The organism is Pedobacter sp. V48, from assembly GCF_000523515.1.
In the GTDB taxonomy this organism is placed as follows: Bacteria; Bacteroidota; Bacteroidia; order Sphingobacteriales; family Sphingobacteriaceae; genus Pedobacter.
Window position 1 is genome coordinate 200,800 of record NZ_AWRU01000013.1, and the last position, 57,671, is coordinate 258,470.

The 57,671-nt window shown below is 38.1% G+C and carries 42 protein-coding genes and 7 pseudogenes (2 of these 49 only partly in view); 18 read left to right on the forward strand and 31 right to left on the reverse strand.

The genetic code is table 11. The annotated features are described in order from the left end of the window. A protein-coding gene (locus N824_RS13160) for an outer membrane beta-barrel protein (RefSeq protein ID WP_084498307.1) crosses the window boundary here: on the reverse strand, positions 1-2,066 show its 5' portion. It extends 649 nt beyond the left edge of the window; 2,066 of the gene's 2,715 nt are visible here — the first part of the coding sequence; it begins with the start codon at positions 2,064-2,066; its stop codon lies off the left edge, out of view. 335 nt (positions 2,067-2,401) lie between these two features. On the opposite strand from N824_RS13160, the gene N824_RS13165 reads away from it, so the two are divergent. Beyond that, a complete protein-coding gene (locus N824_RS13165; RefSeq protein ID WP_152542249.1) occupies positions 2,402-2,662 on the forward strand; it encodes a hypothetical protein in 261 nt (86 codons plus the stop codon). Positions 2,663-2,701: 39 nt separating this feature from the next. On the opposite strand, the gene N824_RS13170 is transcribed toward N824_RS13165, so the two are convergent. Together N824_RS13170 and N824_RS13175 are read right to left on the reverse strand one after the other, a co-directional pair. Continuing rightward, positions 2,702-2,932, reverse strand: a complete 231-nt coding sequence (locus N824_RS13170) for a hypothetical protein (protein WP_152542251.1) — start codon at positions 2,930-2,932, stop codon at positions 2,702-2,704. Positions 2,933-3,144: 212 nt separating this feature from the next. Then, positions 3,145-3,729 (reverse strand): DUF4136 domain-containing protein, encoded by a 585-nt coding sequence (locus N824_RS13175; protein ID WP_048905601.1) that lies wholly within the window; start codon positions 3,727-3,729, stop codon positions 3,145-3,147. A gap of 434 nt (positions 3,730-4,163) precedes the next feature. On the opposite strand from N824_RS13175, the pseudogene N824_RS13180 reads away from it, so the two are divergent. Further along, positions 4,164-6,038, forward strand: a pseudogene (locus tag N824_RS13180) (transketolase). Between the two features lie 1,159 nt (positions 6,039-7,197). On the opposite strand, the gene N824_RS13195 reads toward N824_RS13180, so the two are convergent. Continuing rightward, on the reverse strand, positions 7,198-7,539 hold the full coding sequence (locus tag N824_RS13195; RefSeq protein WP_048905604.1) for an immunity protein YezG family protein: 342 nt from the start codon (positions 7,537-7,539) through the stop codon (positions 7,198-7,200). Between the two features lie 503 nt (positions 7,540-8,042). On the opposite strand from N824_RS13195, the gene N824_RS13200 reads away from it, so the two are divergent. From N824_RS13200 to N824_RS13215, 4 genes are all read left to right on the forward strand, one after another. Then, entirely contained in the window at positions 8,043-9,413 is a 1,371-nt protein-coding gene (locus tag N824_RS13200; protein WP_200869878.1) for an alpha-L-fucosidase, read from the forward strand. A gap of 75 nt (positions 9,414-9,488) precedes the next feature. Continuing rightward, a complete protein-coding gene (locus N824_RS13205) occupies positions 9,489-9,767 on the forward strand; it encodes a serine hydrolase (RefSeq protein WP_048905605.1) in 279 nt (92 codons plus the stop codon). Continuing rightward, positions 9,749-10,159: a lipopolysaccharide assembly protein LapB gene (locus N824_RS13210; RefSeq protein ID WP_048905606.1), complete on the forward strand. Its 411-nt coding sequence runs from the start codon at positions 9,749-9,751 to the stop codon at positions 10,157-10,159. The genes N824_RS13205 and N824_RS13210 overlap by 19 nt, the downstream gene beginning before the upstream one ends. A gap of 96 nt (positions 10,160-10,255) precedes the next feature. After that, on the forward strand, positions 10,256-11,317 hold the full coding sequence (locus N824_RS13215) for a PAS domain-containing protein (RefSeq protein WP_048905607.1): 1,062 nt from the start codon (positions 10,256-10,258) through the stop codon (positions 11,315-11,317). A 72-nt stretch (positions 11,318-11,389) separates the two neighbouring features. Here N824_RS13215 and N824_RS31305 read toward each other — a convergent pair whose 3' ends face one another. Continuing rightward, a complete protein-coding gene (locus tag N824_RS31305) occupies positions 11,390-11,551 on the reverse strand; it encodes a hypothetical protein (protein WP_161662313.1) in 162 nt (53 codons plus the stop codon). A 364-nt stretch (positions 11,552-11,915) separates the two neighbouring features. After that, entirely contained in the window at positions 11,916-12,434 is a 519-nt protein-coding gene (locus tag N824_RS13225; protein WP_152542254.1) for a hypothetical protein, read from the reverse strand. Between the two features lie 301 nt (positions 12,435-12,735). Between N824_RS13225 and N824_RS13230 the strand changes: the two genes are divergently transcribed. Further along, positions 12,736-14,184: a rhomboid family intramembrane serine protease gene (locus tag N824_RS13230; protein WP_048905610.1), complete on the forward strand. Its 1,449-nt coding sequence runs from the start codon at positions 12,736-12,738 to the stop codon at positions 14,182-14,184. A 377-nt stretch (positions 14,185-14,561) separates the two neighbouring features. Here N824_RS13230 and N824_RS13240 read toward each other — a convergent pair. Next, positions 14,562-15,056 (reverse strand): annotated as a pseudogene (locus N824_RS13240) (class I SAM-dependent methyltransferase). A 465-nt stretch (positions 15,057-15,521) separates the two neighbouring features. Between N824_RS13240 and N824_RS13245 the strand changes: the two are divergent. The 3 genes from N824_RS13245 (at position 15,522) to N824_RS13260 (ending at position 17,186) form a co-directional block, all read left to right on the forward strand. Continuing rightward, on the forward strand, positions 15,522-16,196 hold the full coding sequence (locus N824_RS13245; protein ID WP_048905612.1) for a hypothetical protein: 675 nt from the start codon (positions 15,522-15,524) through the stop codon (positions 16,194-16,196). A 238-nt stretch (positions 16,197-16,434) separates the two neighbouring features. After that, positions 16,435-16,734, forward strand: coding sequence for a hypothetical protein (locus tag N824_RS13255; protein WP_048905614.1), 300 nt, complete (start codon positions 16,435-16,437; stop codon positions 16,732-16,734). A 53-nt stretch (positions 16,735-16,787) separates the two neighbouring features. Continuing rightward, positions 16,788-17,186 carry a hypothetical protein gene (locus N824_RS13260; RefSeq protein ID WP_152542257.1) on the forward strand — a complete coding sequence of 133 codons (399 nt, stop codon included), beginning with the start codon at positions 16,788-16,790 and terminating at the stop codon, positions 17,184-17,186. A 111-nt stretch (positions 17,187-17,297) separates the two neighbouring features. Here the strand turns inward: N824_RS13260 and N824_RS34255 are convergent, their stop codons facing one another. Continuing rightward, positions 17,298-17,450, reverse strand: a complete 153-nt coding sequence (locus N824_RS34255; protein WP_084498309.1) for a histone H1 — start codon at positions 17,448-17,450, stop codon at positions 17,298-17,300. A gap of 536 nt (positions 17,451-17,986) precedes the next feature. Between N824_RS34255 and N824_RS13265 the strand changes: the two genes are divergently transcribed. The 3 genes from N824_RS13265 to N824_RS13280 all read left to right on the forward strand — a co-directional run bounded on the left by N824_RS13265 (position 17,987) and on the right by N824_RS13280 (position 20,659). After that, the gene (locus N824_RS13265) at positions 17,987-18,553 is read left to right on the forward strand and encodes a hypothetical protein (protein ID WP_048905616.1); all 567 of its coding nucleotides are present in this window, start codon (positions 17,987-17,989) and stop codon (positions 18,551-18,553) included. Positions 18,554-18,573: 20 nt separating this feature from the next. After that, the gene (locus N824_RS13270; protein ID WP_048905617.1) at positions 18,574-19,548 is read left to right on the forward strand and encodes a nucleotidyl transferase AbiEii/AbiGii toxin family protein; all 975 of its coding nucleotides are present in this window, start codon (positions 18,574-18,576) and stop codon (positions 19,546-19,548) included. A 379-nt stretch (positions 19,549-19,927) separates the two neighbouring features. Further along, a complete protein-coding gene (locus tag N824_RS13280) occupies positions 19,928-20,659 on the forward strand; it encodes a TetR/AcrR family transcriptional regulator (RefSeq protein ID WP_235207113.1) in 732 nt (243 codons plus the stop codon). Between the two features lie 13 nt (positions 20,660-20,672). On the opposite strand, the pseudogene N824_RS13285 reads toward N824_RS13280, so the two are convergent. The 16 genes and pseudogenes from N824_RS13285 to N824_RS13365 all read right to left on the reverse strand — a co-directional run bounded on the left by N824_RS13285 (position 20,673) and on the right by N824_RS13365 (position 40,709). After that, positions 20,673-21,977, reverse strand: a pseudogene (locus tag N824_RS13285) (HlyD family secretion protein). Further along, a complete protein-coding gene (locus N824_RS13290) occupies positions 21,967-24,168 on the reverse strand; it encodes a peptidase domain-containing ABC transporter (protein ID WP_048905620.1) in 2,202 nt (733 codons plus the stop codon). The pseudogene N824_RS13285 and the gene N824_RS13290 overlap by 11 nt, the downstream one beginning before the upstream one ends. Beyond that, positions 24,158-25,240 (reverse strand): grasp-with-spasm system SPASM domain peptide maturase, encoded by a 1,083-nt coding sequence (gene gwsS, locus N824_RS13295; RefSeq protein ID WP_048905621.1) that lies wholly within the window; start codon positions 25,238-25,240, stop codon positions 24,158-24,160. Before gwsS ends, N824_RS13290 begins: the two co-directional genes overlap by 11 nt. Before the next feature lie 168 nt (positions 25,241-25,408). Beyond that, positions 25,409-26,386, reverse strand: a complete 978-nt coding sequence (gwsG, locus tag N824_RS13305; protein WP_048905623.1) for a grasp-with-spasm system ATP-grasp peptide maturase — start codon at positions 26,384-26,386, stop codon at positions 25,409-25,411. A gap of 114 nt (positions 26,387-26,500) precedes the next feature. After that, positions 26,501-26,683, reverse strand: coding sequence for a hypothetical protein (locus N824_RS13310; RefSeq protein WP_048905624.1), 183 nt, complete (start codon positions 26,681-26,683; stop codon positions 26,501-26,503). A 1,124-nt stretch (positions 26,684-27,807) separates the two neighbouring features. After that, the gene (locus N824_RS38455) at positions 27,808-28,059 is read right to left on the reverse strand and encodes a helix-turn-helix domain-containing protein (protein ID WP_084498311.1); all 252 of its coding nucleotides are present in this window, start codon (positions 28,057-28,059) and stop codon (positions 27,808-27,810) included. 556 nt (positions 28,060-28,615) lie between these two features. Then, positions 28,616-29,683 (reverse strand): hypothetical protein, encoded by a 1,068-nt coding sequence (locus N824_RS13320; protein ID WP_048905626.1) that lies wholly within the window; start codon positions 29,681-29,683, stop codon positions 28,616-28,618. Between the two features lie 3 nt (positions 29,684-29,686). Beyond that, positions 29,687-31,756: an AAA family ATPase gene (locus N824_RS13325; protein ID WP_048905627.1), complete on the reverse strand. Its 2,070-nt coding sequence runs from the start codon at positions 31,754-31,756 to the stop codon at positions 29,687-29,689. 128 nt (positions 31,757-31,884) lie between these two features. Continuing rightward, positions 31,885-32,580, reverse strand: a complete 696-nt coding sequence (locus N824_RS13330; RefSeq protein ID WP_048905628.1) for a M48 family metallopeptidase — start codon at positions 32,578-32,580, stop codon at positions 31,885-31,887. Further along, on the reverse strand, positions 32,577-35,738 hold the full coding sequence (locus tag N824_RS13335) for a type I restriction endonuclease subunit R (protein WP_048905629.1): 3,162 nt from the start codon (positions 35,736-35,738) through the stop codon (positions 32,577-32,579). Before N824_RS13335 ends, N824_RS13330 begins: the two co-directional genes overlap by 4 nt. A gap of 66 nt (positions 35,739-35,804) precedes the next feature. Beyond that, positions 35,805-36,902 (reverse strand): protein kinase, encoded by a 1,098-nt coding sequence (locus N824_RS13340; RefSeq protein ID WP_048905630.1) that lies wholly within the window; start codon positions 36,900-36,902, stop codon positions 35,805-35,807. A gap of 7 nt (positions 36,903-36,909) precedes the next feature. Beyond that, positions 36,910-37,335 (reverse strand): DUF3010 family protein, encoded by a 426-nt coding sequence (locus tag N824_RS13345; protein ID WP_048905631.1) that lies wholly within the window; start codon positions 37,333-37,335, stop codon positions 36,910-36,912. 11 nt (positions 37,336-37,346) lie between these two features. Then, positions 37,347-37,994 (reverse strand): restriction endonuclease subunit S, encoded by a 648-nt coding sequence (locus tag N824_RS30250; protein ID WP_052334135.1) that lies wholly within the window; start codon positions 37,992-37,994, stop codon positions 37,347-37,349. A gap of 122 nt (positions 37,995-38,116) precedes the next feature. Further along, a pseudogene (locus N824_RS13355) lies at positions 38,117-38,587 on the reverse strand (restriction endonuclease subunit S). Between the two features lie 2 nt (positions 38,588-38,589). Then, complete coding sequence (locus N824_RS13360; protein ID WP_048905633.1) at positions 38,590-40,149, reverse strand: type I restriction-modification system subunit M; 1,560 nt, start codon at positions 40,147-40,149, stop codon at positions 38,590-38,592. Further along, on the reverse strand, positions 40,146-40,709 hold the full coding sequence (locus N824_RS13365; protein WP_048905634.1) for a restriction endonuclease subunit S: 564 nt from the start codon (positions 40,707-40,709) through the stop codon (positions 40,146-40,148). Before N824_RS13365 ends, N824_RS13360 begins: the two co-directional genes overlap by 4 nt. A gap of 536 nt (positions 40,710-41,245) precedes the next feature. Between N824_RS13365 and N824_RS13370 the strand changes: the two genes are divergently transcribed. Then, entirely contained in the window at positions 41,246-44,497 is a 3,252-nt protein-coding gene (locus N824_RS13370; protein ID WP_048905635.1) for a DEAD/DEAH box helicase, read from the forward strand. Positions 44,498-44,526: 29 nt separating this feature from the next. On the opposite strand, the gene N824_RS13375 is transcribed toward N824_RS13370, so the two are convergent. Then, entirely contained in the window at positions 44,527-45,600 is a 1,074-nt protein-coding gene (locus N824_RS13375; protein WP_048905636.1) for an AlpA family transcriptional regulator, read from the reverse strand. Between the two features lie 281 nt (positions 45,601-45,881). Next, positions 45,882-47,252, reverse strand: a complete 1,371-nt coding sequence (mnmE, locus tag N824_RS13380) for a tRNA uridine-5-carboxymethylaminomethyl(34) synthesis GTPase MnmE (RefSeq protein ID WP_048905637.1) — start codon at positions 47,250-47,252, stop codon at positions 45,882-45,884. Positions 47,253-47,340: 88 nt separating this feature from the next. Here mnmE and N824_RS13385 point away from each other — a divergent pair, with 88 nt between their 5' ends. Together N824_RS13385 and N824_RS13390 are read left to right on the forward strand one after the other, a co-directional pair. Beyond that, positions 47,341-48,459 (forward strand): AI-2E family transporter, encoded by a 1,119-nt coding sequence (locus N824_RS13385; protein ID WP_048905638.1) that lies wholly within the window; start codon positions 47,341-47,343, stop codon positions 48,457-48,459. 41 nt (positions 48,460-48,500) lie between these two features. Further along, a pseudogene (locus tag N824_RS13390) lies at positions 48,501-50,279 on the forward strand (CotH kinase family protein). A gap of 55 nt (positions 50,280-50,334) precedes the next feature. Here the strand turns inward: N824_RS13390 and argS are convergent. Further along, positions 50,335-52,113 (reverse strand): arginine--tRNA ligase, encoded by a 1,779-nt coding sequence (argS, locus tag N824_RS38460; protein WP_048905640.1) that lies wholly within the window; start codon positions 52,111-52,113, stop codon positions 50,335-50,337. A 25-nt stretch (positions 52,114-52,138) separates the two neighbouring features. After that, positions 52,139-53,089 carry an arginase gene (gene rocF / locus N824_RS38465; protein WP_048905641.1) on the reverse strand — a complete coding sequence of 317 codons (951 nt, stop codon included), beginning with the start codon at positions 53,087-53,089 and terminating at the stop codon, positions 52,139-52,141. Between the two features lie 103 nt (positions 53,090-53,192). Here rocF and N824_RS38470 point away from each other — a divergent pair, with 103 nt between their 5' ends. After that, positions 53,193-54,584 (forward strand): arginine decarboxylase, encoded by a 1,392-nt coding sequence (locus N824_RS38470; protein ID WP_048905642.1) that lies wholly within the window; start codon positions 53,193-53,195, stop codon positions 54,582-54,584. A gap of 75 nt (positions 54,585-54,659) precedes the next feature. Here N824_RS38470 and N824_RS38475 read toward each other — a convergent pair whose 3' ends face one another. Further along, the gene (locus tag N824_RS38475; RefSeq protein WP_048905643.1) at positions 54,660-55,226 is read right to left on the reverse strand and encodes an alpha/beta fold hydrolase; all 567 of its coding nucleotides are present in this window, start codon (positions 55,224-55,226) and stop codon (positions 54,660-54,662) included. Between the two features lie 108 nt (positions 55,227-55,334). Continuing rightward, positions 55,335-55,784 (reverse strand): annotated as a pseudogene (locus N824_RS38480) (DUF1080 domain-containing protein). Between the two features lie 423 nt (positions 55,785-56,207). On the opposite strand from N824_RS38480, the gene N824_RS13420 reads away from it, so the two are divergent. Then, positions 56,208-56,990 carry an NIPSNAP family protein gene (locus N824_RS13420; RefSeq protein ID WP_048905644.1) on the forward strand — a complete coding sequence of 261 codons (783 nt, stop codon included), beginning with the start codon at positions 56,208-56,210 and terminating at the stop codon, positions 56,988-56,990. 6 nt (positions 56,991-56,996) lie between these two features. Here the strand turns inward: N824_RS13420 and N824_RS13425 are convergent. Next, a pseudogene (locus N824_RS13425) lies at positions 56,997-57,671 on the reverse strand (ion transporter); it runs 153 nt beyond the window's last position.

The following is a 57,671-nucleotide window of genomic DNA, read 5'->3' on the forward strand; positions in this document are numbered from 1 at the left end:
GCCTTTTGCACAAAATTATTGCCTGAGAACATCGAACTGGCATATCCACTGATACTTAGCATCCGAGATGTGATGTATTTATAGTAGTTTGCCCTCAAATTCCGTTGTCTGCTGGGCATTAATTGCGGATTTCCTATGAACGTTGACTGTGCGGATATTTCCCTGGAAAGTGGCTGCATATTGTAAAGGGATGGAAAATCAACCCATTCGCCATAACTCATTGAAAGCCCACTGTAATCTATAGAAAATGATGGAAAGAGGACAGTAGAACGCTGTCTGATGTCATTAGCAGAAGTATTGAACTTGTTATTGACATCCTGAATTTCCAAGTCGAGTGCCACTCTTAGCCTCAGATGAGTATTAATCTGATAATTGAGCAGGGGCTTAATGTTTTGAAAGAAGCCTGTCCGCTCAAAATCGTTGCTTTGTTCTGGCCTGAACTGATCGTAATTCCCTGATGTACTATTCATATCAAAGGTATAAAGGGGCTCTGCCCAATAATAATATCTGCTGTTGGTGAATAACTCAGCAGTTAGTTTTTTACTTAACGGAAGATTGTACAGAATGGATAAGCCTGTCCATCTGGTCTTGCTGCTGTTTGTAATGTGTCGGTCGAACAACGAAGATTCAAGCTCTGAAGAAAAAGATGTGAGCTGGTTATAATTATAGGCCTCGGTGCCACCGGCATTTAAATTTAACAGATTATTAATAGTCAGTGATCTACCCTTCTTAAATCTCTTGTAATAGGTTAGGTTGTGCGAAAAATTATTACTGCTCTTCCTGCTTCGGTTGCGTCCGTCAGTTTCGCTCAACGTCGGAATTTGAGTGTTGGATTGTTTCAAAAAACTGGAATACCCATATCGTTCAGGAGAAAAGGTCATCGCCGGACGATACCGTATACTTTCAGTCGTATCTGGGTCCCATTCCATTAGCCCACCCAATGAATGGGTAGTGGCATTGAGCCTGGCTTGATCGGTTCTAAGTGAGGTAATGATTGTGTTGGTAAGAGACTGTTCATTTAAGTTTTTTGTTTCATTGTTGGTGATCGTGTTCCCATAAAAGTAGGCAATATTGAGTTTCAGCTTTTTACCATAGTCATTATTGATATTGATACCACCCGATCTAACGTTAACCAGCCCACCAGACTGTCGTCCTCCAAAGTTACCATAATCTACCTGATCACTACCTGATCTGTTAAATCCGCCCATGCTCTGAAGGTCGTTCTGACTAAACCCAGTACTGTTTAAATTATTCGCTGCTCCCATTAAACTAAATTGTAGCGTATCCCGAAAACTGCTCACAATACCGCTCGCTTCATATCGTTCTCTTGAACCGATTCCACCCATAAACTTACCAATGGTGCTTTTTTTAACTACACTTTTTAGTTTCAGGTTAATCACATTTTGTAAGTTGATCTCATTTATCTTACGATCCGGATCGTTTTCTCTGTCCAGATACACCTGAATCTTATCAATCATTTCGGCGTCTAGATTTCTTAATGCAATGAGCTGGTTGGTACCGAAGAATTCCTTGCCATCGATCAGTATTCTGCTAGTTCCTTTTCCGTTAACTAATACCTCCCCGTTCTCATTTACCTGAACACCAGGCAGCAGTCTCAAGAGTTCTTCAACTAAAGCATTTGGCCGTGTTTTGAATGCTTCGACGTTGAACTCTATTGTATCCTTTTTCATTACTACCGGTGATCGCTCTCCTGTTATCACAATTTCCCCAAGGCTTTTGCCCGCCAATTTAAGCATTCCGAGGTCGAGTAAGCCTGGCTTTAAATTGATAACTTGCCTGTATGAATCATACCCCACATATGAAATGATTAGTTTTAATGACCTTGTTGCTGGCAAGCGTGACAGTTGAAAGGATCCGTCATCTTTGGTTACAGTATACGACACGAGTGAGGTATCCCGCGCATTCACTACGGCTACAGTAGAAAGGCCAAGCGGGGATTTGGTGGTTGAGTCTATAATGGTCCCCTTTATCGAAGCATTGTTTTGGGCATTGGACACTAATGTTGTGCAAAAACACAGGAGCAACAGCAATAAGATATTCTTCATGAGAGTGTTATACAGATATCCGATTAATCGTTTTAAAAACTAATTCAAGATAGTTTTTTTAAGCGGTTTTACACATTTTTTGTAACCACTGGTATAATACTCAGTTTAGCTACTATTTGCGGGAAATACGCATATTTGGCTTTGAAATCTCCGTATTTCCCGTATTGGCTGCTATTTGTTGAACATTTATCTTCGTTAAAGAGGGGAAAATCAATTTAAACAAAGATTATATAATATAATGGTAGAAAGATATGGAGCACAATGCCGGAGCGATCGTTGAATTGGCAATTCGGCGACAAGAGATTAGCATCACTGAGCTATCCAGACGTTTACACGTGAACAGGCGCACCTTGTACAACTGGTTCACCAAGAATGATCTCCATCCAGATTTGATCTTACAAATCGGCAGGATGATAAACTATGATTTTTATCCACACTTCGAAAGTGGATTCTTCGGGTTTGGTCCTGAGCAAGAGTTAAGCCCACAGGCACGAAACACGCAGCAAATGCCCGAAGATCGGGCGTTTTACTGGATGGGTAAGTATATTAATTTACTAGAGGAGTATAAAGGTCTGTTACGAAAAGACAGCTTTTAAAAAAACGAATCCTTTACCGCTGTAGATCAGTGAAATTTGTTATAATCTATACCGAAGTTTGATGTTTCTGCCTATCGCTTTAAGTAGTTCAGGGTGATCATTTACTGTCGCATCAACAACCTCCCAATCGCCTTTTAAATTGCAAACAAGCTGGTACTCCATATCTTTCAGGTTAATCCGGATTGTACTGGTTTCTCTTGTTATTCCCTTCGTTAAAACAATATAGGTATAGTCTTTTTCATCAAAAGTGATGCGCATTTGTAGATTCATAATGCAAATATAGCGACGGAAACGTGCTTTTATTGTACTATCCCGGAAACATTTATGATCGATTAGAACTGATCTTGTTGCTCAGGTGCTTTTTATAGATCCTATTATAGTTGACACAGTGGGTGTTGCAAGGAAATTATCGTACGGCATAAAAAACCAGAGCCCTGGTTTGCATGACGCTGGTAAAGATAAAAAAAAGCCTCAACCCCTCCTTAAACAGGAAGCTTTTTAAAAATGTTCCCAATCACCTTAGGTAATTGAGAAATTGCCTTCTCGGGATTGTTCAGTTCCCCTTCTGCCCAACCCCTCCATATCACCTTTTTGGTCCTGCGATCAATTAAATCAATCATAATACTTCCCTGCTTCACATCCACCGTCCGCTGCTCGTTGCCCACATAGACGGGAAAAGGATTACGGTAAGCATAATAATAGAAAGCACGTCCCCGGTAAACGCCTACACGCGGAACATATCTCCCGGGAGCATCGTAATACACTGGTTCATTATACGACTTTGTTTCCTTATTCGCCACCGCAGTATACCTCACCAGTAGATCTGGTTTCTTGTTGTTCAGCCTAAAACCCCTGTTGTTCAACTCAGTGCTTGCAGCCTCTACAATCCTATCCGCCGCCACGTCATTATCATAAATATTTGAAGCTTTGGATTTACCATCAGGCAGCCAGGCGTACGTACGGTATCCAATATTCAGCTTTTTATTGCTCACTGAATAGTAATTGTAACTGGAACAGGATGACAATACCATCATCACCCCCAGTATCATTAAAATTTGCTTTTTCATCGTTTTTCTATTTGTGTGAAGTAGAAAAATCCCCATGTTTTGTTTCCTAATCTATTGCAATGATGAACGAAAATAACATGTGACTAGATGTTTACCGGCCACCCTATATGTTGGACTACAAAGCGATCAAAAAGATTAATTGCGATCACATGTTATGACAAACCATTTAGCGAACAGAATGTTATTTCTACACAATAAGCTCAGAAATATTAATTAGATCCTAAGGGATTAATGAAAGATAGAGAAATTTAAATACTAAAATTGTGGCAAGTATTCAGAAAAAATAGAAGAAACAATGCATGAAATGAACGAGGGGAAACTAAAGTCCGGTAGCGGAAAAAAGGTCTTCTTTATTTGTTTTCTTTATCACATCAACGTTCTCAACGCTTTCCGCAAGTTCCTTTAGTTTATTTAAAAAAAAATTTAAAAATCCTATGGAAAACAACGAGAAATTACAAGAAAAAGCAAATCTGATCCGTAAATGGTGCCTACGCGCGACCACAGCAGCGGGATCTGGACACCCTACCTCATGTCTGTCAGCAGCCGATCTCACAGCTGTACTTTTTGATAAATATTTTAGCTATGACCTCAAGAATCCGCTGAATTTACATAATGACCGTTTTGTCCTTTCCAAGGGACATGCCGCCCCCCTGTTGTATACCTTATTCGGTATGGCAGGAGCATACCCTTTAGCAGAAATACTCGGGTTACGAAAATTCGATAGTCGGTTCGAAGGACACCCCACTCCAAAATTTATTTATTCAGAAGCAGCAACTGGCTCATTGGGTCAAGGCCTTTCGGTTGCAGCGGGACTTGCACTACTTGCAAAAAGAGAGCAGCTCGATTACAAAACCTATGTTCTTCTAGGCGACGGAGAACTCGCAGAAGGGCAAGTCTGGGAGGCTGCAAACTTTGCCTCCTATCATCAGCTGGATAACTTGATCGCCATAGCAGACATCAATCGACTGGCTCAAAGCGGAGAAACCATGTTTGGCTGGGATCTTGAAAAATACGCCGAACGCTTCCGAGCCTTCGGATTTGAGGTCATTGAAATCGATGGTCACAACCTTGATGAAGTGGATCAGGCATTCAGACAGGGAATTGATCATCAGAACAGGAAACCCCTAGCTATCATCGCGCAGACCATTAAAGGGAAAGGAGTTTCCTTTCTGGAAGACAGAGAAGGTTGGCATGGAAAAGCGCTGGATAATGAACAGTTACAAAAAGCCTTGGACGAATTAGGAGACATAGAGGAGTTGCTTCATTTTAATCTCAAACAACCTGACACCACTCGGTTGTCGGGAAAGGCCACCTTTCCAATCGCCATCAACCCGTCCTTTAGCAAGGACAATGAGTACGCCACCAGGGAAGTCTTTGGTGAAGTGATCACTGAATTGGGAAAAGAAAATAAAGATATCTATGTACTGGATGCCGATGTGAAGAACTCCACTTTTACCGCAGATTTTTTAACCATATTTCCATCACGTTTTGTCGAATGCTATATTGCGGAGCAGAATATGGTGTCAGTTGCCGCAGGCCTATCCAGGTTGGGTAAAATACCTGTGGTAGCGACTTTTGCTGCATTCCTGACCAGAGCGGCTGACCAGATCCGTATGGCGAGGGTATCTGAAACTAATATTAAATTTGTAGGCTCACATGTAGGTGTTTCCATTGGTGAGGATGGACCTTCTCAAATGGGACTGGAAGACATCGCCTTATTCGGAACCCTACCCCATATCACGATCTTGCAGCCCGCAGACGCAGTCGCAACCNTCRWARYWAAMTSRCCYRWTSMTYMRWSMWCAANNMATGRTYTWYCWYAGNGAYTNNCTGYGTNWCYAMAACNASSTMTSMTWTAYKAAWMWCNNWGGAWGANSWTTWWGATYRKANNATYAWWGMYMKWRCKWSMKTNNGAWGAARWTNWGSTGNCMAWWRMMRCMAMCRGAATTNCWGNTRTWTRWWKYASKANMWWKCAKCYWMCYMATTAWANWSAASAWRKKWWSMWKRWSYRGATATTGGATTGCTACAGCATCAGCCCTATTGACCAGGAGACACTGATTAACTGTGTCACCACAACCAGGTATCCTATACTAATCACTGTGGAAGATCATTTTGAGCACGGAGGAATGGGCGATTTTGCTATGACTGCAGTGACTGCATCAGAAAGATTTATACGGGTAAAAAAAATGGCGGTGACTCAGATTTCGCATTCGGGAAAAATGGATGAATTAATGGAGGAAGCGGGCATTAGTGCATCGGCCATCATCAATCAGGTACGAGTTCTAGTATCTGAGCACATACTTCATTAAGCCTTATGCATCTGATGATAATGGTCTATGTTTGTACTTGCAATCTAAATATGTTGAGTATAATGAGGAAGATGAAAGCTCCTAAAATATATAGCTGAATTCTGTTTGTTTTTTTTGCACCAAATTTCTTCAAGCAAGCTCGGTCAATAATTATGATCAAAATAGGCAATGGCAACCAAAGCAAGTTTACCCAACCCTGTAGTCTTTGGTCCATTCCGTTATGATTTGTCATAATTATTGAAGAAACAATTATTCCCAGCAATGCCATTAGGCCTAATGCAAAAAAAATCGTCATTTTATTTAGAAGAAGTATTTTCATAAAATTAATGCTAAAGTTCAATAAACGCTCTTTAATCTGTATGTTTCAGATCCATGGCATCTAATCAACCATATACGGAATAATCCCCAGTTTAGCTATAAAACTTTGCCTTCCTTTTGTGCTTTTAAATTCATTCCGGCTCCAATAGCTAAACCTATTGCCAGTCCCAGAGAAATTCCCATAGCCTCCCGCCGATACACTGTGATGCTCACTCGTGAATGAGGATTTGTCTCAAATATAATGAAAATGTCCTCCACAGTCAAACTGCGTAGAAAGGCACTTGCTATGATTGAGCATGGCTAAATCACCCCACATAAAGATGGGGATCATTCCGCGGCATGGCGTATCGAAGCAAACACAATTCGCGCGATGCGAAGGAAATTATTATTTATAAAAAATACATCTTCCTCTACGGAATTGAAATGATAGGAAATCATCGGTAGTTATCTATCCAGTAATGTTGACAACTAATGTAAATATACTGTTATGAGATTATGGTTTTGCTAAACGTTCGATTTCATCCTGTAAATCTTGATCCCAAATAAATTCCATATTGAATTTGCCATTGGATGCTAAAGAAAAAATTGCCCTGTTCCATTTGTTATTACCACCATCTGTTGWKNATRMCRYATRRWNCMCWGNGCCAATTTCTGATATCCCGTGGAATTTTTCTGACAGAAAGGTCAAAGGTTGTGCTATCAACCTGATAAACGCCTGTGTAACCAACAACTCCATTTGCAACAACTTCAATATCTAATCTGGCCTGTGTCCATGTGTTATGCTCAATCGCACTTGAAATGCTTTGTGCTATGTTTGAATAAATTTCATCTATAATCATAATCATTCTTTTGCTAAACGTTCTACTTCGTCCTGTAAATCCTGGTCCCATATAAATTCCATATTGAATTTGCCGTCGGAAGACAATGTGTAAACTGCGCGATTCCACTTGTCACCATTACCTTCAGTGGTGATGTGGTGGAGTTCCATGATGTCGAATGTCAATTGGAAATCAAACTCTTCGACATCCAATTGCCTTTCAAGTCCTTTTTCCTGATAATAAACACCAGTATTACTGACCATTCCATCCAATACTTCCAGTCGTAGGACTGCGCTTTGCCAATCCTCTTTGATTACATCAGTGATGTTTTTTGCAATGCTTAGGTAAATCTCATCTATTGTCATAATTCTTTATTTTGCTAAATGTTCAACATGCATCCTGCAATTCTGATCCCAGATAAATTCCATATCAAAGGGGGCCTACTCCTATCCAAGACACTAAAAGTGTCATTTACAATATTACTAAATCAATTGACAAGCATCAAAAAAACACTTTTCAATTATTTGACCCCTAACCTTAATTACTAATTAAAGGGTTTAGGTTAATTCCAACAACCTTCCTATTGTTGCAAATATTCAAAGTCTATATTCTTCTTGCTTATTGATTAAGGGGTCTTTAATTATAATGACGTCTAAAATAATTTAAAGGTTGATTGTGACCTGATGATCTTTGAGGGTGACCAAGTATTTTGTTTTGCATAGGAGTCTTAATTCAAAACTGGCAAAATTGTATCCGTACCAAAAATTATTAGTATTTTGGTTAATGCTCCCTCACCGCTCACCATCTGTAATTAGTGGCTACCCCATCAAATTATTGGTTAAACTAATAATGTCACAAACCCAACTAAATGAAAAATAAAACCATGATAAAGCATTTGCTGAAAGCAACAATGCTTGGCTTTGCTACCTTCAGTAGTATTATTGTTACAGCTCAGGGCAAGTTAGCTTTGCCAACTGTCGCGCATCAGGAATGGTCGGATGCCGAGATTGGTGCAATCTTCCACTTCGATATGCCCACTTTTAAGCCTGACTACAATTGGCGGGTTTATGGTTCGCATCCTCCAGCATCAGTTTTTAATCCTTCGAAAGTAAATACAGATCAGTGGATTGCTGCAGCTAAGGCTGGGGGCGCAAAGTATGCGGTGCTGGTAGCAAAGCATGGGTCGGGTTTTAGCTTATGGCCCACAGCTGCTCATGACTACAGTGTAAAAAATAGTCCCTGGAAAAATGGTAAGGGGGATTTGGTGAGGGATTTTGTCGAGTCCTGTAAGAAATATGGTCTGCGTCCGGGCATTTATGCTAGTGCATCGACCAATGGCTATCTATGGGCCGATAATCCCGGTGTGGTTCAAAAGGGCGGACCAGTTGACCAGAAAACATATAATAAGATTGTAATACAACAACTAACGGAATTATGGAGTAATTATGGGAAGTTGTTCGAGATTTGGTTCGATGGAGGAGTGATACCAGTTAGTGAAGGTGGTCCTGATGTTGGTGTTTTGCTTAAAAAACTCCAGCCTGATGCGGTTGTCTTTCAGGGTCCAGCCTCCGCTAAAAGTCTGATAAGGTGGATTGGAAACGAAGATGGATTAGCACCATATCCCAATTGGAGTACCACCAACGGTATTGATGCCACTAAAGGATTTAAGGAGAATGATTTTTCCGGTGTTCCCGGAGGTAAAATCTGGTGCCCGGGTGAAACTGATTTTCCACTGAGAACTGGTGGTTTCCAGGGTGGGTGGTTCTGGGTTGATGACAATCAGGACATGATTAGTAAAGAAAAGTTCCTGGATAATTATGTAACCAGTGTAGGTCGCAATTCCAACATGCTAATTGGGATTGTAGTAGATAGCAGCGGACTGGTCCCAATGAAAGATATAGCATTGCTAAAAGATTTTGGCGATGCAGTAAAAGTGAAATATCAGCCAATTGTAACAACCTCTGGACGCGGCAACGAGATTTTACTGGATTTTGGCAAGATGCACTTTGTGAAAGGTGTGGTGATTAAAGAAGACATCGCAAAAGGGGAAAGAATCCGGGAATATCGTTTAGAAGGGTTTAACGGCCAAAACTGGAAAACAATTGGTGGCGGTAGTTCGGTTGGACATAAAAGAATCGAAATGTTCACTAGGCCTTCCAGGCTTTCTAAAATTAAACTCATTTTTCGGAACTCAGAAGGTACACCGGTCATTAAAGAACTTGGGGCAATTGAGAAATAGTTATTAGCTTACAAACCGAAACGCGGCCATTATTGCCGAAACTTATTTATTCAGCTTTTTTTCTTATGGCTAGGCATGCTGATGAATGAAGGCAAGGTAAATGGTCATCAGATTATCAGTAAGGTAAATTTGCAACTGATGCTCAGCACCCAGCATAAATTCGATGCAAAAAGCGGAATGGGTTTAGGCTGGTTTACAGAAATGCGCGAAGGAAAGATGTTTATTAGCCATGGAGGAAGCGATGTTGGTTATTCCACATACATGACAATGATTCCGCAAGAAAAAACGGCTGTTGTACTCATGAGTAATTTTTATCGTTTTGTTCCTGTAGATGAATGGCTACCCTTGCATTGAATATCATACATCATCGACCTTTATGGAAACTTAAAACACCAATCGCTCTTGCGATTGCTCCTTTAATAAATGATGAGGGAATTGTAAAAGCTCGGGAGAAATATCGGGAACTAAAAAAGGATCATAACGAAGCCTATAATTTTGATGAGTCATCCCTAATTACGCTGGGATATTCCTACTATTATGTTGGCGACTTACAAAAAGCAATTGATGTCCTGTGTCTGAATGCAGAAGTTTATCCCAAATCCGTATGGAACCTAAAAACTCTTGGTGAGGTATATTCTCTTGCGGGAGCAAAAGAGAAAGCTGCTGCAACTTTCCAAAAAGCACTGGACCTGGATCCGGGATGTGAACCTTGCAAACTGGGATTGAAGAATATAGCTAAGCATTAATTTTTTTTATCTTAAATAACTGCCTCCTTACAGTATTTATTTTAGTGATTACTTACCGATACACAAATTATAAGATACCATCCAGTATAGATATACGTGGCCTGGGGGGAAGAAACGACGTCGCCAAGAAATGCATGCAAAGATTTTAACGGAATATTTATCGATTATTTTGTAGATTCAGGTATGCGGAACTCTTACATCAAAGCCATACTGGATAACAGTCCAGAGAGCATCCTCCTTATCGGAAAGAACCATGAGATTCTCGCCTATAATAAGACTATCCAGAATGTCTTGAAGCAATTCCATGGGCAGGAAATCAAAGTTGGCGACTTGTATTACCCGAATTTCGTTCTGGAGTCGGATCATCAATTATACCTGGACACTTACAATAAAGCGATAAATGGCGAGTCTGTTACCGTTCAGCATCTTGCCGAAAGTGAAAATACTTCAATCTGGTTCGAATACCGGATGACCCCGGTATATGATGAGGAAGGCATCCTTCTTGGCGTAACATTAAGCGCTCAAGATATTACAATCAGAAAGAAGTACGAGATCGGATTGAAGGAAAGTGAAGATCGGTTTAGAAAGATATCCAACCTTGCTCCTATCGGAATCTTGATTACAAGCGACAAACTTAAAATCACCTATTTCAATAAGTGGGCCCGTAATAGATTCGAATATGGGCAAGGGAAACTGAGTAATCTTTCACTTTCCGACCTGATCCATGACATCAAGTTCAGCAAGAGCGACGGCATTACCGTACACCCAATGGGATTCAAAATAAAAACGCCATTGTTTTACCAGGAAAAGTTTGACGGCACAAGTAAAAATAACCGAAAAATTAAAGTTTTGCTAAGTTCTAGTAGTTTCCATACCAGGGATAAGTTGCACTATATCTTTATCATCCAGGATATTACTGATGCAATGATGAAAGATGATAAGATTTCGCAGCAAAATGACAAGTTAAGGGACATTGCCTGGCATCAATCGCACATCATAAGAGCTCCGCTGGCAAATATTATGGGCATCGTTTCCCTATTTGAGGACGAAAGCTTCTTTGCAGATCAATTGGAGCGAGATACAATGAATCGGGCAATTATTCAAAGTGCCAAGGATCTGGATAAAGTCATTTGCGATATCATTAAGACTGCAGAATAGATTTCGTTTAAGAACTTCACCCATAAAGGCTTTTAGTTCACATCAGCCACTAGAGCTCATCTACGGTAATAATCAATCTTTTGCTAAACGTTCGACTTCGTCCTGAAAATCCTGATCCCATATAAACTCCATATTGAATTTGCCGTCAGAAGACGATTCATAAACTGCCCCGTTCCACTTGTTACCGTCGCCTTCTGTCGTGATGCGGTGGAGCTCCAAAATGTCGAATGTCAATTGGAAATCAAACTCCTCAACATCCAATTGCTTTTCATGGCCTTTTGCATCATAATAAACACCGGTTTGCTGACCATCCCGTCCAGTACTTCAATCGTAGGACGGCATTTTACCAATCCTCTTTAATAACGCCGCTTATGTTTTTTGCAATGTTTTGGTAAATTTCATCTACTGTCATAATTTGTTGCTTTACTTAACATTTAACTTCGTCCTAAATTCCTGATCCTGACAAATTCCATATCAAATTCACGATCTTGGTCACTAGGCCTATACAAGAGGCTAAATGTGTCCAACAAGAAGACTGCAAAGCATTTTAGCAATTATTTGTCTAACTGTAATGCCCCCAGAGATGCTAAAGAACAGGCTACTTTCTAGAATTAAAATATTCCGAAATATCAAAAATCCAATCTCCACCTTTGTCAAATAGAATAGAAACGACACCTAAGATTACCAGGTAAGAAATCAGCCTTTTAAAGAATAATATATATCGGTTTTCATCTTTTATAAACTCAAAATTGAATAGCATAAATAATAGTCCGGCGATAACCCCTGATGGAACGCCTGCCCAAACTGCCACCATAGGTGAGAACCATTCCGATGGATATAAGAAAAACCAAGCGATAAAACTAAATAAGGCACTGCAGACCAGAAAAAGTAATCCCTTAGAAAAATGCTTGCCCATTAAGCCAAACATTAATGTAAACATGGCTGCAGCCAAGGATAAAAAAGTAAATTTCAGATCTGTTATGTAGTTCGTTCTATTATACTCGAATGGGAAAATAAAGCATAAACTGATGGTTAAAATGACTACTCCAGCAATTAAGATTGGCTTTCTGGCGTTAATTCCCTCGTTCATGCTGTTCTTGCGTATATTTTCTTTCAAACTTTTGTCTAAGATAAACTTCTTTTCTCCTTTTTATGTGAAACATATCACCTTCAATAAAAAATAAATACGAGGACGATCCCACCGTTCTGCTCGGAGTAGCATCTGGCGAGCCTTGGTCGGTATGCCCCAAAAATTTATTATATTTCGCCCAACGTATAGAATGCAGGACTTTAATACCTGTCGTTTACACAAACACGATCCAAAGTTGGCAACCGAACAACCACCAATTCATCATTACCTCTGATTAAACAAACGGGGAGTTATTTTGAGCTGGCTGGCAGAAAAACTACCACGGAATATGAAAATTGAGCAACACTTATCTAGGAATGAGCTGACTGATAAGCAGTTTTTAGTGATTGCATTTGAAACGGTTAAAAATCTTGGCTGGCGTATCAGATTTATCTCAGACGCCGGTGTCATTGCTTACACCGATAATGGTGAACATTCCTGGAACGGAGAAATCACTGTTAAACTGGACGTATCTGGTGCTATCGTGCAATGCGTCACTATATCAAGTCTGCCGACTGACTACGGACGCAGCGAGGCCGTGGTACGTGCATTTATTTTCTCATTTGAAAAGTTGAAATCAGAGATCAACGAAGATGAAGTGCGTGAAAAATATAAAACCTACAAAAAAGATTTTGTTCCCCCTTACGAAGATACTTTAAAGCCCGATATCAGGCCGAAATTTCATTTTTTCGGCGGGTTGCTATCCTTTTTTAAACCGGCAACAGGCTACTTTTTTACCCCTATTCTAATTGTACTCAATATTTTAATCTACCTCATCATGGTATATTCGGGTGTAGCTGTATTCGAGCCTGATGCCGCAAGCATGACCGCATGGGGAGCGAACGCAACCATTTATACACTCGGGGGTCAGTGGTGGAGATTAATTACGGGTTACTTTATTCACTTCGGCTTAATCCACCTGCTGCTAAATATGTATGCGCTTGCTTTTGTAGGGTTATTTTTAGAACCTTTTCTGGGAAGGGTAAAATTCATCACAGCATACCTGCTAGCTGGCATTTTTGCAGGTGTGATCAGCCTTTGGTGGCATGACAATACCGTGAGTGCTGGCGCCTCAGGTGCTATCTTCGGGTTATATGGGATATTCCTTGCGCTGTTAAGCACAAATCACATCGAGCGTTCCATGCGCAAAGGTTTGCTCACAAATATCGGCCTTTTTGTAGCTTACAATTTATTATACGGCAGTTTTAAAGGCGGAATAGATAACGCAGCACACCTGGGGGGACTATTTGCAGGCGTGATGATCGGATACGGGTATTACCCGGCTTTGCAAAAACCCGGCAAAGCCTTGTTAAAATGGCTTACACCGATATTGTCGGTAACCGTTGTCATTCTTGTTTCAGCGGTAATTTACGGTAAACTTGCCAAGAGCGACAAGGTTACCTATCAGAAGCAGATCCGGGAATTTTACAAAATCGATACCAATGCATTAAAAGTGTTAAGAAAGCAGGAAAACAGTACGGGGGAAGAATTATTTCGGGCACTGCAACAAGGAAAATCAGCCTGGAACGGTGGTATTGAATTGATCACCGAATTAGATAAAATGAACCTGTCTAACCGGTTACACCTGCGCAACCAAATGCTAATCAAATATTGCAGACTAAGAATAAAAGCTTGTGAACTAATCGCTCAGGACCCGGAACAAGGTATAAATAGCTATTCACCACAAATACAACAGATCAATGCTCAAATAGGGAAAGTCCTTGACGAACTGAAATAAGACTAGGGTATAAATAGATTAAGAAACTGCGCTGGGCTTGTTTGAGTTCAATCATTGTGTTAGGTATTTTGTAATCATCCTTTAGGAATTTCCTCCAATAATATGGAAAGATGAATGAACGGTTTGGACGCAACAAGCCCAATTACCCAATGACTTTCTTTTATGAATGAGAAATTTTTCTCAAAACATTTGTTATCAAACTTATCATCTAATAAAGATTCTATCAAATTTGATGCATACTTAATTAGGGCAATAATCATACAACCTTCCTTATCCATACGCATCCAAGCTATTGCACAAGCACTGCATCAACTGGAATAAACCAGTACACCTTTCAAAGAACAGCGCCACAAGATCCCCCCTGTCTCACTCAAAAATCAGAATGTTTTCGTCTTGCGAACGCACCAGGTAGTCATACTTCTCAGGTTCTGAACGTTAGWGSTMWKAWSGGRMKMGYGAAGTTCTCCGCCAATCTTTTTGGTCAGTCTGAGCAGCATCTCCTGGTTGACCAGAAAACGCTCCGATCCATCTGGAAGCAAGTACCGTCCGTTTCCTATAAACCTGACCAGTGATTCAATCCCGATCTCCGAGGCGAGCCTGCAAAAAAAATATCCTCCTGGTTTAAGCACCTCCCACATGGACTTCAGCATCGCCTCGAAATGACTGAGGTTTTCTGCAAAATGTAATACAGCACTACTGATGACCAGATCAAAGGTTTCATTTTCAAAAGGCAGCTGCTCCACAGAAGCTACCATAAAGTTCGCTTCCGGATCAACCTGGGAAAATGCGCGTGCATAGATTTTCAATTGCGCTATGGCTTCTGGGCTTTGATCTACGCCAAAAACATTTGCTCCGCTTTTCAACAGGTACATCAGGTTTCTGCCTGTTCCGCAACCGGCATCTAAAATATTATGACAACCATCATACGTGCCTTTGASSAWCYGRTCNAAATAAGTAAATATCAATATTTCCGAAAGTATCCTGAACGTACTGCTTTTTCATCTCCAGGCAAAGATAGCCATAAGGTGGCTTACATTAAAACGTTATTCCGTCCGCGTATCAGTGAGCTATTCGTTATAAAAACCACTACTGAAAATTTTCTCGACCTCTTCCCGATACCTTTTAACATCCGGGATTTGCGTACGTTATACTAACGTCACGAGGGCTGATTAATAACCGGCTGACACGCCTGGTCTTGCCGGTATATTAAAGAATAGACAAATAATAGTTAAATTGCCGACGATGCCTTCTGTTTCCTGACGAACTATACGGTACTAACAATTAATGAATTCTCTTACGCAACGAATCATACAAATAATATACATAACCCTATTGAAATGATAAAACAATATCGATTGTTACTTTTAGCGCTTTTGCTGATAGGTTGTAAAAGGGAACCAGCTATAGAACTGGAAGACTTTAACCTGGACAGCAAGGTATCGACGTATGTATCGGACAAAAACAAGTACAAAACCTATACTAATTATTATCAAATAAAATCTGAAGTAATTGGCGCAGACACTGTTTCAGATGGCGAATTTATAGGAAGCGAGCAGCCCGTAAGAATTGACTATAAACAGCAAATGTTTTCCTACAAAGATGTCATTGCAAGATTCGGTGATTTTGAATTTAATGCTATCAATTTTGCCACAACGATAACCGGGCGACTAATGGTTTTTAACGCGGTTGCGGGAAAGATTTCTTTGGAAGAAACTCAAAGATTTGTGCAGCTATTGAACTACAAATATGGGAAGGCAGTTAGAACCAAGGGTGACTTCATTAAACCATTTTATATTTATACCTGGCAATTAAAAGATAGGATAATTAAATATTGTGTGGTAAGTGAGGATGATAGTAGCAACTTAAAAATTGTTGCTGATAAGGACCAGCAGACCATAAAAGAGGAAAAGAAGGAAACTTATCTTAAAGCATTTATATATATTATCAAGAAGGAATATGCAGACCAGGTCATTGGTGAAATGAGTAGCGGCGACCTACTGTATTGCGATTAAGTCCGGTAAATATTATGGGAAACCTTATGATAAGAACCTGCTGTCTGCTCTCATTGATTTGTTCTACTGGCACTTGCCTTGCGCAGCCAAAAGACGCTTATTATGGAGAAATAATTACCAAAATCGACTATACGAATAATGGTGCCGATACCAGCCGTCTGCTATATTGCAGAAATGCGGCTGGTAACCGCCTTTCCATTTACACAGGTAAAGACGATATGCAACTTCAAATTATCCCATGAGCAGCACCAGCAAATTCAATTTTAAATTATCTTTTCTTGTTGTCTCCTTCACCATCCTCAGCCTTGTATTACATGACGGCGGCTCAGGTGGCAGTATAGGCGGCGGAGGCTACGATCTCTCCGGTCTGGTTTACGGCTTACTGCTCTTTGTCGTCATTATCATATGGCTGATATGGATGCTCATCAGTTATTCCATCAGCAAGACACCAATTGATAAAAAGCTGCACCTAAAATTGCTGTTTATAGGTCTAGTCGCACTTATCGCAGTCTGGTTCATCACGCCCAGGATATTCTAAACTCATATGGATAATGTCGGAGAAACAACAGTAATCTAATAAAGAACAATCAGATGGTAATCTATATCAATTCCTTTATCCTTTTCATGGTCCTTTTCCTGGCAAACGGGAATAATACGGCACAGTCGTCTAAACTCAAGCAGACGGAAAAGCATTATGAAGGGTTATGGGTGGATAAAAAAACGACCAGGTATTTGGAGATATCCTTTAAAGACGGTTATGCAACAATTATAGACTGGACGGGCAAGTTCCAGAAGCGGGAAAGCGGTGATAGCTATAAGGCATTCCTTAAAAATGGAAAACTCATCATGCCCGAAGACACAGAACATCACGCAACCTACAGTGAAATCATAGCAAAAGATCAAACGCTGATCTGCCTGACCAAATCGATTGGAACGGGGGAAATATCCACCACTTGGGATAGACAGACCTTTACCAGAGTGCGCAGGTAAAACAAGCTGTGTTTCCAGCGTGTCTGATCATATCCGCACTAAAGCTTCAGCGCAAGCACAAAAAAAGCGCTGCCTAAAAAGACGGGGCTCATTTCCCAAAACACTACCTGATTATTTAGCGCTGTTTTTCTTTTCAGTCACTTCAGCACGGATCTCCTGAGCCAAGCCCTTTAAATCCTGCATCGCTTTACGCACACGGGTTCCGGCAGCACCATTGCCATTTTCATAAAATTTAATGGTATCTGCTTCTACCTTATTCCAAATGAAAAAACGGAAGAAGAAAAGCTAATTGCAAAGCTAACAACTGAAAATTCAAGCTTAAAAAATAGAATTCCCAAGGTCAAATTGACTTTTCCCTGCGGAGAAATCCAACACAAACATAACTCATTAACAATAAGATATTTGTTTATCATTATCTGTGGTAATTATGTAGTAATTATCATCAATTATTTGCCGATACACAAATTACAATAAACTACAAATCAGCAACTTGTTAAAGATAAGTAACATTTTAGCATTCTCGAAAATCATCGGTGGTTATCTAACCTGTAATGTTGACAACTAGTGTAAATATACTGTATTTAAAGAGGTTGGCTACCTAACATAAGAAGAAAATTAAAGAGAATAAGAACTCCTCAGTTATAATCTCAAACTGATGCGCACGACAATATTTAACTCAACAAATAGCTAAGTTGCTGTCTATTATTTTTTTACTATAAGTACTTTTGCATGATTTTTAGTCAAAAATCATGCAAAATATCGTTAGTAATTCTTAACTTTGTTTTTAAAAGGAAAATTTTATGTCAAAATTAGATGAGTTAAAAAGCCATTTAAGGAAAGGAAATATCTATAAGAGGGATGAGCTGCAAAAGTGGTCAAGTTCTATCGACAGACATCTTTCTGAGCTTACTGGTGACGGTATTTTGAAAAAGGTTGGCCCTGGGTTATACCATTTTCCGAAGAAGAACGCTTTCGGTTTTGAACCGCCTGCGGATCAGTTGCTGATCAAGAAATTTTTAGACAACGACAATTTTCTGATTACTTCCTTCAACGCCTTTAATGCTTTGGGAGTGGGAACTACACAGTTGTACAATAAGCAGATCGTTTACAACCATATTCGTAGTGGAGATATTAGACTAGGCAACAAATTGTTCACTTTTAAAAAAAAATCGGCATTTCCAACGAAACCTACCAAGGAGTTTCTGGTAGTTGATTTAATCAATAACCTGGAATACTTAGCAGAAGATCAACCGAAAATACTTGAAAAGACCTTAGAAAAAGCGATGAGCTTAGATAAGCATTCCCTAGGGCATGCTATTGAGAAATATGGTACACCAAGAACAAGAAAACTATTGGCTACGGCCTAACCCACTTCTGGCACAAATATATGAGTACAGCATTCCTACATCAACGAAAGGATTTTAAAAGCCTTATTAGTACATTATCTGCAGAGAAAGGCATACTTGAGGCCCTTGTCGAAAAAGATTACTGGATCATGCATGTGCTTTGTGGAATGAAAAACTTGCGCTTAGAGTTTGAGCTCAAAGGCGGGACCTCACTTTCGAAGGGGTTTAACATCATCGACAGATTTTCAGAGGACATTGATTTACATATTACTCCGCCAAAAGCATTTATTGACCAGACTGGTATAAAGGTGAATGAAAACCCAAAATCCAGCGGCAAAAACATCGTTGAGAATCGAATGAAGTTCTTCGATTGGCTTACAGAATACATCCGTATCGATGGCATAGTTGCAGTGCGTGACACTGAATTCGATGACAAGAACGGAAGAAATGGAGGGATCAGGCTTAAATATGATGGTTTTTTTGGATCTGTTCCCGGAATCAAAGATGGGATATTGCTAGAGGTTGGCTTTGCCAAGGTCACCCCAAATGAAAATGTTCATATCAGTTCATGGATGTATGATAAGGCAAGTGAGGTTAAGCTCAAGATGACTGATAACCGAGCTATGGAGATTGCCTGTTATCATCCCGGGTATACCCTTGTCGAAAAACTCCAGACTATTGTTACCAAGTTCCGGATGGAACAGGGAGCGGACAGCGGTGGACCGAAGGTGAACTTTATGAGGCAATACTACGATGTCTATCGGCTCTTGCAGCGAGATGATATTCAAAAGTTTATTACAACTCAGGCTTATCTGGATCATAAACTCGATTGGTTTCCAGAAGCAGATCTTTATGTACCATTATCCGAGAAGGAGGCTTTCCTGCTTACCGATGATAAAATTAGAGAGGATTTTAAGAATCGTTATATCGCAACTTCCGGACTTTATTATCTGGGTCAGCCAGATTTTGACGAGATATTAGGATATATACAAGCTAATTTAAAAAAGTTAGGCTAAATGACCACAGCTCATAGTATAAAGCATTTGCCTCCAGCAAATCCCTTAGTTGTGTTTGATCTGTTTTAACAGGTAATCAGCGAAATTAAACTTGAATACTTCATAATTCATAACTTTAGGAGTGCCAGATGAATCGAATGCATTATAGCCCAATAAAACCAACTTTGTATCTTCAGCATTTCTATACTGTTTATAGGTAATTATTCTTTTGGCGCACAACATAACCTTAACCATATCTATGTTATTGATGGCTGTAGAAACCAACGAACATAAAACCCACCTAGTCCTTATTTGGTCACTTTTCGATAATCCAGAGGGGATCCCAATCTGGCTCAGATACAGCTTTTAAACAATATCTGACTGGGTATTTGAATCTTTCATGGAAAAGTTACAACTTGCAAATTCTCAATCATGGAATATAATGGCAAAAATTAAGAAAACGGAAATTGAAAGTAAGGAGCCAAAATCAAGAAAAGTAGCTTCGGGACCACTGCGTGAAAAAGCCCGCTCCATGGAAAAACTCGTAAAGGCGGTAGGCACAGTGTTGCAGAAACACAGCTACCCCGGTCTTACCGCTGTTAATATTGCCAATGAAGCTGGATTAAACAGGAAACTTATTTATACTTATTTCGGAACGCTCGATAATCTGGTGGAAACTTATGTCATTAAAAAAGACTTCTGGAAGTCGGGAGCAAAAAAAATGATCGAAAGCATCGTGGAAAATCCAGATCAGCTCGGGAAAGCAGAAGTAAACCTGCTATTGCAGGGGCAATTTGAAGCCCTATTGAAGGATAAAGCTCAGCAAAAGATCATGCATTGGGGATTAGAAGGGAGGAATAAAATGTTGAGGAGTGCAGCAGATCAGAGAGAAGAAATGGGGATAGAATTGCTTGCAATTTTAGATAAGGATTTTGAAAACTCGACGGTTGATATCCGGGCAGTTTTGGCACTGCAAATTGCAGGTATCTATTACCTGGCACTGCATGCAAAATCTTGTGGTAGTAAATTTTGTGGCATCGACATTAATAAACCTGAAGGAAAAGAACGGATATCAAAAGCCATTCAAAATAATATCGAAATTGTATATAACCTTGCTAAAGTCAACAAATAAGACTCCTGTCTTATTAATCCTGATACCTGAGTAGAGACCTGAACTGATTAAAAATCCTTTCAATTAACCTCAGGTTATCTGTAACTATTTCGGCATTCCCCTTAAGCTCTTTGTCAAACCGGAGTTTCTTTCCATAAGAAGTATTCAGGCCACTCGGTAACAGTACTTCAACGTAGTAATTTCCATCTTTATCAGGGGATAAAGATATGCTTTGGACTTTTCCCCGAACAATGCCAAATTCCTGGTATTGGTAGTTATCCAATTTAATGAGTACTTTTTTTCCCTTGTTTATCTTTCCCGAATTTGTTGCGGGAACAAACATTTTCCCCACCAGATTCTCTTTCCGATCCGGAACGATAGCCAGTAACAAGTCCCCGTTTTTGACAAAATGCTTTGGACTCCAGAACTGTTGGAAGCCTACGGTACCATGTGTAGAAGAGACCAGCAGGTAACTTTGTTCCCAATCTCTAAGCTTCTTCCTTAGTTGCTCAAACAACTGTAACGACTGCATTTTATAATTGATATTATCCTTCTCGCTGCTAATCGTAACACCTCTCTTTATTTTTTTTGCATTATTTACTGATTCCTCAAGTTGAGACACAGAAATGTCGATGGCTTCAAGATTTTGTTTCGCTTGCAAAAACTTTATTTTCTCGGCTTCCATTTCCTGAGCAGAAATTGCACCTGTCTTAAAAAGAGCGGCTAAGCGTTCAAGGTTTTTTTTCGTCAATTTGAATTTGTCCGTTTCCAGCACCTTCTGTTGCCTGTAGGTTGCCATCCTGTTTTGATATTGCGCGATGCTCAAATNMGNCNYMASATCNKSMRGWRCRTMGKGKMGSRAWWKMKTRWARANWCKCNKGTCTTGCAAAGATTTTGCAAAAGCATTGTAGGCTTCCTGAACTTCTCCAAGTTTAAGCATGGAGGCCGCCTGTAATGGAAATGAGGAAATGTCCTGTTGGGGTATCGAATTTATGATTGACCTTAAGCGCAATATGTCTTTGTAATCAGCAGCCGACTGCAAAACCATTAACAGATCCTCAGGTTTCACATGCTGATGGTCCTTAACAAATATATATTCTATCCTCGAATCGGCTCTTGCCTCCACTTTCTCCGGTGGATGATAAGAGGTAACTGTAATCGGAGCTGTAATCACCTCGGGGTATTTTAAAATCCAGCTAATTGCGATTAAGACGCAGATAATGATCAGAAAAAACAGGTTACTCCATCGAATCATCCAGTTCGGAGTTTGATAAAGCACCTCCTGAACCTCCTCAGACCTAAGTTCCAGGTCTTCCAATATATCTTTTTTAGCTTCCAAGTTCCAGTTGGTTTTTTATTAATCTATAATATTCTTGCTTTTTTTCTACCAGTTCGATATGGGTGCCTTCTTCTACTACTTTTCCTTTGTCCAGTACTATAATTTTATCGGCATGTTTTACAGTCGACAATCTGTGGGCTATAACAATTGCAGTTTTTCCTTTAAAAAACTGTTCCAGATTTTCCATTATGATTTTTTCATTATTGGCGTCAAGTGCACTTGTTGCTTCATCAAAGAAAATAAACCCAGGACTTTTATAAACAGCTCTTGCAATAAAAAGCCTTTGCTTTTGTCCGCCACTTATCCCTACCCCTTCGTTACCTATTTTTGTATTGTAGCTTAGGGGTAGCTCTTCTATAAAATCTTTTATATTGGCAATTTCTGTCGCTTTTCTCAATTTTTGTTTGTCAATACTATCCTCTCCTACCGCAATGTTATTAGCAATGCTGTCGTTAAATACATAACCGTCCTGCATCACTACTCCACAATGGTTCCGCCAAAACCTTGCTGATATATTTTTCATATTGACATGACCAATCCTTATCTCCCCTCTATCTGGTTCATAAAATTTCATCAGTAATTTCAATAACGTCGTTTTTCCGCTACCACTTGCGCCAACTATGGCCGTTATTTTCTCATATGGGATAGTCAGGTCAAGATTTTCAAACACAAAAGACTGAGAGCCGGTATATCGGAAAGACACGTTATTGAGTTCAATATCTTTTTGCGGAATTTCACCAGCATACTGTTCCTCGTGATGCTCTTCATCTTTTTTCGTATGAATTTCAGCCAATCTTTCCAACGAAATTTTCGCATCCTGGGCTTGTTTAATAAAATCTACCAACTGCAGAAGGGGGCTATTCAACTGTCCCATAATATATTGAACTGAAAGCATCATACCTAAAGTAAGGTCTCCGCTTAGCACCAATTTTGCAGAAAGAAAACTGACCAGAATATCCTTTATCTGATTGATGAAATTGCCGCCAACTGATTGCCATTGTTCTAATGAAAGCGATTTTATCTGTATTTTAAATAACTTCACCTGTAAAAATTCCCAACCCCACCGTTTCTGCTTTTCGGCGTTGTGCAATTTTATTTCCTGCATCCCATTGATCAGCTCCATTACCTTGCTTTGTTCCTGAGACACCTGCGAAAATTTCTTGTAATCCAGCTCCTTTCGTTTCTTTAAGAAAAAAGTGATCCATACTACGTATAAAGTTGCTCCGGTCAGATACACTAAAAACAACCGGTAATCGTAAAGTAGCAATACAATGCTAAATACCACGAGATTCACTAATGAGAATAAAGTATTGAGCGAAGAACTGGTCAGCAATTGCTCTATTCTGTGGTTGTCATTAATCCGTTGCATAATATCTCCCGTCATCCTGGTATCAAAGAAACTAATGGGCAGTTTCATTAGCTTGATAAAGAAATCTGAAATAATAGATATACTTATTCTTACCGATAAATGCAATAAAATCCAACTTCGAACCACTTCAATACCTGTCCTTCCCATAAAAAGCATGACTTGCGACAACAGTATCAAATAAATAAAGTTAAGGTCTTGCTTTTGTATCCCCACATCTACGATACTCTGAGTGAGAAAAGGAAAAACCAGCGACAATAAACTACCCGCCAGAAGGCCAATAGCCAATTGAACGTAAAATGACTTATACTTAAAGAGGTACCTGGAAAGAAAAGAAAAACTAATTTTTTTTTCTTCCTCTTCACCAAACTCATTGTCTAAAAAAGCAGGACTCGTTTCTAAAATAAGGGCAATACCTTCTTCCGTTTTCTCATGTGCGCCATCGCCAATCCAATGTTTGATAAATTCCTCTTTTCCGTAAGTAATTAGTCCATAACTGGGATCTGACAGGTAAACTTTATTTGTTTTGTCGATTTTATAAACAACCACAAAATGATTCTTATTCCAATGTACAATACAAGGTAAAGGAACCTCATCTGTTAAGGTAATGAAGTCTATCTGAACACCTAATGTTCTGAATCCCAAGCACTCTGCAGCATTACTTAAACCCTGTAAGCCGCTTCCTTCTCTGGTCGTTTCAGAAAGATCTCTAATGTGTTGTAATGTAGTACTTTTGCCATAGTGTTTGCAAATTATACGCAAACAGGTAGGCCCACAATCTTTTGAGTCGGGTTGTTTGTAAAAAGGAAATTTTTTATGCTTCATTGCTTTTTTCCAAATCTTGTAGCTTATAATATTCCATTGCTTTCTGCTTTATTGGATTTGTACTCCATTCACTCCATTCATTAGTGTATGGATTATAGCCACATTTCAAAGGTTTTGAATAAAAATCCTGTGGATTTTCAATATATGCTCTGCAATCCGTACATACATGTCTAAACTCACAATCTTTACACACAGCAATTTCATCCTTTCGTACAGACCAGTATTTACGAAAATCTTTATTTTCCAATAGCTGGTCTAAATCTGTTTCCAGCATGTTGCCGTAATTATCCAGCATAGAAGGGCAATTTTTTATGAAACCATTAAAGTCAATTGATAACTTTCTGTTCAAACAGGTATTGTGTTGCTGGCTTTCGGCAAATAATTCCATATTGGTGATGAAGTGATAAGGAAGTATCAGGCCACAGGCCATACAGGAACTAATAACTTTTGAGAAATAATGGAGCGGAACAGTATCCTTGTATATTCGCAGACTTTTATCTTCAGAAGCAGAATGGATCAGAATGGACTTTATTCTAAGGTTATTCCTTACCAGGTTTTCCAGTAAAGGAATGTCAATGTCAGCTGCATAGGGCAAAACCAAATTAATATGCTTTAAAATACTCCCATTAAATGTATCCAGAAATAGTACTAATTTCTTCAGGTCTGGTTCATGGTAGCAACGGATCTCTAAACAATGAACATTCAGGTTAATTAGTGCTTTAAAAAATATGTTGTCATAATTCATCGCTTCGTTGTACTCAATTATGACATTGGTGATCTCACTAAAAGCATCCCAACTTAAATCAAGCGGAACAAGTTCCGATAAAATCCGGCTTTCTATAAATCCAAGTTCTTTGTCCAGCACAAATTCTATATAGCTCAAAACAGCATCCTTGTTATCGGCACCAAAATGTGCTATGCACTCCTCAATTGAACAATGCTTTAAAAGGTGTAATACGTCATATACGTCATTAGAAACAGGGTATGATTTTTGCAATTGCAGATCACAAATTAGCGACCTGTTTGCCCCCTTCACCAATTGGCAATTCGCAAATAGATTTACGTATTCCATTGTTAGAATTTTGAAATTACTTTATAGAAACTAAGCAATTCATAACCTTTGGCATTGATCTTCTCAGCTTTTTCACATTTGATCATATTTTCTTTGAAATTCTTTGAACTATAGCCATCTGCTTCTAAAAGATATATAGAGAGAGGCAAACATTTTTTATCCTTTAGATTACTGATGAACTTTTTTTTCATATTTAGTTGAGGTTTGAATAAATAACTGCGCCATTTTTTTTTCCAGATAGTAGTTACAAGGATAGGATACCATTCCGAATTGGCCTGCGGGATTGATCTCCAGAAAAATATAATTACCTTCCATATCAACCATAAGGTCTATTGATCCTGTTTCAAAATTAAGCTCCTTCATGAGGCGCTTTAACTTACTTTCTATTTCATTGGGTAGTTTGTAGGGAACATTTCGGTTTGGTCTTTTATTGTCGTAATTTCTAAAATCAGCTACAGTTTTCTTGTTACTCTGAGAAAAAATGGCCATTGAATAAAAGGTTCCGGCCAGGTAAAACACCCTGACTTCAAATTTTTTGTTTATTCTTTCCTGTACCAACGAAGGGAAAAAGGTGTCAGGAATAGATTTAATGTCTTTTTCGTTAATGGACTTGGTGAGCATTCGATAATAGGTCTGATCCGCATCCTCCAGCAGTACGCATTCATTCAACGGTTTAACGATTAAGTGAGGATACTGTTGCAGCATTTCCATCAACGACTGTTTGTCGGTCAATACTTCTGAGTATGGAATGTTTAATTGTAGTTTTTTCGCCAGGAATAAAACGTTTAGCTTATTCAAATGGTCTTCAATGATGGGGTCGTTAAGCCATTTTTTTTTGTCAATTGAATAAAATAATAGAGAATGCAGGGTGTTAAATTCATCTATCAGAAACCGACGCATGACATAACGGACTTCAAAAGACTCCTTCTTTAAGGTATAATGAGCAGGAGTTCTTCCTAACTTCCTACGGTACCATACCAAACCTATTTGTTCGTCTTGTGGAAGATCTCCTAATTTTTTCAATTTGAAATAGTCCTCTCCATTGAGTCTTATAAATGGAAACCGATAGTAATCCAACCATAAACAAACAGCGTCAGTTGTTCCTTCCACATACGACTGACTTAATATTAGAACCTTTTTTTCCACCTTACTTTTAACAATTCATGAGCTTGTATAATTAACAAGGGCGATGCTTAAAATAAGCACCGCCTTTTATCCTATTTAAATTTCCCTGTTATCAGGGCGTTTAACCTTTTAGGACTAGCAACCTTTCGGATCTGGTTTATTATCTGTGCAGCAGTGATCTCCGTGATCAGAAACCCATTTAATCCAGGTCATTCCGCTATCGCCCTCACTCATGTCCAAACTCATGCTAAATTTTCCTCCTGTAACTGAATGAATTGACTTTACTTTTTTTGAAATTAATTTTTCTAATGTTTTCATGATTTTTGTTTTTAATAGTTATTTGTTTTAATATTTGATAGCCAAAAATATAATATTGGAAAATGCAATCCAAATTTATTTCTCACTAATGAGACAAAAAAATTTAGGAATTAGGTACTCAGTGGTTTGCCTGCCTGAAGAAAAGGCTTCTGTATATACAGAAGCCTTTTTTGGATTATATGCAATAGGTTATTCTTTCAGGCGACTAGAAATTATAGGTTATAGCAACACCTTCATACCATGTTTCAGGGAAATCAATTGTGATACTTGACTGATATCTCCCCGATCCAAATGTTTTTTTCAGTCGAAGAGGTTGCGGTTTACCAGTTTTGAAATAAACAGCAGTGAGCGTATATCTGCCGATTGGGATATCGAGCAATTTTCCGTAGGAAGCAGTGTTGGGTAAGCGTGTATGCAGTTTCAGTGTTGTTCCGGCAGACGCAAACTTTACAATATTGAGTCTGATAAAAGCAAACAAATACAGTAACAAAAAGCTACCAGTTCAAGATAATTCTTCCATTTATTCCTTGCTGAAAAACCAAATTGAGATGTAATATTTATTGGTATCTGATCGAAGATCAACCAAGCAACGACCTATTTCAACTTAAATTAGCTGCTGATGGCCGGACCGCTAAGTAAGTAATCTTATAATCCTCTCACAAATAGTCATTGAGTTCGGGAAATTTAAGGTCATGACCTGCAAATGCAATAAAATACCGCAAGCCCATCGCCCAGTCATCAGATAGCGATTGCTGTTTTTTACGTGCTTCTGTTATGAAGAAGTCGATGAAGCTGGAGTTTCTGATAGCATCGGACAGAAACCAAACCTATGCAGCTTACCATTAACCGGGTTTGTGATCAGCGGTGAATAATCAAGTAAGATGCTCTTCCTGTTATTAGCTATCGTTCTCATTCTCATCTTTACCTTTGACATAGTTCTATTTGTTTACGTTTAAAATTCTTTCCAGATCAGATTTAAATACATAAGTGTACCAGCCATTCCTGTGCTTGGAAATGTTATTTCTATTGATTAAATCAAACAATGCCTTTTCAGAAAGCTTGAATTTTTCCTGAGCTTCGGCCATATTATAGCAATACCTGATCGGTGGCTGCTTCTTTGGTTTTTATATTTTCTTCACCAAAAATTCCGGTTGTTCGAAGATCTTGTCGATTTCAGATCTTTTGATAACGATTTTTCGCTCAGAAAGCCTAATGGCTTTAATTCGACCGCTATAGACGATGTTGTAGATTGTTTTAGTACAGATACCAAGCAACTTCGATGCTTCTGGGACAGATAGAAACTCAGCGGAAACCTGTTTGGCTTCTCCTGAAGCGATCGTCTGCTTGACCTGATTTTCGGAAGCCTTGATTTTCAGTTCACGAAGCCTTTGCTTTCCATTTCTGCTGTTGCACTTTAGGCTGCAAAAAACGCGTTACAGTGGTCTTCGCAGTGAAAGTATTCCCACAGTATTCACAAATTCGTTTAACAGATAAATTCGAACTCATTGCATGATAAATTAAACCTTTTTTCACCTGTTCCTTGACCATCTCTTTTTCCACTAAATCATCCGTGGTCAGCTCACCCGGATTTAGGCCAATTTTGCGTAATTAGGGCGATTTAAGAGGAATTAAGAGCCATAATTTACCCTGACATTTTTCCGGGTAAATATTTGGCTACTCGAGTTACAAATGAGTAACAAAAGTCAGAAAAAGTATGCGATATATCCAAAAATTTGGGCATAATAATTTAACGTAACTCATTAACAATAAGCAATTTAGTTGTCCTTATTTGTCGTAATCATGCAGTAATTATCACCGATTATTTGCCGATACAGAACTTAATACCAATTGATTATCAGTTAATTATGATAAATCAGGGACAAATCAGGGACAAAGACCAACACAATAAAAATAGACAACAGCAAAATCAAACTAACGCACTAACTTCAATTCCTTCAAAATATCTTTCTTAAACTTGCTGAGTGGTCTTTTATAGAAATCGGATCCGTCAAACTCAGCTCCAAATGCTAATCTGTAAACTTCCTTATAAGAAAGGTGCATACGTGGGAAGGCCGCTATCATTTTGTTGATGTATTTTGTAGAGTACGCCTTTTTAATTTTCAATAAATCTGCAAGCTCGGCATGATGGGTGTCGAATACTTCTTTTAATTTAAGGTCATCATAAGTTTGTGCAATCTTCAGGTCTAAAGGATTAGATGAGGCAATATTAACATTGTACCTGCGGCTTGATCTGTTATACTTATAGCTGTATACAAACTTATCATGACAATCAACATCAATATAAGGATGTAAATGAGTGGAAAGGTCAAAATCGAGTGTTCCTTTTATTGAACTATTGCAGACCGAGCAACTGGGTATAAGATTATAAAATGACATGGAAAGAGCTGGGTGCTTACTCTTAGAGAACCAATGATCAAACTGCGGACGCATAACTTTGGAGCCGCTTACCCTTGCTACTGTATGAGTGTAGATTCGGTTACAATACGTACACGTATTCCTATTTAGATTCATGGCCAATGTATAAGCATCATACCTGTCCTTATCATCACCATTAAACCAAGTGTTATATTCAAAAACAACCTTAAATGCGTTAACTGCGTTATTATACGGCTCATGAAATTGCCTTTCAACAAGTGATCTTTTTGCGGCATCCTTATTATTTATTAAAGAATATCTATGATAACCTGTCCATGTAAACCCAGGAACGAGTTGTTGCCAAAGAATTGTACTTATACGAATAAGCTTATCCGGTTTACCAGCGATAACCAAATTCAAAATGCCCTTGCGCATGAGTAAAATAGCCAACCTTTGCACTGTTGTTGATGGACTTCGGGCCTTTTGAGTTCTACTACAAACCTTACATTTGGCGTTGGCACATGACTTATTGTAGATTTTTTTATTAATTCTACAGGTTACAGCATTAACATGCTCAACCTTCGCCTTGACAATTTCTGGTAAAGTTTCATCTAAAAAAAGCATGAGTTAATCATTTAATTGGTTAAACTCTTGTGTTAATGTTGCAATTTGTTCCCGGAGAATATCCTTACGATTGGAAGGAAATGCTTCTGAGTACATCTCTAACAATTTAACAGATAGCACAGATTCTCCAATTGATTTTATTAGCTTAAGATGCTCTTCTTTATTTTTTTCAGCAAACGTTTCATAGAGCATTTCAATTTCCTTTGCTTCCACTCTACGCTCTTGCTCATCGACTTTACTTATTTCTATTAGCTTTGAGCCTTCTTTCAATCGATCATATTTGTCAGTAAATTTTCTTTTCCGTTCAGCATGCTCTAAAAACCGTATACTTTCATCAATTTTTTGTGAAGCGAATTCACCAACCAAACCATTGTACATAAAGAATCCGTCCGCAAGCAGATCGTGGATATTTGCACCAAAAGTCTTCTCTTCCTTATTGACTACTTTAGATACTTTGTTTTCTACTTTAAGAAACATCACATTTGCATCTGGAATATCGGAAAGAATAAATGGCGAGTGCGTAATAAAACAGATATTAATGGCTTTAATGCTTTGAAGTTCGATATTGCGAATGCTATCCAATAATTTTCTTACGAAACCACGTTGCATCTCGGGATGAAAATATAGTTCTACTTCTTCCAATATTATATTGATAGAAGTGTATTTAACCTTACCTCCCCGTCGTGTTACAGAATCTAGATTAATCAAGTGATAAATCAAAGAGCTGATTGAATAAATCATTTGGCGTTCTCCTGAACTCAAAGTCTGAAAAAGGATAAAATCTTTTGTTTCCGGTTGTGATTCAGGAGCGAGTAAGATATCAACCCTAAAAATTGGTGGTGGGATTAACTCTTCGACTTTAGGTTTTGTACCTCTTATATTTTTTATAATATCACCAATTTCGTCTGATAATTCCACAATACCAACATCCCGGTCCTCATAGGTTAAATACGGGTATTTAAGAAAATTAAGTGTTTGCTTAATCTTAAAAGCAATGTGGCTTGAGTCATCGAGGATCGCTGTGAGAAATTCGTCAATTCGCTCCATATCAAAATTTTCATCGTCTATGGAATAATAGTGCTTGCCTTTGTAATCACTGTAAGTAACAGCAACAGAAACTAGTTTGCCAATTAAATAGTTTGTAGCTGCACTCCCGCGTTCTGTTTCTGCTTTTTTGTATTTAAAAGGATATAGCTTATTGATTTTCGACAGGATGTTATGCTTGTCTATTTTGGGCAAATCTGCAAGCGTAATTTTTTTCGGTTCCTTTTTATTTGGGGAAGGAATCTCATAAAGAACCTGCCGAGATTTAAGAGGATTAACCCTTAGCCTAAGTTTTACTGCGGTGAGATTGTCGGTGATTTTTCGGAAATTGAAGCCTTGCGTTGATGCCGGTCTTAACAAATTAGCCATTAGCCGAAGGCGCACCAGGCCATTTTCATTGTTGATATTTATATCGCCTCTATTGCGCCAGGGATTAATAACCAGAGGCGTTTGATACGAATCATTCTTATGAAAAAGGCCCTTTAACCAGTCTTTTTGTCCCGATCTGATTTCGCTGGAATTGTAGGCATAAAGGGAGTAATTGATGGCTATCGTAAAAAACAGTTTATTAAGGTCGTATGTTTTTTCGGGAATGGCATTTAAAGTATTATCTGCTTTATATTTAAATAAACTGATATCGTTACTCTTTACCCGGATTTTATATAGGTCGCCAATAAGACAGTATAATTCGACTTCCAACTCCTCCACCAGTTCAAGGTCCTCATGAAGTCCATTGACGTAGCCAATATTATTCACTGCCATAAACAGCAATTCTATTAAAGTACTTTTGCCTGAACCATTTTGCCCTGCTATAGCAGAGATGTTTATGCTTAAATCATCTTGGTCAAATAATTTTGCAGGGATTGAAGGTGTATAAACAATTGCCTCTGTCTCTTCATTAATCCTGTAATCATTGTAAAGCGTATAGATTTTATTCTTTTGTAAAATCTTAATGTAGTCCTTGTGACAGCCTTCACAGGGCCTAATAGCGATAATCTTGATGTTTTCCGCTGTTTTCTTTTTTGCCATTTATGAGTTCGTTAGCTCCCAATTTATAAAAAAAATACTTATTTAATGAAAAGGAAGTCAACAAACCAATATATCAGGAATGTTGTTTGAAATAAACAGATTACATGCCCGGTATTCTTATCTAATGTTTAAGCCAATAATTTTTCCAGTTTCATTTTCCATTTTTCCCAATCTCTCATTTCCTTCGTCTGCAGATCAATGAATTTTTGCGTATGGTCACGATAAATAAGATGGCAAAGCTCGTGAATGATCACATATTCAATACAAGGCTTAGGAGCCTTGATCAATTCCGGATTTAAAATTATTTTCCCATTTGGAGTACAACTTCCCCAGCGTGTGGGCATTTCCTGGATAACAAAACCTGAAGGAGACACATTGTATTTTGCAAATCGCGCTATTAGGGGTGCTGCGATTTCCTCAAATTTAGTTTTAGCCTTATTCCGGTACCATTGTTTCAGCAGGGTTTTGACATTGGCTTTATCTTTAGTTATCACCTCAATAAAACGCCCTTTATACTTTACCTCACTTCTATCAGCAAGGGTAACTTCTAAACGGTACTGCCGACCCAAATATAAATGTGTTTCTCCTCCGACGTATCGACGTTCTGCTGTCCTAGGATGAAAAGATAAGAAGAAATTTTGCTGCTTAATGATCCATGGCGCCTTCTTTCTCACCTTCTCTTTGATCTTTTCAAGAGGAGTGTCTAAAGGCGCTTTCACCAATACTTTCATTTCAGGCGTAATGGTTATCCCCATAGACTTACGTTCATGAAAGGTCAATTGAAAATCTATCTGCCTCGTACCAAATATGATGTATTCTTTCATTTCATGCGTCGTATTTTGGCAATCTCCACAATACGTTCTGCAATTGTATCTATCTCCTGGAAATTAATGGTCAAATCATACTTATCCCTAACCTCATCGATGATAAAGTCACCTATTTGATGGACCATTTTCTTTTGTAGATCAAGGTTATTAGGGCTATACCAGTCCACCCGAATGAGTCTTTGTATAGTATCCTCGGCGGCCAACGCAATTTCGGAGGATATGATTTTTACAAGTTTTTCATCTGATAATTTTGCTTGAAGATTTTCTTTGGTAACACCATAAAAAGCCTGCGCAATATCTTTATTGACCAAAATCTGAGGTATATCACTATCGGTATGGGTTAGTACAGCACTCATAATTTCTTTTACTTTATTCAGATACTGCGCTTCATTAATTCGTTGTTCCTCGTATGCTTTAATGGTCTCTTTGAGCATCTCTGAGAATTTTTTATAGAACGCCGGGTCTTCCTCCATTTTTTCGCTCATATGCTTGGCAGTTCTTGAAGCAATTTTATCCGCTTTAGCTGCTTCTCCCAATGTTTTTTCAACCTCTTCCTGAAACTTTTCCTTATCGAAAATATTAACCAATTCAGTGATTACACTGACTTCATGCGTTTGTATATGTGTGTCAATCAGTTTCTGAATTTGCCCCTCATACTGTTTATAGTCGATGGCATCAGAGTATCTTTGTAATACTGCACTTCTAAGTCCAATGAAGAAGGTTAAGTCCTCCTTATACCGCTGCACTAGCTTATCATCCGTCTCCTTATGAAATTGAATGGCAGACAGTGCCAGTTTCAATATTCGTGCAAATGCTGATAGTTTATCGTAAAATATTACACGGATCGCCTCATCTCTCAATAATTGCTGGTAGGCTTCTGCATCCTTTTTATTAGTTACTACCTTAAAAATATCCCATAACTCAGCGTGTTTTTGGGGTAGTTTTTTTATTTCTTCTGTAATTGAGGTAAGTGTTCCGCCCAAATCTTCTATATCAAATTCCTCAAATGACGAATAGATAGATAAGGCTTCGTCCAATGCACCTAAAACGCCATAATAATCAATTACATAGCCATAATCCTTATCGGGATAAATGCGGTTTACCCTTGCAATAGCCTGTAACAAAGTATGCCCGTGAAGTTTACGCGTCAGGTACAATACAGTATTCTGCGGCACATCGAAGCCAGTTAGGAGCTTATCGACTACAATGATAATTTCCGGATCCTTTTGGTTTTTAAAACGGCTGATCACATTTTTATCGTACCGTTTTGCATTACCTTGCTCATCCATCATTTTATTCCAAAACGATTTTAGCCGATCCGAAGTGCCGCCATAAGCGCTTTCTTCTCCCTCCCTTTCATCAGGGGCAGAGATTACCACCTCGCTACTTACCATACCAATTTCATCAAGAAAATTTTTATACTTGATAGCTGTTTCCTTTGTCTGTGTTACCAATTGTCCTTTAAAAGGAGTGCCTTGGAAATTATCGCGGAAGTGCCTGCTTATATCCCAGCTTATTGCATAAATTTTCTGATCGGCTATATTTAGCTGATCAGCACGGCTAAATTTCTTTTTTAGATCGACTTTCTGATAAGGACTTAGCCGTTCAGAAACCATATTGAAATAGTTGTCAATAGCTTTCTCATTGACCTCTTGAAAAGCATGTCTTCCTTCATAAAGCAGCGGAACCACGGCCTTATCTTTTACTGCCTTGTCCACGGTATAACGGTCTATCTCTCCGCCGAAAATGTCCGACGTTTTTTTGTCTCTTTTGAAAAGCGGAGTCCCCGTAAAAGCGATAAAACACGCGCTGGGCAGAGTCTTCTGCATATCAATATTGAATGTGCCATGCTGTGTTCTATGCCCTTCATCGACTAACACAAAAATATTTGGGCTAAGAAGAGGCTCTGGTAACTTCTTGACGGCAGTTTCAAACTTGTTGATAATGGTGGTTACCACAGCATCGCCTTTACTCTGTAATAAATCTACCAATCGCTGCCCTGTCCCTGCATTCTCTACAAACATCCCGCATTTACGAAAGGTGCTGGTAATCTGCTCATCGAGGTCGGTACGATCTGTAACCAGTATAATTTTGGGATTCTTTATATCCTTGTCCAGTGCTATGGCCTGTGCCAACATCACCATGGTCAATGATTTTCCGCTACCCTGAGTGTGCCAAATAATCCCTCCTTTACGTCTTCCCCCATCTAGATGAGTTAATCTGCGCATTGCCTTTTTGATAGCGAAGTATTGCTGGTATCGAGCTATCTTTTTTTCACCATTGTCAAACAAGACAAAGTTATGAGCAAAGTCCAGCATTCTTTCCGGCTTACACAAGCCATATAAATACTCATCTTGCACCGTAGGTAGGATAACGCCTTCTTCAAGAGCATCAAAATACTCACGTACGTAGCTATGGCGCCCCGAAAACAGCTTGTCTTTTTGCAGGGCTGTTAATGGCTTACTCCTTAATTGCGTTAAATGGCCTCTGTAACCCAGCTCATCGTTTTGGTCATCAAACTTTTCCTCCCAGTGTGCCCAGAACTTTTCTGGTGTACCATTGGCTGCATACAAACCTTTGTTGCCACTAATACAAAGTAAGACTTGTGCGTAGATATATAGGCCTCTTATTCCATCTTCCTGTTGGCTTCGCAACTGCTGGCTAATGGCTTGGTTTATCGAATCCTTGCGATCAGGCCGTTTACATTCTATAATACAAAAGGGTATGCCGTTTATAAACAAAACAAGATCAGGAATATAACATTCTCTAGTAGTACTCCGCATTACCGCATATTCCTCCGTTACATGAAAAACATTGTTTTCAATGTTTTTCCAATCTATATATTGCAGGGTAAAGCTTTTTTTATCACCATCAATACTCTGCTCCAATGCTTTGCCCAGAGTTAATAGATTGTAGGCTGTTTCGCTGGCTGCGATGTAGCCTTCATTCATAGGAACCTCCTTTAAAGCCTGAATACCATTTTCTATATTAGCATCGCTGAATAATGCTGTTTTGGTAGAACTTACCTTAATGCTGTTAATTTCTTTTAACTGCCTGCGTAAAATGTTTTCTAATAGCACATTGGTTGTTTTGTTTCCTCGGAGATGTAAGGCTTCTTCCTGATTTAAATAAGTATAGCCCAGATTTTGCAACATTTGCAAARMNGRTMKKWNGAKYGWTGTGGTCCTCTTTAAATGATGGTGTTTCCATAACTGTGTTTATTAGTTTCTTCTCGCAATCGATAAAGCAAGATCAAGATTTCCGTTATGGCCATTATCTTTTCTCCATATTCCATTTGAAACACTTTTTTCCAAAACAATTTGTTTTCTGCTATTTTCATGAATTCTAAATTTCTTTCCATTGTCATGACTTATATTTAATAAATCGTTTTCAAACAAATAATCTGGCGTCTCCCGTAATGCCTTATGAATTTCCTTTAAGAAGAAAGATGGGTTTTTAAACCTCTGTTTATAGTTAACATGGGTGGCCTTGTCAATAATTCTTTTGTAAATAGGATCCAGATATGTCGGTATTGTTGAAGAGGTAATCAAAGATCCCCTTGCAATTTTATTAGCAATTATTTCATTGAATTTTAGATCTCGTTGTTCAGCGTTTCTAATTGTATTCAATTGATTTTCTTCTTTTTTTGACAACCATTTTATTGGCTCATTGATTGGAAAGAAGCCATTAAGTAGTTGATAAAGAATGATGCCTACCTGATATATGTCTGATTCAAAATAATACTCATTTTTCTTAATAGATTCAGGTGGCAAAAACAAATAAGTAGATTTCGAAGCGGTAACAAAACCATCAGCCTGTTCTATCTTTTTTACGGCTCCTAAGTCGGCGATAATGGGTTTGTTGATAGCTATGTCAATTAAAATATTCCCAGGCTTTAAATCACGATGAACTAAACTATGATTAGAATGTAATTCAGTTAATCCCATTAAAATACCTGCAACGATTTCCAATGCTTCCTTTGATGATACAGGTCTGGAATCTATGACGCCCTGCAAATCACCACCGGATATTTTAGGAGTTAAAAAGTAGGCGAAATTTGGAGGTAGAAAGCGGCATTCTTTTATTTCTAAAACGTTATCATTTTTAATTTTGTGAAGTATTACTGACTCTTCAGTCTCATCATAGTTGGGGTGTGACCAGTAAAATTTCAATACGACATCATCGCCCATTTTTTTCCTTTTTCCAAAATAGACATCGCCATTACAGCCTCTTCGTATATACTCATATACTTCAATGTCAGGATTACTCCTCACAAACTGCCTGATAGTTTCAACGCAACCTTCATCGTTTAATTCCATGACTTTATTACTTTGATAATAAATAATAGGCTATATCATAAGCATCTTGCTGGTATTTATTTTTTGAGATGGGAAAGTCTCCATTTCTCTTTTTGAATGCCGTTACCGTTTGGGGCCAAACAAATTCAATAGGACATTTTGTGTACAGCTGTATAATGCCTTCGAGTTTAAAGGATATAGGTGAAGGAGGTCTTACTTTACCCGTTGCAGTAGCTTTTGCATTCCGCATTTTAATACCAATTGTAGTGGAAGCAATTAAATCGAATGTGCTATTTACCTGGTCTCTGAATTGCTGAACTTGAGCAGAAATGGTATGATCTGCGATATTGAACCTAACACATTCATCAGTTTGTGAAATGGTCCCATAATTGTCTTTTTGCAGTACCACCAGTATAATTTCATCTGCATCTATTTGTATTCCTATTGCCTTCATAATGATTTTGGTTAAGTATGTTTTAATCTTTTTCTACCTGTTAACAACAATTGCATTATGCCTTTTTTTTGCTCCTTAAGTTTATTCATTTTGATATTGAGTAATAAAACTTCTTGATCCGCAGCCTGTAGAACTTGCGCAATAGCTGCTTGTTCTTGAAATGTGGGAATCCTAATTTTTAATGAGAAAAAATCTGAAGGAGTTACATTAAGTAATCCATGTGCTCTACCACCTTCATGTGCAACTTTCATCAGTCCTTTGTCCAACATGTTCATTCCAAAGTATTGTTCAAAAAAATCTCCAGATATTTTGCTGCCTTCTTTAATAGCAAAGCATATATACAACGTAGTTACAACCGCCTTATCAAAATCATTTAGTCGTTTTATTGCTCCCCATGGATAACCCTTTGAATAACTTTTATTGTAACAAAATTCTCCTCTATTAACTAGAAAGTAATTATCTAGAAGTTCACTTGCAATGTTTTTATTGAAGAAATCTGTTTGTCGAACAAAACCTCTTTGAGCTGAAATTGTAACTACATTCTTATTCCCTTCGCTATTTTTTCTAATTACCCTCTCGAAAATATCTGCAATTTTCACTTCTTTCCATTCTCCTTTAAACCCCTTCAGACTTTTCTTGCCTGTAAGTAAAGTTTGCATTAGCCATTTTTTATGAAGCCGCTTTTGAAAAATGAGTTGGTTGTTTTTTTCAATATAACTATCGAAGCTTAAAAGGCAATCAGATATAACCCTTTGTTCATTATATTCAGGATAATTAATCTTCAGTTTTTTAAATAATGGCAGACCGATAGTSKKARKGGWTRAAYSRRYKNNGCTTGCCTTTCAAAATAACCTTTGTGATATTGCAACCAATAATACAAAAACCAATTATAAAGCCTTGTACCACATGTCCAGGTAATAAAATGCTGAGATACCGCCATATCAATACCTAAAACAGCGCTTTTCCCAACACCAGCATCCCGGGAAATGATGACTGTACCCGCCGGATGAATAACTGCAGAAGATTTTTTAATTCCTAACTCAGATATCTCATATTCCGTTTCAGTGATCAATCCTTTATCTAATCTAAAAGAATCTGCAAGCGAAACCCATTTAACCCCTCCTTTGTAATATTCTTCGAATGTTTTATCTGGTGTATGTCCACTACCTCTTTTAGCCAGATCATCAAGTAGAGTAACTTGCCACTCGCCTAAAACACTATCGTTCTCTTTTATTTTAGAACTTTTTCCCATTTTTAATTAGTAAACTCTTTTAGGTAGTTGTTTAATTCAGTCTGTACTATTTTTAGTTCGGCTTCAAGTTTCTCTATTTCCTGCTGGACATTTATTATATCCACTTCAGCCTCTTCTTCAAACGTATCCACGTATCGTGGTATGTTTAAGTTGAAATCGTTTTCTATAATTTCTTCTTGAGTGGCCACATAACTGAACTTCTGTTCATCTATTCCCGGTTTTAGTTTACCGGCATTGAACTGGCGATAAGTATTTACAATCTTTTCGATATCCACTTTGCGTAATTTGTTCTGGTTTTTACCATTTTCAAATTGCTGGCTGGCATCAATGAATAAGACATCCCTATTATTCCCCTTGGCTTTATTGAAAATTAAGATGGCAGCAGGAATACCGGTGCCGAAAAATAAGTTAGAAGGTAGGCCAATTACTACTTCAAGTAAATTTTCCTCAATAGTTTTCTGCCTAATCTTGCCTTCTGTACTACCTCTGAATAGTACACCATGTGGCACTACCACACCCGCCTTACCCTGTTCGTTCAGCGTTTCAATCATATGGGTAATAAATGCCCAGTCCCCTTTGCTTTTTGACGGGATACCACGCCAAAAACGGTTATATTGATCCTCCTCTGGGTCAAAGCTTTTACTTGCTTTATTTTCTTCCTTGTCTTCTACTTTGCCCCATTTATCTAAAGAAAATGGAGGATTAGCTACCACGGTATCAAACTTCATCAAAGCATCGCCTTCTTTCAATTTCGGATTACGTATGGTATCGCCCCAACGGATAGTGGCATTGTCAAAGCCATGTAGGAACATATTCATTACGGCTAAGGCCCATGTGCTGCCGTTAGCTTCCTGCCCGTATAAAGAAAAATCGTCCGAACCTACTTCTTTACCGGCCTTTATCAGCAAAGAAGCAGAACCGCAGGTAGGATCACATATTCTTGAACCGGGCTTAGATTTTGTAAGCTTCGCCAGGAGCGTAGATACCTCGCTTGGTGTATAAAACTCTCCTGCCTTTTTCCCTGCATCACTAGCAAAGAATCCAATCAGGTATTCGTATGCATCGCCAATGACATCATTATCTTCAAGGTGAGAAGGGGTCAAATCAATATTGCTGAAATCAATCAAAAGATTCTTCAACCTGCTATTTTTGTCTTTTACATCGCCAAGATTATTACTATTAAAACTGATATTCCTGAAAATACCACTACCATCTTCACTACTTAGTTTTTCCCGGTTAGCTTCTTCCAAGTCGGTTAAAGCAATGTCTATAAGCTCACCAATCGCAGTGTCATTACGATTTTCGTATAAATAATCAAATGTGCTGTTAGATGGTAGAATAAAACGTTCCATCTTCATAGCTCTTTCCGTACGGGCAATATCACCTTTATACTTCTCAAGATGTTGCTTATGGATTTCCTTATGCAAGTCGCTTACATACTTCAGAAAAAGCATCGTAAGAATGTAATCTTTATACTGGCTAGGATCTATCACACCTCTAAAAGTGTCGCAAGCTTTCCATACAACACGATTGATATCACTCTGGCTTATTTTTTTACTCATTTATTTAAAGTATTTAGAATGGATTGTTGAATATATTGTTCTCTTAATTGGTTAATCTGTTGTTGTATTTTCACCTCGCGCTGTCGTAGTGCTTGAATTTTTAAAATACTTTGTTGGTGCTTCACTGATGGAATGGTGAGTTCCAAATCTCCGATATCTATTTTGTTTAATGAAGGGATCGACGTTCCTTTTGAATTCTCGGACAAAAGAGTTTGGGTAGTAGGGTGATTGATAAACCAGGCAAGATATTCTGGTAGTATTTTTTTCTGATCTTTCATCCTTAAGACCATAAACATAGAAGAAGCCACAGCAGGTCTCACAATTCCTTTATATGTTACTGCAAAATGATCATAGCCTTTTGACGCGACCAATACATCCCCAACCTGTAAAAAATGTTTCTCAATTTTTTTATCGAAGGCAAGGTCGGGATTCACCGACAAAATAAATTCTCGATTTCGATCAAAATGCCGAGCCTGGATATAGTATACCTCTGCATTAGGCTGAGGCTTTGCATACATTCCGGTTTGCAACTGTACTATATTTCTGATCTTTTCTTTCATTTTTATCTCCGTAATTCAATTACAAAGATAGGACAAGAAATGATATAACCAAAAATAAATCAGTAATTGAATTACGAAAATTAAAAAATAATAAAGCACACAGTGGGAACTAAAATCTGCAATCAAGACACCCATGCATTGAGCCTTTTTTGTAGCTTAGTGAGATACCGTAAATCTCTGTCTGCCATTTCGCTTTCACACATTCTGCTAACAACAATGTTTCTTTGTTATGCTCCCTTTCAAATTGCGTTTTCGGATTTCATAAACGAATAATTTGAGATAATGTTTTCTCTTGGAAATACGGCAGAACCTAATTCCAAAGTTTTGATGCCGTGTCATTGGCATCATTAACTGTATTCTTGTATGCTAAGATACGGGGCATTATAATCATTGTTACCAACTACAGGTGCAAGGGCTCTTTTCATTTTTGTTAGGTAGTTTATGGTTTCCCGTAAGAATAGCTCTTTAATTCTTTATAGGTTTGAATATAGGGCAATAAATAATTATTAGATTTAGAAAAGTATAAATTTACGCTCATGGATATACAAATACCAAAACTCGAACGATATCTTCACCCCAGTTCAACTAGCCAAAATTCTGTTGTCCAATTAATCGAACTCTCAAAATCAATTCCTTTAAACATAGTAGAGACTGGAAGATATTCAATTACTATTGAAAATAATGGAAAACAATACTTTCTTACAAGCAAAAAAGAAGTTCCTGAACAATATAAGTATGCATTACTAACTAATATTATTCCTACAGAAGCAAAATTTAATGAAGGGAAAATTGTTATTAAAAAATGGCTTAAATATTCAGTTGATGGCTTAGATGCACAAGGAGTATTGAATTCATGGAAGAATGATTTTTTTTATAAGGAAGAAGAACCAGAAAACGGCTTACCAGGGTTAAGAGAGCCACAGTTAGCTGCAGTTCATTCCATAATGGGACATCTAAAATTACCATTGAAAATTGCAACTGTAGTAATGCCAACTGGTACAGGTAAAACAGAAACAATGTTGTCAGCACTGGTTGCTAATCGTTGTCCGAAACTATTGGTTACAGTACCATCAGACTCATTAAGAGAGCAGGTATCGAACAAATTCATTACTCTAGGTTTACTAAAGCAATTCGGAGTGATTGGAGAAAAATCACTATACCCAATAGTAGGGATCATAAAACAAAAATTTCCCACGAAAGATCTTTTGAACGAATTTTTACAGCCTTGTAATGTAGTCGTTACGACTATGAGTTGGCTTACGGCACAAGATGACGAAACTCAGAAGAAATTTGCAGATACTTTCTCTCAAATTTTCATTGATGAAGCCCATCACGTAAAAGCCGACACTTGGAACAGTTTCCGTAAGAAATTTGACCATGAAAAAGTTATGCAATTTACAGCGACACCTTTTCGTAATGATGGAAAAAGATTAGAAGGGAATATTATATCAAATTTCCCTCTTAGAAAAGCACAAGAGCAGGGGTATTACAAAAAAATAGAATTTATTGCTGTTAGAGAATTTGATAAAGATAAGGCCGATGCCAAAATAGCAGAGATTGCGGTAGCAAAACTTAGAGAGGATTTAGGGAATGGATATAATCATATTTTAATGGCCAGGTGTGCAAACAGGCCTCGAGCAGATGAAATCTATGATTTATATAAAGGCTATACTGAATTTAATCCTGTTAAAATCTATACTAATGTCAAGCACCAAAATGAAATTTATCAAAAGATAATTGCAAGACAAACAAGAATAATCATATGTGTCGATATGCTCGGTGAGGGGTTTGATTTACCAGAATTGAAAATTGCAGCGTTCCATGACATTCGTAGAAGCCTACCTATTACCTTGCAGTTAGCAGGCAGATTTACAAGAACTTCTAGGGATCAAGAACTAGGTAATGCATCTTTTATTGCTAATACAGCTGATTTGGAAGTGCGTGCTGAGTTATCTGATCTATATGCTACTGATGCCGATTGGAATTCAATCCTTTCTGACACAAGTTTTCAGAAAATTAATGATCAAATAGAATTTAAAGACTTTATGGAAGGGTTTAGCCAGTTAAGCAAAACCGACATTCCTTTCCAAAACATCAAGCCTAAACTTAGCACAGTAGTTTATAAGAATAAAGTGAACGGATGGAAGCCTGAAAATTTTGCAAAAGGTATTTCAGGCTATGCTGACTTGGAATTTAAATTTGACGATTTTAATAGTGACCAAAATATATTAGTAATCATTACTGGCAGGCGGTCCGAAGTAGAATGGGTGCATTTTAATGATATACACGATCTCCAATGGGATATTACTATCGCATTCTACGATGAAAAAACGAACTTGTTGTACATAAATAGTTCTGATAATAGCAGTCTTTATCAAGAACTTGCTCAGGCAGTAACTGGCGATAAGCCTGAACTAATTAAAGGAATAAGTGTTTACAAATCATTTTTTAATGTTAAAAGAGTTAAACTACAGAACGTAGGCTTAAGGCAATTTCTTGGAAAAAATATTCGTTTCAGAATGATGGTAGGTAGTGACGTTGGTGTTGCATTAAGTCTTGCTGAAAAAGAGCGTGGAGAAAAACTTGTTGTCATGGGCAATGGATTCGAAGATGGAAATCCAGTCAATATTGGTGCTTCTTATAAAGGTAGAATTTGGACTAAACTAAAAGGAGATTTAAAACAATTCACCGAATGGTGTTCTGCCTTAGGCAAAAAATTGATCGATGATAAAATTGATCCAAATCAAATATTAAAAGAAACACTTATTCCTGAACTTAAAACAGAACTTCCAAATAAGTATCCTGTTTGGATAGATTGGGATGAGGATATGTATTTGGATACTGAATCTAAGTTTAAATTTTATCTCAATGGTATCAGATATGATTTATCTAGCATTGAACTATGTTTATCTGAACCTAAGGTGGGTGAGCCACTACTGTTTTCATTAGTTGCAGATGATCGGGAAGCTAAATTTAAATTGGAGCTTTTTGAAACTACTGATAAAGACGGTGAAAAATTTGCTGACTTTAAAATTACCCAGTTGTCAGCAGAAACGGTAGAGGTTAAATACGGTTCTAAATCCATGAATGGGGAAGATTTTTTTACTAATTATGTTCCAACAATATGGTATGCCGATGGTTCAGCGCTTGCGGGTAATGAATATGTTGAACTAAAACAATCGATACCAATATTTCCTAAAAGTGAAATCATTGCCTGGGACTGGACTGGTGTCAATTTGCAAAACGAATCACWGCATGTTTATCCAAAAGTTACCGATTCAATTCAATATAAAGTGATACAGGAATTGAAAGGGCAGGATTTTGATATTATTTATGATGATGATTATTCTGGAGAGATTGCAGATGTAGTTGCTTTAAAATTGGATCAGGAAAAGATATATATCAAGATGTACCACCTAAAATATGCGCATGGAGGAACTGTTAGTAATCAAGTTTCTAATTTTTATGAGGTATGTGGGCAGGCGCAAAAATCTATTCATTGGAAACACAAAAATGGTAGAGAGTTTATAAGCCATTTATTAAAGCGTGAAGAGAAATCAAAGAATGGTAACAAATGTAGTAGACTAGAAAAGGGTACTGTCGGAGAACTAGTAAAACTTCTGAGTATTATAAAAAACGAGATCCCAGTAGAATATGAAATCTATATTGTACAGCCAGCCCTTTCGAAAGCTAATGCTTCGGATTCCATCTTAACTCTTTTAGGAGTGACAGAAACTTTTATTAAAGAATTTGCTGACATAAATTTGAAAGTAATAGGTAGTGCATAAAATTGATGGTCCGTTATTCTAATCGCATATTAGTTTCCAGCTAAGAATGAGAATTGAAGTTGAAGAATTTCAATTTGCTTTTGAGCCCTTATCAATTCGCCAAGCATAAGTGTTTCCTTATTGGAACGCCTTTCCACTTCTGTGTGGGGTTTATCAAAGACATACATCTTTAAGTAGTATTTCCTGATTGGTGCACCTGTTTCCGGATGTGGTACAGGAGGGTAGATATCCAGAAACAATGTGCTTCTGCCCTTGCTGATTGCTTTTTTTCTTAATGTTACCTTTCTCACAAATCCCTCCTTCTTAATTAAGCCATACATTTCATCAATAACTATTTTCAGGGCAAAAATCTTTTTCCCCTTTTTAATCTTGGGTACATTCCTCCTATTGAAGACGCCGTACAATAGTTCCTTAGGTTTTCCTAATATAGCAACGCATTTTTCAATCGAATAGCATTGCCGAATGCCGAATTTTTGCTTTGCAAGCTTCAGGTTTGCTTCACGCTCTCTTTCCAATCCTACATATCTGCGTCCTATAAAATTAAGGTACAATTTATCAATATGATCCTTTGAAAACAAAACTTCTCTTCCAACCTTTGATTTTGGAACCTTATGCCTTCTAAGATAGGCATAGAGGGCCTCTTTTGATTTCTTGAAGACACTGGTCAGCTCTCGGATTCTATACCCATTTTCAGTCAATCCATTTTCTCTACCCGCTCGACTTTTATTAACAACGTAATAATCCCGTTTTATGTGTTCTTCCAGGATAAAAAAGATATCTTCCCTGAACAGCCTTATCATTCTTTCTGACAAGTTTACCGACCTAAGTTTCTTGGTACTGATCATTGCATAAACATTGCTCTTTGAACATCCCAAAAGGAATGAAACGTCACCAACCTTTAGAAATGGTGTCTCATAGAGTGACATTTTATATTCAATACGCTGTCTAAGGGTTTCATGATTGCTAGTTGCTATCTTCAAGTTCCTGACCTGCTCTTTATAAAATGCAGACCTGCAATTTTTACTGCAGTACCTTGTCGCAATAGTAAAAGCCAAATAAGCCTTTCCGCACTGCAAACATTTTTTATCAACCCTGATCTTCACGCAACGAACATATCAAAATATATGCTTCTTCTTTCCCCTAATAAGTGTAGATAAGTACATATAAGAATCGATAGTTACAATTTACATATAACATTGAACACCGAAGGTATAATATGATAGCGTAAAAAGGTTTGAGGGACAAATCAGGGACAAGAAGTTCAGAAAAGCTACTTGAAAACGAGGGTTTAAAAATCGTAATGGTTGATAAACAGACTACTAAACCAAATATCTATCACCTAGATAAAACTTGTAACTTACTGAAAATAAGCCACTTACATATATCATTTACCGATACAAAACTTACTAAATATGTTCTCTAGCAGATCATCAGTAGTAACCTGACCGGTTATCTCTCCTAAATAATGTAATGCTTGTTTAATATCCATTGCTAAAAAGTCAGAAGTAACCGGATTATCCAAACCGTTGGCTACGTTATTTAAAGCTGCCTGAGTTTTTTGTAGTGCCTCCACATGTCTGATATTCGTTACCATAGCATGGCTATCCGATAGCTTGTCACCTACCGCGGTATTATAAAGCAATTGCTTTAGTTCTTCAATATGTTGGTTTTCTTTAGCAGATATCGCAATAAATTCTATATCTGAAGGAAGTTTTAACTCCTTTAAACGATCGCTATAGGAAAGATCCATCTTATTAGCAACAGCTAGAAAAGGTATACCTGGTTTATGTAAACGGGCAATATCATCATGAATTTCGGTGGCCGATGTATTAACCACATCAAACAAATACACTAATAATGCCGACTGACGAATCTTTTGCATGGTTTTTTCAACTCCGATAGCTTCAATAGTATCAGTAGCTTCACGGATACCGGCAGTATCTATCAATCTAAAATTAATGCCATTAATATTCAATAGCTCCTCAATGGTGTCACGTGTTGTTCCGGCAATCTCACTAACAATTGCTCTGTCTTCATTTAAAAGGGCGTTTAATAAAGTCGATTTACCCGCATTTGGCCTGCCTGCAATGACTGTATTAATTCCCTGCTTAATAACATTACCGAGCTCAAAAGAGCGAATTAGCTTATTTAATACAATAGTAATTTTGGCAATCAGCTCCTGCAATTGATCTCTATTAGCAAACTCAACATCTTCCTCAGCAAAATCAAGCTCAAGTTCAATCATTGAAGCAAAGTGAATCAATTGTTCACGTAATACATTAAGTTCAGTGCTAAAACCACCTCTTAGTTGATTCATAGCTACCTGATGAGCAGCAGCTGAATCTGAAGAAATCAAATCAGCAACAGCCTCAGCCTGAGATAAATCTAATCCTCCATTTAAAAATGCCCTTAAAGTAAATTCACCTGGTTTTGCTGCACTGGCACCTTTCCTTATCAAAAGCGTAATAATCTGCTGAATGATATAATTAGAGCCATGGCAAGATATTTCGACGACGTTTTCTTTTGTATATGATTTTGGAGCAACAAATAAACTCACAAGAACCTCATCTATAACAACATTCCCATCTTTAATTAAACCAAAGTGTATGGTGTGCGATTCCTGAGCTAGCAAATCTTTACCACTAAAAACCGAGTTTGTAATAGCTATTGCGTCTTTTCCTGAAAGACGTATAACACCTATCGCGCCTACTCCTGGCGGTGTAGATAAAGCAACTATGGTTTCGTTTGTGATCATTTGTTCTGTATATGTATAGATTTACAAAACTAGCCAAACATTTCATACCTTTCAGTGTTACTCATTGAAAAATCTAAATACTTTACCTATGACAGACATGCCTCTTACCGTAAAACGATCAATCGAATTATTGGGTCTGGTTTTATTAGTAGCGATCTTAGTAGTCGGCAACAACATTATCATGCCGGTAATTATGGCCTTCTTTATCAGCATTGTCGTGTTGCCAATCTATCGTTTTCTTATTAGAAGAAAACTTCCTGAAGCGGTGGCCATTATCCTCCCTATTTTATTGCTGGTGATCCTGATCGGTCTTATCGTATGGTTTTTCTCTTCCCAGATAGGCATTCTGGTAGATGATTTTCCGCAGATCAAGAGCAATGTAAACATACACCTGAAGTCTTTAAGTAACTGGGTAAGTAACATTAGTCATATCTCTACAACAGAGCAACTTAAGTTCATTACCGAAAAAAGTGACGATCTTTTGGGGATGGCCGGTAAGGCGGCAAGCGGGGCTGCAGTTACTTTAAGCTCTGTATTCGTTTTTGTTGGCCTGCTACCTATTTATATTTACCTAATGCTGTTCTACAAAGATATTTTGCTTCGCTTTATATTTATGTGGTTTAAGCCAGAACATCATCCAAAGGTAAAAGAGGCTATTTTTGAAACAGAAGTAATCATCAAAAGTTACCTGGTGGGCCTGTTAATCCAGGTCAGCTATATGACCATCTTATTGGGTGGTATTCTGTTTTTTGTGGGAATTAAGCATGCACTGCTTATCGGGGTGATCTTTGCCATCCTGAATTTGATCCCTTATGTAGGTGCGTTGGTAGGTAATATTATTGGTGTTCTGTTAACGCTTACATCTTCTACCGAACTTTGGCCGGTGCTTACAGTGCTGATTGTGATTGCGGTAGTTCAGTTTCTGGACAACAATATACTGATGCCTAGAATTGTAGGGTCAAAAGTGAAGATAAATGCTTTGTTTGCCATATTAGGTGTAATCATTGGTGGAAGCATTGCCGGTGTATCGGGCATGTTCCTTTCGCTTCCGGTCATTGCAGTACTGAAGGTCATTTTCGACCGGACTGTGATGTTTAAACAATGGGGCGTATTATTGGGAGATGAACGTCCAGCCAAGAGTCCGATGAGTTTTGCAAGCTTCAGGAAAAAGAAACCGATAACGGTTAAAGCTGGAACAGAAAAATAAAAGTATTATTGTGTAATGTTTTTATTGATAGGGCTAAACAAATGAACCACTTAACCAAAAAAGTCGTATTACTTTTTCTTGTGCTGGGTATTGCGGCAGGTTGCAAAAAAAAGAATATTCCGCTTAGCGGCGCTAAGGAAATAACGGCATTTAAAATTGAAGTAATCAATAACCCTAATGCCATTAATATAGATATTGGCAGTGAAATAAGCGACAACAGCATTGTACTTACCATTACAAAGGGTTTGAATGTAAGCAGTCTTAAAGCAACATTTACGATTACGGGAAAAAGTGTAAGCGTAAACGGGAACGCACAGCAGTCAAATCTTTCAGTACAGGACTTCTCAAAGCCTGTAAAATACTTGGTTACCGCAGAAGATGGCTCTGAGAAGACCTATACAGTGACGATTAAGGAAGTCGACGATATCGGTCTTATACTCAAAACTTTCTCATTTTTAAGGGCAAGCAATCCAGATCTTTCCAGTGACGTTAACTTTACTATAGTCAGTAGTAAGGTTAGTGCCGGCTTAAAGTATCAAAAAAGGAGACTAATCGCCACATTTTCGACTGAGGCTATTCTAGTAAGTATAGATGGCGTAGAGCAGGAAAGTGGTAAAACAATTGTCGACTTCAGTCAGCCAGTAAAATATACCTTGACCTCTAAGTACGGTACAAAAGCGGAGTACCTGATCACAGTAGACTGGGAAGCCTCCGTTCCCCATATTTACGTTGAAACCCTTGGTAATGCTCCGATTGTATCCAAAGACGAGTATTTGCAAGCAACCATAAAAATTGAGGGTCTTGGCGGATTCGAGGATTATTCAGGAACCACCAAAATAAAAGGTCGGGGGAATTCTACATGGGGATTTCCGAAAAAACCATATCGTTTAAAGCTGGATAAGAAAGCGGCATTGCTAGGTTTAGCTGAAGAAAAAGATTGGGTACTTTTGGCAAACTACCTGGATCCGACCCTGATGTTCAATGCAGTGGCAATGAAAACGGGACAGTTACTAGAGATGCCTTACACCAATAATATTATTCCCGTAGAGCTGACCATAAACAATACGTATATGGGAAGCTATGTATTTACAGAGCAGGTAGCCGTTGCAAAAAACCGCGTAAATATTGAAGATGGTGGCACCCTATTAGAACTTGACACCTATTATGATGAGCCGTGGAAATTCAAATCAACCAATTATAACCTGCCGGTAATGATCAAATATCCTGAACTCAGTTCTGAGGCCGGAGTTTTGGCGCTAAAAAATGAATTTCAAGTCATGGAGAATGCAATCGCTTCTTCAACATTTCCAGGTAATAATTATACCGACTACATAGATATCAATTCACTTGTCAATTTGTTTATCGTCTGTAACTTGACAGATAATGAAGAGCTCAACCATCCAAAAAGTCTTTATATATATAAACCGAAAGATGGAAAGTACAGCTTCGGACCTTTATGGGACTTTGACTGGGCTTTTGGATTTGAAGGGACAGGTACACACKTTGAGAAATASGWNNCAANTKCKMWNNTAKGGWRCYCTWCWYCRRTWRKMWYMKTSYYKTWSARSYGACYRNTAARCRATMCGWAWRTGAVAMCRCNTGNNTTTAAGYWMWNNNAMTGGATTGYCTTTAAATCAGTAAAAATGCCAGAACTGATGGCCTATCTAAATAAATATGCAACTACCATTAAGGCTTCTCAGAAGCGAGATTTTGCCAAATGGGGAACTGGCAGTGGAGACTTTACCACAGACTACCAGAAGATGAGCGCCTGGATGATTAAACGTGCAGACTATATAGACAGCTTTGCAGCCAATTTTTAACATAACACACTCATTACTAAATCAGTACTGAGTGTGTTATGTTGAAAATCAACCTTTACATTCTTTCTGGCACGGTAATGCCCAGTATATTCATTCCTGCTTTAAGGATGCTGGCAGTAACAGAACTTAAATTCAGGCGGTGTTGCTTAACAGCGCTGTCTTCCTCTTTTACAATCGGCGGAACTTCATGGTAGAACTTATTGAACATCTTTGCAACCTCATAAAGGTAATTCGCTAAAGTAGCCGGACTATAAGCCTTAGCAGCCGCTGAGATTTCAGATGGGTATTTAGCTAATAACATAATCATCTCCAATTCTGTAGCAGTTATTCCAACCTCTGGAGCATTAACTTCTGTAGAGTGCCCCCCCTTGCTCAGCAAGGATTTTATACGTGCATGAGTGTATTGGATAAATGGACCTGTGTTCCCTTGAAAATCGATAGATTCAGATGGATCAAACAACAAGCGTTTTTTAGGCTCCACTTTTAAAAGAAAATACTTCAATGCGCCTAACCCTATTTGGTTATATAAAGCTTCTTTTTCTTCCTCAGAAAAATTGTTCACCTTACCTAATACCTCAGTCTTTTGCTTTGCTGTCGCCACCATTTCAGCAATCAGGTCATCAGCATCAACCACAGTTCCTTCTCTCGATTTCATTTTACCGCTAGGTAAATCAACCATCCCATACGATAAGTGATGTAAGCCTTTAGCCCATGATTTTCCTAATTTTTCAAGAATCAAAAACAACACCTTGAAATGGTAATCCTGTTCATTACCAACCACGTAGATGGACTGGTCCATTTTGAAATCATCATATTTCATTTGAGCTGTGCCCAAATCCTGGGTAATGTAAACGGAAGTTCCATCAGCACGCAACACCAGCTTCTGATCTAAACCATCAGCAGTTAAATCAATCCATACAGAACCATCAGGCTTTTTAAAGAAAACACCTTTCTCAAGTCCTTCATCGACAGTATCTTTACCTAATAAATAAGTATTGCTCTCGTAATAATATTTATCAAAATCAACACCCAGATTCTTGTAGGTTACGTCAAAGCCTTCGTAGACCCATCCGTTCATCTTTTTCCAAAGATCAATAACTTCCGCATCACCAGCTTCCCAATCCTGAAGCATTTTTTGAGCCTCAATAATTAGTGGAGCATTCTTTTTAGCTTCTTCTTCAGTTTGCCCCTCAGTTTTTAATGTCTCTATTTCTTTCTTGTATTCCTTGTCAAAAATCACGTAATATTTACCCACAAGGTGATCTCCTTTTAAGAAAGAACTTTCAGGCGTTTCGCCGTTCCCCCATCTTTGCCATGCCAGCATCGATTTGCAGATATGGATACCTCTATCGTTTACCAGGTTTACTTTGATTACCTCATAACCATCGGCTTTAAGTAGCTCAGCTACAGAGTAACCTAACAGGTTATTTCTTACGTGACCTAGGTGTAATGGTTTATTTGTATTTGGTGAAGAATATTCTACCATTACCCTCTGGCCATTAGGTTTTATAGATCCGAACTTAGGGCTTAACAGTTCCTTGTTGAATAAATTTAGCCAATATGAATCAGCAATAGTTAAATTCAAGAAACCTTTAATTACATTAAAGGCAGTAACATCTTGTACGTTTGCTACTAAATATTCACCCAGCTCATTCGCTGTTGCCTCTGGTGACTTTTTAGAAAACCTAACCACAGGAAACACCACTATTGTTATTTGTCCTTCAAACTCACTTCTTGTGTCTTGCAGATTGATCTGATTTTCAGGAATATCCTGATCGTATAATTGCTTTACTGCTGCAATAGCTGCAGTTACTATATGTTGTTCAATATTCATGTTCTTATCTTATTTCGGAGCGTTTTTATTCGTTTCTAAAGGCGTTAGTAGCTTTAATCAAGATCTCAAAAGCATGTTCAGCCATTTGATTTTCCTTATCTAATGTTGGATTTACCTCTACAATCTCGAAGCAGCAAACCTTTTGGTTAGTAATCAGTCTCGACATTAAATTACCCGCTTCCCGTTCTGTTAATCCCTGTGCAACGGGAGTTCCTGTTCCCCTGGATGCTGTAGGATCAAGTGAGTCTACATCAAAGGAAACGTAAATCATATCGCAATGATCCAGATACTTAAGTGTTTCAATAACAATCCGCTCTACTCCTCTTTTTCTTAACTCAGCTGTAGTAAATATTTTGACTTTATTTTTTTTAAGCAAGTATTCCTCAGGTCTCTCCATATCCCTTGCAGAAATCAATACCAAATCGCGATAATTAATTTTCGGAGCAATATTACCTACATTCTTAAGCTGATACCAGTAATTAATAGTTTCCTGATCAAGCGTGTTAACTTTCGACTCCGTATTGTCTTCATCAAGAGCCATGGCAAGGGGCATTCCATGCATGTTTCCGGAAGGCGTAGTATAAGGCGAATGAATATCAGCATGGGCATCAATCCAAATTACCCCTAGTTTAGATTTTGGAAAAGCAGCTTTTATACCAGCAATTGTACCTGCAGCTGTGCTATGATCACCCGCAAGTACTATAGGAAACTCGTTTTTATTTAGCGTAGCATTTACCTCATCGCTTACCCGTTCTACCATGGTCAAAATGCCAGAGATACGTTTCGCAAATGGGCTACCTGTAGTTTCAAGCAGTAAATGGTTCTCATTTGGAACCTCTACAGTTTTATGTTTTTTAAAGAAACGACTGCCAAAGTCCAGCGCTGCAATCTTAATTGCATCCACTCCCAAACTCGCTCCCCGTGTACCGGCGCCGATCTCTGATTTTACTTCAATAATTTTTAAAGTCTTAGTCATAAAAAAAATACGGGTGTATTTTATAAAGTGTTTATCTTTGGCAACAAAATTAACTCATTTTAATTTGCCAAACCCTATAAATAATAGTTCAAAAATATAAAAAATGCAGAGTTACTCCGAATTTCTTGATCTAAGTGTTGGTTTTCCTCAGGAAGGTTTCAGCGTTATAGACGACGAATTATATTTTCAAGATCTAAATCTAATGGAAATGATTGAAACCTATGGTACACCATTGCGTTTTACTTACCTCCCTTTGATTAGTAAAAAGATCCAGCAAGCCAAGTTGTTGTTCCAAACGGCTATCATCAAGAACAACTATCGCGGAGATTATAAGTATTGTTATTGTACAAAAAGTTCTCACTTCCGTCACATTGTAGAAGAAGCACTTAAAAATGGCATTCACTTGGAAACTTCATCTGCTTTTGATATGCCAATGATTGAGGCATTAGAGAAAAAAGGCGCTTTAACAAAAGACATAACCGTAATATGCAACGGTTTTAAAACGTATCAATACAAGCAATATATTATCGATATGTTGCATGATGGGTATAAGAACATCATCCCCGTTTTAGATAATAAAGAGGAATTTAATCTTTTTGATGATGAGGTTGAACTGGATACACCTTGTAACCTTGGTATCCGGATTGCGGCTGAGGAACAACCGGATTCGCAATTCTATACTTCGAGATTAGGTGTTCGGCTAGAAGATGTAATCGAGTTTTATAACAATAAAATCTCTGCTAATCCAAATTTCAGAGTAAAACTATTACACTTCTTTATCAATTCAGGTATTACTGATTCTCCTTATTACTGGAACGAATTAGAGAAATACGTTACCCTTTACTGTAAGTTCAAAAAAATTAATCCGGAACTGGATACCTTAGATATTGGTGGTGGTATGCCATTTAAAGACTCATTGGTATTCGATTTCGATTATGAATACATGGTAAATGAGATTGTAAAAAGGATTAAAGAGATTTGTGCTGAGCATGATGTTGTTGAACCAGATATTATTACCGAATTTGGAAAGTATACTGTTGCAGAGGCTTCAGGTATTTTGTACAAAGTATTAGGTCGTAAACAACAAAACGATAGAGAAAAGTGGTTAATGCTTGATGGATCGTTCATTACCAATCTCCCTGATGTTTGGGCACTGAACCAGAAATACATTTTACTTCCGGTGAATAACTGGGACGCAGAATATGAAAGGGTAAATTTAGGTGGCATTACTTGCGATGGGCAGGATTATTACAACCAGGAAGCGCACATGAATAGTGTGTTTATGCCTAAAACGCGTAAAGTACAATACCTGGGTTTCTTTAACACCGGAGCTTACCAGGAAGTGTTAAGCGGTTACGGAGGTATTCACCACTGTTTATTGCCTAGTCCTAAGCATGTTATTATCCGTAGAAACAGAGATGAAACCTTCAACTTTGAGGTATTTGGAGAAGAGCAAAATAGTAAACAAGTACTTAAGATCCTGGGTTACACCTAAGTCATTAATTGTTTTCATTATAGCATTTAGCCTGCACACTCATTTGTGCAGGCTTTTATTTTGCACCCTTCTTAATCATTTTTCCTGGGCACCGTCGGCCAAATCCTGTATATCGTTAATCATATCTGGAATTGCCCCGTGATAGGAATGATCCACACCTGACAATACTCTCCAATGTCCCCTAGGAATTAACTTTCGGTAGGACTTAAATTGTTGATTAGGGATCACTTCATCGTCTAATGAGTGATAAAAATAAATATTATCGAGCGTGCTGAGCTTACCCAGCAGATCATCTTCTATTGCATACTCAGAAACATCCCAATTCTGATCTTTCCAATAGGGAACGCCAAATAGAATCATTCCTATTACTTTTTCAGGAACTGGCTGCCTTGTAAAATATTTCAATATAATAGAGCCTCCTAAAGAATGACCGAGGAGAATAACCTTACCCGACAGACTATTGAGACTGGTTGCTAAAACGGCTTCCCAATCCAGAAAGGCAGGATGATCAGTATCCGGCATAGGTGGATATGTAATTGTAAACTTATCGCCAAGATTACTCCTCAGCGCGTCTATGATTACTTGCTCCTGCGATGTTGATACATTCCCCGCACCTTGAATAAATAATATTTCATAGCTCATAGACTCTCTTTTATGTAAATGGTTAAATTAAACATACGTTCCCTGCCCCTTTCCGGATTTTTCACACTATAAGATACACATAAAGCCGCTCCTTCCAAGACATCAAAGCTACTTTAGGCGTAACTTTTTAATAAGGATATCTTTATAAGAGACAATAGCTTTACCTCCGCCATGGATTTGAAGCCCTATAAAACCGGACTGGGGAATATTATGGTCAGTTTCGTTGTAATCTATCGTCTGACGGCCATTCAAATAAATGCGGATCCGGTTGCCTTCGGCAAGAATCTCAAAATCGTTCCAGTCACCTAGTTTAAGGGCTTTTGCTATCAGTGCAGAATCAGGCATGGCTAAGGTTATATTTCTACGGGATTCATCATATAGGCTAGCCCAATAACCCGGGCCGATATCACCCTGGTAACCTTTCATTTCATTAGGCGGATTAATTAATCTCTGACTCCTGAATTGCACTCCTGCATTTACAAATCCCTGGTTACCCGTTAACTTAAATTTCAGACGGAGTTTAAAATCGCTATRMSTNTTTGMRKTTWYYWSKWNAATMRTTTNTCWGRMAYTNTNMCTSWGWYWRCKATCSGNNNNCCARTTATYNCAMCAWMMWYNATCWGCYARGWTTTAATGGTGTCGCCTTCCCAACCATTAAAAGTTTTGCCGTCGAAAAGGGAGGTAAAATGCTTTCCTGAGATGTTTTTGTTGGATAATTGGTATCCCGATAGCAAACTCAGTAACAATGTCAGACAAATTATTGAAGAAAAAAACGCAAAACGCATAGGTTAGAAGTGACTTAAAATGAAAATTTGTAAACAGTCTTGCCCTAATATACTTATAAAGGTTTATTCAGAGTAGCTTACAGCGATTGGAATAGATTTAAATTATATCAAAATTCCGGAAAACTGCTATTTGATTATCAGTGATGTGGCATTATCTTTAGATTTGAAACTAGTGTAACCTAAAACCATAATCATTATGCAACGCAGGAAATTTCTCCAGTCATCACTCACAGTTGCTGCAGGTATCGCAGTAAGCACCACGCCTGCAATGGCAGCTGATCAATATTCGACACAAAAGGAAGTATACCAATGGCGCGAATATGAGATGTGCTTCGGCGCGGACCAGTTGCAACTGGAAAACTATTTTAAGACGGCTCTTATTCCTGCATTAAATAAATATGGCGTAAAAGCAGTTGGTGTGTTTAAGGAATGGACTAAATCAGAGCCTGCTAAGTTTTATTTACTGACGCCCTATTCTTCTGTTGAGAACTACCTATCAGTAGATGCAAAAGTAAAAGCGGATGCAGATTACATTAAAAATAGCGCAGCTTATAGCAACATACCGGCAGATAAAGCCTTATATAACCGTTTTACCTCTTCTTTGATGATTGCTTTTGATGGTTTTCCTACAATAGTTATCCCAAAAGGTACATCCCGGATATTTGAATTGAGAACTTATGAAGGCTATAGTGAAGATGCAGTCAGAAGAAAAATTAAAATGTTCAATGAGGGAGAGTTCCCTATTTTCAACAGGGCAAAATTGAATCCTGTATTTTGTGGGGAAGTGATTGCCGGTGATAAGTTACCTCGTCTCACTTATATGATCACATGCAACAGCATGGAAGAACGCGACAAAGGATGGGCTGCTTTTGTAGCTGACCCGGAATGGAAAAAATTAGTGTCGGATCCGCAGTATGCAGATACTATTTCCAAAATTAGCAATACCTTCTTGGTACCCGCATCATATTCACAGGTCTAAGCAAAGCTATTTATATAAAGAGGAACCACAGTATTTACAGAATAGCGCGTCACTGTCATGCCCCTCTTTACTGCAGTTGGGGCAGGATTCATATTTGTGCTTTTTCTTTCTTGATGCCAACGCAAGATCATGGGTAATTATACCTGTGGGTACTGCAATTATAGCGTAACCGGTAAGCATTACTATGGAAGCAACGAATTTTCCCATTGGCGTAACTGGTGAAATATCCCCGTAGCCTACTGTTGTTATCGTTACTATAGCCCAGTAAATACTTTCAGGGATATTCGAAAATCCGTTTTCACGTTTTTCGACCAGATACATGATGGAGCCTAGAATTACGGTAAGTGTAAGTACAGTTAGTAAAAATATACTGATTTTTCGGATACTATCTTTGAGCGCTTGAGTAAGGAAGTTGATTTCTGTTAAAAAATGCCCGAGCTTAAATATCCTGAATACCCTCAGGAGTCGTAAGGCTCTGAACACCAATAATGACTGGGCGCCAATAAAGAAAATACTTAAATAAGAAGGTAAAAGCGCGATCAAATCTATGATACCCAGCAGGCTGAATACGTATTTTACAGGCCGCCTTATACTGATCAGACGCAAAATGTACTCAATGGTAAACAGCGCGCAAAATACCCATTCTATACGATTAAATAACGTTCCGTACTGTTTGTGGAT

Bases quoted from the DNA above. Each gene is read 5' to 3' on its own strand.
- N824_RS13170 (WP_152542251.1), bottom strand. From the start codon at position 2,932: ATGAATCTACAAATGCGCATCACTTTTGATGAAAAAGACTATACCTAT.
- N824_RS13175 (WP_048905601.1), bottom strand. From the start codon at position 3,729: ATGAAAAAGCAAATTTTAATGATACTGGGGGTGATGATGGTATTGTCA.
- N824_RS13195 (WP_048905604.1), bottom strand. From the start codon at position 7,539: ATGACAATAGATGAGATTTACCTAAGCATTGCAAAAAACATCACTGAT.
- N824_RS13200 (WP_200869878.1), top strand. From the start codon at position 8,043: ATGAAAAATAAAACCATGATAAAGCATTTGCTGAAAGCAACAATGCTT.
- N824_RS13205 (WP_048905605.1), top strand. From the start codon at position 9,489: ATGCTGATGAATGAAGGCAAGGTAAATGGTCATCAGATTATCAGTAAG.
- N824_RS13210 (WP_048905606.1), top strand. From the start codon at position 9,749: ATGGCTACCCTTGCATTGAATATCATACATCATCGACCTTTATGGAAA.
- N824_RS13230 (WP_048905610.1), top strand. From the start codon at position 12,736: ATGAAAATTGAGCAACACTTATCTAGGAATGAGCTGACTGATAAGCAG.
- N824_RS13245 (WP_048905612.1), top strand. From the start codon at position 15,522: ATGATAAAACAATATCGATTGTTACTTTTAGCGCTTTTGCTGATAGGT.
- N824_RS13255 (WP_048905614.1), top strand. From the start codon at position 16,435: ATGAGCAGCACCAGCAAATTCAATTTTAAATTATCTTTTCTTGTTGTC.
- N824_RS13260 (WP_152542257.1), top strand. From the start codon at position 16,788: ATGGTAATCTATATCAATTCCTTTATCCTTTTCATGGTCCTTTTCCTG.
- N824_RS13265 (WP_048905616.1), top strand. From the start codon at position 17,987: ATGTCAAAATTAGATGAGTTAAAAAGCCATTTAAGGAAAGGAAATATC.
- N824_RS13270 (WP_048905617.1), top strand. From the start codon at position 18,574: ATGAGTACAGCATTCCTACATCAACGAAAGGATTTTAAAAGCCTTATT.
- N824_RS13280 (WP_235207113.1), top strand. From the start codon at position 19,928: ATGGAAAAGTTACAACTTGCAAATTCTCAATCATGGAATATAATGGCA.
- N824_RS13290 (WP_048905620.1), bottom strand. From the start codon at position 24,168: ATGAAGCATAAAAAATTTCCTTTTTACAAACAACCCGACTCAAAAGAT.
- gwsS (WP_048905621.1), bottom strand. From the start codon at position 25,240: ATGGAATACGTAAATCTATTTGCGAATTGCCAATTGGTGAAGGGGGCA.
- N824_RS13310 (WP_048905624.1), bottom strand. From the start codon at position 26,683: ATGAAAACATTAGAAAAATTAATTTCAAAAAAAGTAAAGTCAATTCAT.
- N824_RS13320 (WP_048905626.1), bottom strand. From the start codon at position 29,683: ATGCTTTTTTTAGATGAAACTTTACCAGAAATTGTCAAGGCGAAGGTT.
- N824_RS13325 (WP_048905627.1), bottom strand. From the start codon at position 31,756: ATGGCAAAAAAGAAAACAGCGGAAAACATCAAGATTATCGCTATTAGG.
- N824_RS13330 (WP_048905628.1), bottom strand. From the start codon at position 32,580: ATGAAAGAATACATCATATTTGGTACGAGGCAGATAGATTTTCAATTG.
- N824_RS13335 (WP_048905629.1), bottom strand. From the start codon at position 35,738: ATGTTGCAAAATCTGGGCTATACTTATTTAAATCAGGAAGAAGCCTTA.
- N824_RS13340 (WP_048905630.1), bottom strand. From the start codon at position 36,902: ATGGAATTAAACGATGAAGGTTGCGTTGAAACTATCAGGCAGTTTGTG.
- N824_RS13345 (WP_048905631.1), bottom strand. From the start codon at position 37,335: ATGAAGGCAATAGGAATACAAATAGATGCAGATGAAATTATACTGGTG.
- N824_RS30250 (WP_052334135.1), bottom strand. From the start codon at position 37,994: ATGCAAACTTTACTTACAGGCAAGAAAAGTCTGAAGGGGTTTAAAGGA.
- N824_RS13360 (WP_048905633.1), bottom strand. From the start codon at position 40,149: ATGAGTAAAAAAATAAGCCAGAGTGATATCAATCGTGTTGTATGGAAA.
- N824_RS13365 (WP_048905634.1), bottom strand. From the start codon at position 40,709: ATGAAAGAAAAGATCAGAAATATAGTACAGTTGCAAACCGGAATGTAT.
- mnmE (WP_048905637.1), bottom strand. From the start codon at position 47,252: ATGATCACAAACGAAACCATAGTTGCTTTATCTACACCGCCAGGAGTA.
- N824_RS13385 (WP_048905638.1), top strand. From the start codon at position 47,341: ATGACAGACATGCCTCTTACCGTAAAACGATCAATCGAATTATTGGGT.
- argS (WP_048905640.1), bottom strand. From the start codon at position 52,113: ATGAATATTGAACAACATATAGTAACTGCAGCTATTGCAGCAGTAAAG.
- rocF (WP_048905641.1), bottom strand. From the start codon at position 53,089: ATGACTAAGACTTTAAAAATTATTGAAGTAAAATCAGAGATCGGCGCC.
- N824_RS38470 (WP_048905642.1), top strand. From the start codon at position 53,193: ATGCAGAGTTACTCCGAATTTCTTGATCTAAGTGTTGGTTTTCCTCAG.
- N824_RS38475 (WP_048905643.1), bottom strand. From the start codon at position 55,226: ATGAGCTATGAAATATTATTTATTCAAGGTGCGGGGAATGTATCAACA.
- N824_RS13420 (WP_048905644.1), top strand. From the start codon at position 56,208: ATGCAACGCAGGAAATTTCTCCAGTCATCACTCACAGTTGCTGCAGGT.